A 43460-nucleotide genomic window follows, 5' to 3' on the forward strand; every position below is an offset into this window, starting at 1 on the left:
CGCTTAAATCGCGCCATTCTTTGTCCATTGCTTCTTCCATCTCATCCTCCACTCTTTACTGCTTCCAGTGTATCATCTTTCTTTTCTCCTGCCAAGCCTCCCGCAAAAAAATGACGCGCACCCCACACATGACCATGGCTTGACGCTGCCAGTGCTGAATGTTATGCTGCATGGAGGGTGCCCTGAAGCACCAGGCTCATGAACTCAATCCTGTTCTATCACCGTTGTTGAGAGGATAAAGAGACGATGGCTAAGATTGAAACGCATATAGATCGTCACAGCCCGGCGTTTGTGGAGAATATCCGAACATTTGAAGGATTACTTGAACAATTGCAGCAGTGTATCCAGCAGGTTCAAGAGGGAGGTGGTGTCGAGGCGAGTGCAAAACATCGCAAACGCAATAAGTTACTGGTACGCGAACGTATCCAACTGCTCTGCGATCCCCATACTCCTTTCTTAGAATTTAGCCCTCTGGCCGCATGGGATATGTATGAGAATGATGCGCCTGCAGGGGGTATTGTGACTGGCATTGGGCTGGTCGAGGGCCAGGAGTGCGTGATTGTCGCTAATGATGCCACTGTTAAGGGAGGCACCTATTATCCAATCACAGTCAAAAAACATCTGCGTGCACAGGAGATCGCTGAACAAAATCACCTCCCCTGTATTTATCTTGTGGATTCCGGCGGTGCATTTCTGCCGCTCCAGGCCGAGGTCTTTCCTGACCGGGATCACTTTGGACGGATCTTCTATAATCAAGCCCGTATGTCCAGCCTGCGTATTCCTCAGATTGCGGCGGTGATGGGTTCCTGTACCGCTGGCGGAGCTTATGTGCCAGCGATGAGTGATGAAACGGTGATTGTACGTGGCAATGGCACGATCTTTTTAGGCGGGCCTCCGCTGGTCAAAGCGGCAACCGGTGAAGAGGTAAGTGCTGAAGATCTGGGCGGCGCGGATGTCCATAGCCGTACCTCTGGAGTTACCGATCACTATGCCCTCAATGATGAACATGCTCTGGCTATCTGCCGTAGTATCGTCACTCATCTCAATCGACGCAAATACATTCCCTGGGATATCCACGATCCCATCCCTCCACTCTATCCCGCTCAGGATCTGCTGGGGATTGTGCCAAAGGATAATCGGCGTAGTTATGATGTACGTGAGGTGATTGCTCGCCTGATCGATGATAGTGACTTCCACGAGTTCAAAGCGCTCTACGGCACCACACTGGTCTGCGGCTTCGCTCGTCTAATGGGCTATCCAGTTGGTATTATCGCCAATAATGGCATCCTCTTTTCCGAGAGCGCGCTTAAAGCGACACACTTCATTGAGCTTTGTGAGCAACGCCAAACCCCCTTGATCTTCTTGCAGAATATAACCGGCTTTATGGTTGGTCGACAATATGAAAATGGGGGCATTGCCAAAGATGGTGCCAAGATGGTGATGGCGGTAGCCAATGCCTCGGTGCCCAAGTTTACCGTGATTATCGGTGGTTCTTTTGGTGCGGGCAACTATGGCATGTGTGGACGCGCTTATTCGCCCCGTCAACTCTGGATGTGGCCGAACGCACGCATCTCAGTTATGGGTGGACAGCAGGCGGCAACGGTCCTGGCAACTGTGCGTAAAGAAGGTCTGGCCGCGCGTGGCAAGTCTATGGATTCAGAGGAGGAAGCGGCCTTTATGCAACCTATCCAGGATAAATATGAGGAAGAAGGCAATCCCTATTATAGTACGGCGCGGCTGTGGGATGACGGCATCATCGATCCACGTGATACACGTACAGTGCTGGGATTGGGTATTGCTGCCTCACTCAATGCCCCTATCGCTCCCTCCCAGTTTGGAGTGTTTCGCATGTAAAGGGAAGGCCCACATGGAAACCCAAAAAGAGGAGTATCAAAAACAGGATACAGCGCGTACAATATATAGTTGAGATCCTTAGAATCGAGGACTCATCTAATGGCGCATCTCACCCAAAGGATATATCTGTCTTTATGCAACAAATAATTATTAGTCAAAAGGGATTATTGCAGGTTGATGCAACAAATCAACAATTGCATGATGCCCTCCAGGATACACAGTCAATCGTCTGGCTTGATATTCAGAGTGGCAAAAATCTGGCTAAATATATTGGTCTATTGAGCAATGAGTTCCAGCTCCTTCCCTTAACTATCGAAAGCATGCAGGAAGAAAAAGAGCGCGCGAAACTTGTTGGGTATCATCATTACTTTTATCTGGTTGTCCATAGCCTGAACTTCAACGGCGATGCGGTTGAAGCCGATACCCCTAAATTAGATATTATCTTTGGCAAAAACTTTTTGATTACATCACATCAACAAGAGCTGGATTGGCTCTCAGATTTCCACAAGACAGTTCGAGAGGATGAGAGTGAAGATAATATTGTGCATCTAGGAGTGCCACGCCTGTTGCATGCCATTCTGGATACCATGGTCGATGGCTATTTTCCGGTCCTCGACGATATCGACGATGTGGTTGATGACCTTGAGAATTCGACGGTTGAACAGGCAGATAATGAGGTGCAAACACGCATCTTTCGTATGAAGCGCATCCTGGTTCAGATGCGCCGTGTGATCAGTCCTCAAGTCGAGGTTTCCAGTTCATTGATTACACGCACCGGAGATTTCATACCCACCGAGGTTGAACCCTACTTCTCAGATGTACATGATCATCTGATCCGCACCTTTGAAGTGATCGATTCCTATCGTGATTTGATGAGTGGCCTGCTAGACGTCTATCTCACTACCGTTTCTAATCGCCAGAACGAAATCATGAAGCAATTAGCACTGATCTCAACCATCTTTTTGCCCATTACCTTTATCACTGGCGTCTTTGGACAAAACTTCGCTCATTCCCCGCAGGTTGAATTTGACAGTGGTTGGAACTTCTGGATCGTATTATTGGTAATGATTCTGCTCAGTCTGGGGCAAATCTGGTACTTTCGCCATCGTCAATGGATCTAAACTGAATAGAGAGCAATAACCTGTAATATACAATACATAAGGAGGTGTTATGGCTCAATCCTATTCCCAATTGACTGTGGAATACGCATCTCAGGATCGTATCGCAGTTGTGACATTAAATCGTCCACAGGTACGCAACGCGTTAAATGGAACATTAATTCAAGAGTTGACAGACGTCTTTGCTGAATTAAGCTTTAATGAGCAATTACATGCTGTGATTCTAACCGGGGCAGAAACAGTCTTCTGCGCTGGCGCAGATATCAATGCCATGCAGGAAGCCATTACATATACTGAGGAGCAGAATCTTAGCGAGGCACTACGACTGGCTGATATGCTTCATACCATTAATACCTTCCCCTGTCCTGTGATCGCCCGTGTCAATGGGGACGCCATAGGAGGGGGAGTAGGCCTGGTCTCTGTCTGCGATATTGTAATCGCGGTCGAACAGGCGCGCTTCGCCTTTAGCGAGGTAAAACTTGGTATCGTGCCTGCGGTCATCTCTCCTTTTGTCATCAAAAAGATTGGGGAGAATATGGCACGGATGCTTTTTGTCACCGGTGAACGCTTCAACGCTGAACGTGCCCGGTCCATTGGATTAGTACATACGGTAGTACAAACAGAACAACTCGATGCCACGATCCAAAAGACGATGCATGAGCTTTTGAGCGGAGGACCTCAGGCTATTCGCGCCGCTAAAACCCTGGCTCAACAGGTCGGGCAGATGGATGAGGCGCAGGCTCGTCATTATACTGCCCAGACTATTGCGCAAATCCGTGTGAGCCCGGAGGGACAGGAAGGACTCAAGGCATTTCTCGAAAAACGACGTCCACAGTGGTTCAAATAAAGAGGCACTATGTTCAGGAAAATACTTATCGCTAACCGAGGAGAAATCGCACTACGCATTATTGCCACCTGCCGTGAGATGAATATCGACAGTGTCGCGGTCTACTCGGAAGCGGATCAGCACAGTCGCCACGTCATCAACGCCGATGAAGCCTATCTACTTGGTCCTGCACCGGCACAACAGAGTTATCTCAACGGGGACGCAATCCTTGATATCGCCCGACGCAGTGGGGCCGAAGCCATCCATCCCGGCTATGGTTTTCTCTCGGAGAATGCTGATTTTGCCGAGGCATGTGAACAAGCTGGCATTGTCTTCATTGGACCCGGTTCGGCCTCAATACGCCTGATGGGCTCGAAGACGGCAGCTCGACGGGTGGCCCAGCAGGTCAATGCTCCGACCGTACCCGGCTATAATGGCGAGAGCCAGATGGATGGGATTTTGCAAGAAGAAGGAGAACGTATTGGCTTCCCATTACTCATCAAAGCCGTAGCCGGTGGTGGTGGCAAAGGCATGCGTATCGTACACCATGCAGCCACTTTTCTTGAACAACTCGCTGGAGCACGCCGCGAAGCCCAGGCTGCCTTTGGAGATGCTGCTGTCTTTCTGGAACGTTATCTGCAACAGGCGCGCCACATTGAGATCCAGATTCTTGCTGATCAACACGGAAACGTGGTCCATCTAGGCGAACGTGAATGCTCAATCCAGCGCCGCCATCAAAAAATTATCGAGGAAAGCCCCTCCAGTGTCCTGTCAGATGCCTTGCGTCAACAAATGGGAGACATTGCGATCCGCATCGCCCGGGCAGCCTGCTATGTCAATGCTGGCACCCTCGAGTTCATCCTTGATACCGATCAGAACTTCTATTTCCTCGAAATGAATACTCGTCTACAAGTAGAACATCCAGTGACTGAACTGGTTACCGGGCTGGATATGGTACGACAACAGCTCTATATTGCCGCCGGTGAACCGCTCAAGATCACTCAGGCAGAAATTTCTCCCCGTGGACATGCGATTGAGGCACGTTTCTATGCCGAAGATCCTCAACAACATTATCTACCGTCAACAGGTATAATTAACGCGTTCCACAAACCTGTAGGACCAGGAATCCGGCTGGATAGTGGCATTGAAGCAGGCGATGAGATCACTCAATATTATGATCCAATGCTAGCAAAGCTTATTGTCGTAGCCGAGAGTCGTCAGGCAGCCATTCAACGCCTCCAGCGAGCACTGGAGCAGAGCGCTATCTTCGGCGTCAAGACAAATCTTGAACTGCTTCATGCTATCAGCCAGCATCCAGCATTTGCCATGGGTGACACACCAACCGACTTTCTCGAACAACACGACCTGCTCGCTCCAACCTCTACAGCAGATATTTCTGAAGATATCTTCAAGGCTGCGGCGATCTATGATCTCCAACACCTTGCGACAGAGAAGAGCAGTGAATATACCATGTCAGCAACATCTAAACATCGACTGACCCCCTGGCAAACACAGGGACTGTGGCGTATCGCCGGAGGTAGACGCACGCTCAGTTATCGCTATGGAGAGCAGGATTACCTGGTGACCATTCAGCCAGTTGTGACACGACAGAACACATGGTCGATTAGCGTAGGAGAGCAAGCACCACAAGAAATCACTGCCTTCTTGACCAATGATCATTTCCTGATGCTGCGATGTGACGACCAGCAAACGCTCATCGCACTCCATGACCAGAAAGATGAACTGCATCTGATCTTGAAAGGGAAACTCTTTCGCCTGCGTCGGCCAGGGCTACTAGATGTAACCACTGCAAGTCATGGTGGAGATCAACAACGCCTGCAAAACAGTCTCACAGCCCCAATGTCGGGTACCATTGTGAAAATAGAAGCCCATGATGGTGATATAGTAGAAGCGCACCAGACCCTGGTTATCCTGAGTGCGATGAAAATGGAACATGCTATCACCGCTCCCTATGCCGGTAAGATCAAGCATATCTCCTGTGCGGAAGGTGATGTTGTCCAGGGAGGAACCAGTGTCGTAGAAATGGAAGCTGCAAACGCATAAAAGCAGCCAGGCCAGTGCTCAACAACACGACTGACACGCGCAAAGAGTATCGATGGCACGCGCATTAGAGCCATCAGCGAAAGGAAATATCACGTCATGCAGCTAGGTTTTATTGGTATCGGAGTTATGGGCCGCCCAATGGTCCTTAATCTGCTCAAAGCCGGTCATGATGTCACGATCTATGCCCGTCATCCAGAAAAGGCAGAAGTGCAGGAGGTTATTGAAGCTGGTGCAAAACTGGCACCCTCCGCACGTGCCGTCGCCATAGCTTCCGAGATCGTAATCACCATGGTTCCCAATTCGCCACAAGTACAAGAGGTCGTAGCCGGTCCTAATGGCATCTTTGCTGGTGCCCGCCAGGGATTGGTCATTATCGACATGAGCACCATCGCGCCAGCAGTTACCCGTAATCTGGCCAGGCAAGCCACAGAAAAAGGACTCTATTTCCTGGATGCTCCTGTAAGCGGTGGCTCGCAAGGCGCGATCAACGGCACATTGACAATCATGGTCGGTGGTGAAGCAAAAGCCTTTCAAAAGGTCCGCCCTGTCCTGGAAGCGATGGGCAAAAAAGAGAATATTGTCCATGTCGGCCCCAGTGGTTCCGGCGATGTGATTAAACTTATCAATAACATGCTGACCGGAACCATTGCCGCCGCTACAGCCGAAGCACTGGTACTGGGAGTCAAAACCGGAGCGGATGTAGAGACGATGGCACGTATCATAGGTACCAGTACGGGAGCGAGCTGGCAATTATCTAATCAATTCCCTTTACGCGCCTTCAACGGCAGTTTTCAGCCCGGCTTTATGACCGACCTGCTCTATAAGGATCTCGGTCTGGCTCTAGATCTAGCCGCTGAAAACGAGACCGCTATTACGATGGTTGCACTGGCACGACAACTCTATGAAAGATCACGCGCCGCAGGACATGGCAAAGATGATTACACCGCCCTGCTCAAAGTTCTTGAAGAAGATGCCGGAATAGAAGTAAGAACGAAACAATAAAAAAACTGATCATTCCAGCATTTGTATCTATACACTCTATAAGAATGCCTGATACCTGTATCTTCTTCAACGCAGAAAAATCAGGTATCAGAGGTAGAACCATAGTACATATAAAATTCATAACTATTCAGAAGGCTGGCGTAAAATACTTATTTCTCGCAGATGCTGGCGCGCACTTCACTATCTCGAGCTCAAGAGCGAAAGAGTATGCACGATTTGCATCCTCTACGCGGATCTTCTGAATAGTTACGAGTTTTACACGTATCCTGGGCCTACCTCTATCAGGCGCTCTGCTCACAAGCAAGCAAGCAGTAAAAATCTGCAGCGACCAGAAGCTAGTTAGCCACGGGAATCAATGTATGTGTGATGGTCATGCCCAGGAAAAGCACTGCAATCAACGCGAAGTAGAGAATGCTAATCAGCAGGCGTGAGGTCCAATGCACGTTGTAGTATTCATAAGATTGCGCATCCAATGTATTGCGCCCGCGTGACCAGAGTTGAAAGGCCGCCATAATGACGAACAATAACAACCAGGGGCTGTTATTCCCATGAAACCATTCCCAGACCTGATAGGCAAGCAAGGCGACAAAACCAATAATCCAGACACGTCGATCAATGGCCGCAACCACTCGTCCGCCGTCAAAAGGAATGACCGGAATCAGATTAAAGAGATTTAAGAAGAAGCCAAAGTAGGCCAATGGTGCCCAGATCGTCCCAGGATATATGTGTGCAAAGAAAAAGCATACACTGGCAGCCAACGCTCCCGCGATTGGTCCCGCGATCCCTACCTCTGCCTCATCCTTGGCTGACTTCGGCATCTGGCGCATCGTCACGGCAGCTCCAAACAGCGGAATAAAGATCATCCCACCCAGAGGAATGCCTTTTAACCTCATCACTACCGCGTGTCCCATCTCATGGATAAACAGCAGTAATACCAGGCCAATCGCGAACGGCCAGCCAAAAATGAATGAATACACAAAAACCGATACCAGTGCAGTGATGCCAAAGGTGCCAAATTTCAAGAGAAAAACCAGGCTTTTAAATTTTAGGAGAAAACCACCAATCGCTGCCAGCAAGCCACCAATTCCAGCAATCCCTTTGCGGGACTTCCCTGTCTGCTTGAATTCAGCGCCTGGAGTCGAAGATTGATCGGCACCTTCCGCATAGCTTACCTCCGAAGATTGCAGCATACTCTGGGGTCCGCGATACTCTTGATAGGGCGAAACCGTTGAAGCCGGTGCATACGGATCGGGTGTGGGTGGTATCGACTGATAGCCAGTATAGTTATCAGAATAAGGATCATAGCTATAAGGAGATATATCCATCTCAGCCTGAGTTGGCTGCTTTACGGATGCAAGATAGTAATCCGGATGAGCATAATCCGCTTCTGGAGCAGAGTCAGAATCGTTCTGTGAAGGAACCTTATTGTCAGAATTAGTGTTATTATACACCTGAAGCCTCATTTCTGAGCGTTAAACGAACATGGTGTCGCTCATAAGTGTACCATACAGAATCTAAACATCCAAAATATATCCACTATTCCCAACACTATATAGGAATAATTATTGGATCAGCACATTGATCCTGGAAAGCCTTTTTAAATCCCGATGATTACGTTCACGCATGATATCTATAAGCGAGTTTCAGGCTTTCCTATCTTCCAAAATTCTCATCTATAGTTTTCACATCCAAATCTCTCAAAACATTTTTAGTATGTGTTGCATGAGTCATCCCGGACTTTTGAAACAAACGTTCGCTACAATGGGAGTGCAGAGGGCGAAGCCTTCTGCCGGGGTGTGGGGTGTCCCCACATACTTCTTTTTCCCTTTTTGCACGCCGCCTGCGGCGGCGCGAGGAAAAAGAAAAAGGACAGGGGACACCCCTGTAACCCCGGCAAGGGGCTAGCCGCCCCTTGCAACCCCGCTTGTAGAGCGGATTGAAGTCGATCGAACATCTGTTCGAAAAATTCGGGATAACTCATGCTACAAGCGAGCCGAGAGATCCCAATGAGAATGGGAATCAGACCCCTCGATAAGAGGCACGCTTTTATTGAGGGGTGAGGATACCTTGTAAATAGCGCCGTAACAAATCTAGAGCCGTCAGAACAGCATAGCGTTTGTTGTCTGCACGGCCAGCGTGCCAACCGGGTCCCATACCCACAAGCGTGCCCTCAGGACCCTCTACAGCGATATATATCGTTCCAACTGGTTTCTCTTCTTGTTTATCAGGGCCTGCTACGCCAGTGACTCCGATACCGAAATCTGTACCCAGGCGTTCGCGCACAGCGTGAGCCATCGCCCGTGCCGTCTCTTCACTAATAACCCCATAGCGCTCAACCGTCTCCTTTGGCACCCCCATTTGGACTTTTAAATCAGTACTATACGTCACAATACCGCCGATAAAATGGTTTGAGCTGCCTTGAAAATCGGTAATCGTGCTGGCAAGCATCCCCCCGGTCAACGACTCCATCACACCTAAAGTTTGCTGACGTTCCTGTAACAATTTGCCAATCACACTGGCCAGGGTATCCCCTTCAATGCCAAAAATATAGTCACCAAGCAAAACACGCACCTGCTCCTCCATACTCGAGACCAGTTGAATGGCATCCTCAGTATGCTCTGCCTTTGCGGTGATACGTACATCCACCGCATCCGATTTGGCATAGGTAGCAATCGTAGGATTGAGTGAATGCAGGAGTGAATCAAGCCGCTCTTCCACCGCTGACTCACCCAGACCGTACACACGCAGTAGGTGCGTGAAGATTAATCCACCGGTATACTTTGCCAGGCGGGGCACAACCTCGTTCTCCCACATCTGATACATCTCATGCGGCACACCTGGCATTGCTACTAAAATATGATCATCCTTCTCCACCCACCAGCCCGGAGCTGAGCCGACAGGATTACGAATGCTTTGCGCTGATGGAATGAGCGTTGCCTGCTTGATGTTGCGTTGTGGCATAGATTGCGTCAAATGGGTATAGCGTGCTTGCAGCTGTGCCTCTAATTCTGGTACCACCACCATCTCTTCGCCCAATAATTCGCTGATAGCTTCACGTGTTAAATCATCTTCTGTCGGACCAAGACCGCCCGTCATAATGATCAATTCGGAACGCTGCCAGGCCTGCTGCAATAGCTTAACGACCCTTCCTTGATTATCGCCAACTTGCGACACATGATAGATATCGATGCCTTGAGCGGCTAAACTCTGCGCCAGATAGGTCGCATTTGTATCAGAAATATGGCCTAGTAGTAATTCTGTCCCACAAGATAAAATCTCAGCACGCATACATTCTCCATGATGAAGCCATTGTAGCCTCTTTAGATAGTACTCAGGCAGCAAGCTCTTGCTAACCGATCCTGGTAGTCATATAATATCATACTGTGTCTTACATCAACATGTTGTGCTAGGACTAAACAAAAAATCAATATGTTGTGTTCAGGGTCTTGTTTTTACACAAAATTACGAGTATACTGAGTGCGGTAGACAAACAAACACATAAATGAATGCCTGAGGGCAAACAAAAAAATTTCATGCCATTATTTATAATAAACAAAAAGAGGAGCAGTTCAGGATGCTAGAGCAAGAAGCCCGCTCAGTTGAGAGTAACGATACAACGGATACCCGGCACAGAACTCAATTAGAAGGTATTCGCCAAAAAGTTTTCATGGATCGATACTCCCTGAAAGATCCTGATGGAAACGCCTTAGAGTTCTATCCCGAGCAACTCTGGCAGCGTGTCGCACGTGGTATCGCGGCGGTTGAGACCACTGAGGAGAAGCGCACTGAATGGGAAAAGCAATTCTATGAAGCGCTTTCTGATTTTCAGTTTGTACCAGGCGGACGTATTCTCGCCGGTGCAGGCACAGGTCATCAAGTCACCTACTATAACTGTTTCGTCATCCCCAGCCCTGAGGACAGTCGTCAGGGTATCCTCGATAACCTTAAGATCATGACGGAGATCATGGCACGTGGTGGTGGTGTTGGTATCAACCTTTCAACCTTGCGTCCACGCGGCTCCTATATCAAAACCGTGAACGGTACCGCCTCTGGTCCTTGCTCATGGGCCCAGCTATACTCGGTCGCAACCGGTGATGTCATTATGCAGGGTGGATCGCGTCGCGGAGCTCTGATGCTCATGCTCGATGATACTCATCCCGATATCGAAGAGTTCATCACGGTCAAACGCACAGCGGGCAAGATTGAGCATGCAAATCTCTCGATTTGTATCTCTGATCCTTTTATGCAGGCCGTCAAGGACGATGCAGACTGGAATTTGATCTGGAAAGGCGAAGTAAAGAAGACCATTCGCGCTCGCGCCCTCTGGGATCTCATCTGCAAATCCGCATGGGAATCCGCTGAGCCGGGTCTGGTGTTCATGGATCGCTATAACAAAGAATCTAATACCTGGTACTATGAGGATATCCGTTGTGTTAATCCTTGTGGTGAGCAGGGCTTACCAGCGTTTGGCGTCTGTAACCTGGGCGCGATTAATCTCTCAGCCTTTGTTAAAGATGGCAAGATGGATTATGAGCGACTGGCAAAAATCAGTAAGACTGCTATGCGTTTCCTGGATAATGTTGTTGATGCCACTGAATATTTCATTCCTGAGAATGCTGAGGCACAATTGGGCACCCGCCGTACTGGACTGGGAACGATGGGTCTGGCCGACGCGTTAATCAAAATGCAGGTAGCATATGGCAGCGAAGAGTCACTTCCGATTATTGAGCGCATCTATAGCACGATCCGCAATGCTTCCTATGAGGCTTCCGCAGATAATGCTTCCGAAAAAGGTGCTTTTCCCAAATTTGATCGGGAAAAATATATGCAGGGTAAGTTCATCAAACGCCTGCCCAAGCATATTCAGGAAAAAATCCGTAAACAGGGAATTCGCAACGCCGTGGTCCTGACACAGGCACCCACTGGCACGACCAGCCTGCTATCCGGCGTCAGTTCCGGTATCGAGCCGGTCTATGACTTCGCTATGATTCGTCGCGACCGCACTGGTGAGCATATTATGTATCATCCACTCCTGCAAGAGTGGCGTGACCAGCATCCTAACGAAACCACACCCGGCTACTTCGTTTCGTCCAAGGATCTCTCGCCCGAGGAACATGTCCGTGTCCAGAGCATGATCCAGCGCTACACAGACTCCAGTATCAGTAAGACAGTGAATGCACCCAACGAACATACTGTCGAACAGGTCCAGACGCTCTATCGCCTGGCCTACGAGATGGGTTGTAAGGGTGTCACGTACTATCGCGATGGTTCCCGTGACGCGGTTCTAACACGTGTTGAGGATGAAAATAAAGCCAAGGCTGCTGCTGTCACTGAATCAGAGGCTGTCCAGGCATCCATGTTCGAACCCGTTACCTCGATCCACCAGGGTATCAAGCAACGCCCGGCGGTTGTACAGGGTTACACCCGTCAGGTCAATGCTCCTGAAGGCAAAATTAATATCACCATCAATAGCGACGATCAGGGACCCTTCGAGGTCTTCGTGAACGTCGGTAAAGCTGGTAGTGATATCGCCGCCCTCTCTGAGGCCCTGGGACGTTTGATCTCCCTGAACTTGCAGTTACTTAGCCCGCTCTCGCAGGCGGATCGTGCGCAAGAGATCACCAATCAGCTCCGGGGTATCGGTGGTAGCCGCTCGGTTGGTTTCGGTGCGCAGCAGGTACGCTCCCTGCCAGATGCCGTCGCCCGCGCCTTCGAACTTCACATCGATGCATTACAGGAAAGTGCGGTCGAGACTGTGGTCGCAGAAGCGCCTGAGCAGATCGAGAAGGTTGCCACTACTCCTGGAGGAAGCAACCAGGCAGCGTTCACCAACAACAGCCAGTTAAAGGTCACAGGCAACCTGTGCCCTGAGTGCGGCTGTAACACAATGGTCTATGAAGAAGGCTGCCGCAAATGCTACAGTTGCGGCCATAGCGAGTGCTAATAGCCAGTAACATCTGACACAAAGAGGAGAGGTCATTTCTGAAATGGCTTCTCCTCTTTATCGTATTCATCACGCAATTTCTTGACATGCTTCCGCATACAAACGTATGCTATGGATGTTTGCTTTGTGATTTAAAATACCAAAAAAGCATTGTAACTATCCAGTAAGAGAGGTTATTTTATGAGTGTACAGGAAACAAAAGAAACTCTCCATATCAACTTCCATACTGATCCACTTTGCCCGCTAGCATGGCGCACGGCATTATGGGCTCGGGAAGCACGCCAGTTGCGTCCCATTGAGATCACCTGGCGGCTCTTTAGCCTTGAAATCGTCAATCGTCCCGCAGGTGCACAGCCGGATTATGTCAATGGCCGTGGTTGGACCGCATTACGCACATTGTCTCTAGCACGCCGCTTGCATGGCAATGAGACCTTTGAAAAACTCTATATCGAACTGGGAAATGCTGCCCATGGTCGTAAAGAGGATATCAGTGATCGCAAAGTGGTTGAGGCGAGTGCAGAGGCGGCTGGGCTGGGCGCAGCATTTGTCGAACAGGCTCTGGCGGACGATGCTACAAGGCTGGATGTCATTAGTGATCATGAAGAGGCGGTAAAACGCTATCATGCCTTTGGGGTGCCAACGATTGCACTGGCGGATTCTCATGTAGGCTACTATGGACCGGTTATTCATAGTGTACCAAAGGGAGAAGAGGCTGCCGAAATGTGGGATCATTTTGTATGGGCCTTACACAACGCGAATCTCTTTGAACTCAAGCGTGATCGCGCTGCCGCTCCCCCCTTTGAACCGGTTTTTGCCTGATAGTATATAACCTGAGACGAAGGAAGAAGTTGAGACTGCTCTACGCAGCCTCGGCTTCACTTCCAGGTTGGCTGCGTCAGGTTCAGGCATATTTCTTAATGAAACGCTCGATACGTACCAGCGCAGCCTCTAATTTGTCGTACGCAGTACAATAGGCAGCTCGTACATAACCAGTACCCGCAGCACCAAATGAGCTACCAGGAACCACTGCTACCTCTTCCTCAAGCAGTAACTTTTCGGCGAACTCTTCATCGCTCAAACCAGTATTCCCGATATAGGGAAAGGCATAGAATGCTCCATGCGGCTCGCCACACGGTAAGCCAATCCGATTGAAGCCACTAACCAGCATCTTCCCACGGCGGGCATATTCATCATGCATACGCACGACATCTTCCTCTCCATGACGCAGAGCCTGGAGCGCCGCCTCTTGCGCAGCAGTTCCCGCACACATAATCGTGTACTGATGGATCTTCAACATTCCACTCAAAAGATAAGCTGGAGCAGCTACATAGCCAATGCGCCAACCAGTCATCGCATACGCCTTCGAGAAACCATCCAGGAGAATCGTACGCTCTTGCATGCCAGGGAGCGCGCTAATACTCACATGCTCGACGCCGTAGACCAGACGACTATAAACCTCATCACTGATCACGATTAAGTCATGGGCTATCGCCAACCTGGCAATGCCCTCAAGCTCCTCACGTGGAATGACTGCGCCGGTCGGATTGTTGGGTGAGCCAATGAGAATGACCCTGGTACGGGGTGTAATCGCTGTAGCAATTTCAGCGGCCCGTACAGCAAAACCATGTTGTGCATAAGTTGGAACTGGAACCGACACACCATCCGCCAAAATAATACCGGCCTCATAGGCGACATAGCCGGGGTCAGGACAGATTACTTCATCACCTGGATCAAGGATAGCGCGCAATGCAATATCGAGTCCCTCGCTCACACCGATTGTGACCAACAATTGCGAGACAGGGTCATAGCTCAATCCATAGCGGCGCTGCAGCATAAGCGCAATCTCTTCCCGCAATGCGAGAGTGCCTTGATTCGATGTATATTGTGTACGTCCCTCCTGAATCGACGCAATACCGGCCTGACGAATATGTTCTGGCGTTACAAAATCCGGTTCACCCACTCCCAATGAAATGACATCTGGCATGGTATTAATAATGTCAAAGAATTTGCGAATGCCAGAAGGTTTGATCTGACGCACGCGTTGCGACAAAATCTCGTGCTTGAGGGAATCCATACTTTATCTTACCTTTTCCTCTCTTTTGAACAAGAGTCGTGCATCAACATAGCAATGCATGGCACACAGTACCCTTGAATCCTGGAAGAGCCTCATTGATTGTACCCATGGTATGCATTTAGCACAGCCATTATTACGTCTGCTTCCATAGTAACATAAATCGGATACATGAAACAATAAGGTGATACGAGAGATAAATGTTTAGATTAGATACCCAGACCACGCAGTCGTTCAATAATACCGGGCAAGACAGAGATGATCGTATCCACCTCTTCTTCGGTATTGTTTTTACCCAGAGTCAAGCGCAGGCTCCCATGTGACCACTCAGGTGGCAAGCCAATGGCAATCAATACGTGCGAAGGATCAACTGAACCCGAGGTACAGGCCGAACCAGTCGAAGCCGCCACCCCTAACATATCGAGATTTAGCAATATCGATTCGCCCTCAACACCTTCAAAGGCAAAGCTAGCATTATTGGGTAATCGATCAGTAGGATGGCCTGTCAGACGGCTCCGAGGGATTTGTAAGATACCCTCAATCAAGCGATCACGTAACGCTTGAATGCGAGGTGTCTTTTGTGGCATTTCTTCGTAGGCTAGCTTCAGGGCTGTGGCAGTCCCAACAATACCCGCAATATTTTCAGTGCCTGCGCGACGGCCACGCTCCTGTGATCCTCCCTGCAACTGTGGCAAGATGCGCATTCCTTGCCTGACATAGAGAATACCCATGCCCTTTGGACCATGGAACTTATGGGCAGACAATGAGAGCAGATCAACCTTTAACTCGGTAACATCTAACGGCAAGGCCCCGCCTGCCTGCACAGCATCCACATGAAAAGGGACTTTACGCGCACGACAGATACGTCCAATCTCAGCAATCGGCTCAATGGTTCCAATTTCATTGTTGGCATACATCACCGATACCAGTACTGTCTGATCGGTAATTGAGCGTGCCACATCCTCGGGATCGACACGGCCAAACTCATCAACGGGAAGATATGTTGTGTTAAAACCAAAGCGCTCCAGATAGTTGCAGGTATGCGACACGGCATGATGCTCGATGGGTGTGGTGATGATATGGTTACCCTTTTTCTGGGAGGCAAATGCCATACCTTTAATCGCCAGATTGTCACTTTCGCTACCACAGCCGACAAAAGCAACTTCAGAGGGGCGACAATGGATCAGGCTCGCTACCTGTTCGCGGGCATGATCAATAGCCTGCATCGCATGGCGTCCCATAGTATAAATGCTGCTGGCATTGCCATATTCCGTTGTCAAATACGGCAACATTGCATCAAGTACACGCGGATCTAACGCGGTGGTAGCAGCATGGTCAAAGTAAATAACACGCTCTGGCATAATATCTTTATCCTGTTATCTGATGGTCAATGTGGTGTGCATCCCTGACCGGGAAGAAGTAATCATTGTACAATCGTTATGCGTAAATTATACCACTACGACGTTTTCTTTTTCTTTATAAACGTCTCATTGAGACTGCCAGTCCGATACCCCAACAAATCAACTGTGACATAGGTATAGCCGATCTTGCGCAAACCATCAGTAACGGTACGGCTCATCTCTTCTTCCACCAGACGCGGAATCTCAGAACGCTCAACTTCGATGCGGGCAATTTTATCGTGATGACGCACGCGCAACTGGCGAAAACCAAGTTCATGCAAGAGTTTCTCAGCCTTGTACACCATTTGCAGCGAAGCTACATCTACCCTGCTGCCATAAGGGATACGGGAGGAAAAACAGGCCATGGCAGGCTTATCCCAGACGGGCATACCAAGCATACGAGCAATAGCGCGTATTTCGCGTTTGCCCATACCTGCTTCTTTGAGCGGGCCACGAACTTCAAACTCGCGTGCAGCACGTTGTCCCGGACGATAATCGCCATCATCATCTTTATTGACGCCATAGGCAATGTAGCGCATATTACGCTGCTTTGCCAGCGGCACCAGATGCGAAAAGAGTTCTGTCTTACAAAAGTAACAACGATTTACGTCATTTTTAACATAGCGCTCATCTTCCATCTCGTGCGTTTCCAACGTAATCAAAGGAAGATGCAGCTGATGCGCCACTGTAACAGCCTCATCAGTCTCTTCAGCAGCATAGGCAGGTGAAGAAGCGATGGCTCCCAGTGCGCGCTCACCAAGTACATCATAGGCGACTTTGAGCAAGAGCGCGCTATCCACGCCGCCCGAATAGGCAATCAAGACAGACTCCATATCACGCAAAATTGCCTGAAGATGTTCATATTTTGCTTGTGTCTCAGCGTCCAGCGCCACAGCGCCATCTTCGTGTATGTGTGGGGTATCTAACATTCTCAACTCCTGAACGTGTGCCAACAACGACCGGGAAGGAATACGACACAGCCGTAACCCGGAGGAGGCCAATTCCAAGCATTCTACCAGATACGTCAGGCATGCCGCAAACCCGCAGCATTGCCAGCCCTTTTTATCATTATGAGAATACCTGGCTGTTATTATAACATCAGCGACAAACTGCATATTTCCTTTTGCAGGGAAATACTATAGTATTTCAAAAGAGATGCCATCGGGATGTCTAATCGCTCCAGTTATCAGGAGAGAGGAAACGCAATGCCAGAAGTACAGACAACTGCCGCTATCATCCTTGCGGCTGGTAAATCCAGCCGCATGAATCATGAACAGCATAAGTTACTCTTGCCATTAGGGGGTCGTCCCATCCTGGCCCATACACTTGATGCCGTACAATGCTCACAGGCGACACCTATCCTGCTCGTGCTGGGACATCAAGCAGAACAGATAGAGAACGCCATACGTGACAGTTTACAGAAAGAAACGATGCTCCTGCACAATCCCACTTACCAGCAAGGAATGAGCACTTCTTTATGTCTGGCACTGCAGATCCTCATTCCACGACCAACCATCGATAGCGCGATTATTTTACTTGGCGATCAGCCTTTCATGAGTCCCGCATTGATCGATGAGCTGATCAAGACCAGACACAAGACAGGCCAATCGATTATCGCCGCCAGTTACCACGGCAAACGTGGCAATCCGGTGCTGTTTGGGAGAGAACTCTGGGAAGAATTGGGAATGATCAGTGGTGACGAAGGTGGTAAAAGTGTCATCGCCCGCCATAAACAGGAGTTGGTCACCATTGAAACTGATGAGATAATGATTAATCATGATGTAGATACCTGGGATGCCTATCAACAGGCACTCACATACTGGCAAAGCCAGCAGCAGATATCATAGAAGGAAAGACTGATGACAACTGAGGATACCAACAAGAAACAGGCCAGTTTCTGGCTTGATTATAGCCAACAACTTTCTAATTCCATCCGTTATGTCGAGGCGCTAAAAGCAGCCCAGCGTGCCGTCAAGCTCGATGATAGCAATGCGGAGGCCTGGTATGCACAGGGCACCTGCCAGGCTATGCTCGCGAACTATACGGATGCACTGTCTGATTTCGAACAGGCCCTCCAACACAATCCATCGTATGTACAGGCCTGGGATGGCAAAGCCTGGGTTGAAGGTATTCTTGGTCATAAAGAGGCCGCATTGCAAGCCGTTGAAAAGGCTCTGCAGATCGAGCCTGACTACCGCGAAGCTCGCCATCGAAAGAAATGGCTTGAAACCCTGTAAATCTTATGTACAAGTGGCCCCAATCAAAGAAAGATAATGTAGCTACCGTCGCTGACCTGAAAAACTATGCTCACTCGCTACATCTATAGCGGGATTGCCATCTTGTACAGGAATAACCGGGCGAACAGGTTGCGTTTTGGTATCATTCATGATCAGGATGCCGATAGCACAACAACCCAACGCCACACCGATCAAGTAGCCAGCAATTGTATCGGTGATAAAATGCACGCCGATATACATTTGCATAAAACCGCCCAGAAAAGCTCCCAGCCCACAGATGACCATTAAGATTCTGCCTGACCAGCGTGGACGTAGATAGCGTGCGCAGATCCAGGCCAGCACCAGACCAGTCAGGCACCAGCGCATCGCATGACCACCCGGAAAGCTATTCTCACTATCCCCTGTCGAAGGGAGCAATGGCAGTTGAGAAACGGTATGAGCCCAATTCACCTGCTGACCTGGTGGATTGGGCACCTGCCCCAATAAACCCAGGCCCGCAGCCAGATGTACCGAGAAAGGTTGGCCTTGCATCTGCGGACAGGTCAAAACAGTCATACCTGAACGCAAATTGGGTGGTAAAGGCAACGTAAATAGCATCTTCCCTACTACTTCTATCACAACCGCCAGAAAAAGTAATCCCAACAAATAAACCAACACACGCTTGCGATGACCTGCCAAAACGCAGACCACACCCAAAAGCAATAACACAACCGCCGTCATCGGTGCTTCACCCAATTGGCGCCACATCAAGAAAGAGCAATCCAAACGAGTAATTGGACGTCCGACCAACCAGCGCTCAATTTCTACTGTAGATTGATTCAATATACCGGTCGCATACATAGCTGTATAGATAAAAAACAGCAGGCTCACCACGGCCGACGCGATAAACCAGCGCCGGGCTGCAGGATATTTTTGTAATAAGAAGGCAGATGACCTTATCATTTTCGGTAATTTCTACCTTTTCCCCTTTTTGTCAAACAGAGCGTTTAGTTTTTCTCATCCGCAGAATAGTTGTGCTCAGTGGTGGGTTGAGGATGGGCGATGGCAGGATCTTGCTCCTCTTCAGACACAGGTTCAGTAGAGGAATCACGTCCCGATCGCTGAGGAGCATTCACAGAAATATATTTACTTCTCGCTCCTACACGTGGCAGTGTGATTCTTCGGCGTACGCGCTCACTGGTACTTGCAGTAGTAGTCGGAGAGGCGCGTAACGGCCGCTTCAAAGCCCAGGGAGCGCGCTTCCGAGACAACATTTGATCCGCAGTCTCGCCACGTGCCGAACGATAAAGACTGGCGACCACAACCCAGGCCGCTGCCACCAGCGGTGTTGCCACCAGCGCACCAATCGCACCCCCAAAGGCTCCAAACGAATCGCCAAACAACTTGGCAAATACCACCAGAGACATAATTGACACAACAGGATGCAACCCAACTGCATGACCCACAATACGCGGTCCCAGAATATTGCTCTCCAGAATCTGGATCAGCACAAAACAGACGACCAGAATCAGCGTGCGTGGAAAAGGATCGGGCAACAGCAACGAAGCAATCAGCGGCGAGATAGAGGCCAGGAATGGTCCAACCATAGGAATTGTCTCGAAGAGGAAACCCAGCACTCCGAAAATCAAGGCAAACTGTCCCAGACCAGTAAAGGAGCACACAAGTCCCACCGCCACGCCAATAATCACCGCCAGCGTCAATTGCCCACGGATGTAGTTGCCGACAACGCGTGTCAATGCATCCTCAAACAATAATGCGTTGGATAACGAGCGCTTGGGTAGAATCTCTATAATGCTATCGCGAATTCGTTTACCATCCAGAGTAAGATAAAAACTGACCATCAAAACAATCAAAAAGTTCAAGAAGGTGTTGGTCAAAACCAGCACAAAACTGATAGTATTATTCACGGCAGCATTTGTGAAACTCGACACCTGTGAGCTAAACTGTCCTATCGTTTGATCAATACGAGCTTGTGGAATATGTGCCTGCACACGTAAAAAATCCAGAAGTGCACTATACCTTTCTGGAATATTATTTGTAAAATCTACTATGGTACTTGAGAAAACCGTTACCTGACCAACAAAAGAAGATACTAGTAAATAAGACAAAGCACCAATCACCACCAATACTAAGATATAGGATATGATAGTGGCGAATAAACGTGGCAATCCATGTTTTGTAAAAAAATTAGCCAATGGTGTAATTAAGAAGGCTACCGTCATAGAGAGCAACAGTAACAGGATTGCTATGATAAATTGGTTTACCAGTATCCATAGCGTCCATATAATAATACCCATGCAGATGACGCAGATTAAAACATCGCGTCTTCGCTGCCAGTCAATTTGGCCCATACTATTTATCCTTCTCGCGCTATTATAATCACAGAGAAAAGTCGTGAACCCTTGCGCACACAAATATATCTCTTAATAAATTCTTTCGCTAAGGGTAATACGATCCAACTCAGAAGAATGCTGCAAGTATTCAGAGAAAAAGGGGAGCATAACACAAACTCATCCGATAATAAGTACAAAATACAACATTTTTGAGTTTATAGCAATGCAAGTCAATTTTTTTGAAAAGTGTTCAAATACTATGCTCCCTACAAATGACAGCACAAAACCAGAATCTTAAGCCACAGACGTTTGAAAGAGGTGTTGAGTGAGCAGAATAATATCTTGATGAACCTGCTCGGGTGGCTGAGAAGCATCAATAATTTTCATTCGCTGCGGATAAGCTTGAGCCAGGGTTAGAAAGGCCTGCCGCAGGCGCGTATGAAAGGCAACTGACGCCAGATCGAAACGACTTTGTTCTTCCCGTTGTCCACGAGCGTCGTGAGCTTTGCTGGTGCGCAGATGCACCAGTTCAGGATCAAGGTCGAGGAAAAAGGTGAGATCAGGAGCGTGCCCCTGTGTGGCGAGGCGTGAAAGATACTCTATCAATTCGGTACCTACGCCTTGCGCGGCCCCTTGATAAGCGATACTGGAGTCAAAACAGCGGTCGGAGACAACCACTTTATGGGCAGCCAGTGCAGGCAGGATCAGCGTCTCAAAATGTTGCGCTCGATCCGCCTGGAACAAAAAAGCCTCGGCAAGGGGAGTAATAGTCAATTCGGGATGCTGAAAAAGCAGTCGGCGAATCTCAACACCCAGTGAGGTACCACCTGGCTCACGAGTACGTACAAATGGATATCCCTCGCGCTCCAGCCAGCCTTCAAATAAATCCAACTGAGTCGTCTTGCCTGCGCCATCCAGACCCTCAAACGAGATAAAATATCCGCGCTCCATCACTGCAAAACTCCCTTGCTTATATCTCTGGAAAAAGGATCAACAGTTACTTAGTGTACACGGTCTGTGCGATAAATATCATAGTCCCAATCGAAATATGGTTTGGGCAACATGTCCTCTGGAGTCCATTGCTGATCGTGGGTACCATACTTACCGTGATATTCTTTTAACGTCTCGCCCACATATTCAAAGGTCATCTGACAGATACGGAAGCCCACCGGGACCAGAATGGTGGTCTGGGTATGATTGCTGATCTCCATGGTCCAGCGGCTAATATAGCCAACATCCCCAACGCCCGCGCAACGACAAACCGACAAACCCGAGCGCGCCACCGTACTGCGCGAATACATTTTTGCCAGGTAGCCGTTATGGCCGCCGATGATCTCCTGGGTATGAGCCAGAATGGTTGTGCCAGGGCGAATCGCGATGACACCATCCTTCGCCTGCCGTGGCTCACCCCAATAGCCACGAATCTCATCCGGGATATCCAGATGCATGACTTCAATGTTGGCATCACCCTGGAAATACCAATCGCCCAGACGGCAATCATAGGAATTTGGCCCCAGATGACGCTCATTAAATGGCTCGATAATAAGATTGCCGTTTTTCAACTCTTCCACAATACGTTTATCTGACAACAACATAGCACAATAGCTCCTGAAATAAGATATCAAAAAACCCGCTCACATACGCTTCTCGATGCTCAGACATACCTCAGAATAGTTGAGCCGGGGCCTCATTTTTACGCAGGGCAGAACACTCTCCCCGCAATCGAGTCAGCGCTCATTATAACGCATCATCGCCCATTAGAGTAGTCCCAACTGTGAGCATTGTTGAGTCTACGCTTGCCTCCGTAATAGATGCAGACCGCACCAACGAAATCTCTTCCCAAATACGCTGGATCAAAGCAGTAACCTCATCCTCACACGAGAGGGCCTGCTGGAAAGGAAAAAAAGCCCGATCCTGACTGTGATAATGAATCCAACGACTGATAATATTAATTTGATCCACTTCCGCTTTGCCAACAACCGTAGGTGGCATCCCCGAGCGAGCGGCACGCTGCAACAAACTATTGATAGCTTCCTGCATCAACAGGGGATCATGATAGACGCTACGCTGTTCCACCAGGCGACCATGGCGGATTAAAAAGATCTCATTACAATCTTCCAGTGCCGAGGGATAGATGATAAAGAGGTTGTTAGCTTCTACTGCTCCGGTGATCAAACGCTGCCCGATTAATACCTCATCGGTACTGCGGATAGCATCCCGTAGCCAGGCGGCACGCTCAAAGTTAAGATTCTGAGCCGCTTCCTGCATCTGTCTGCGCAGGCGCTCTAACAAATCTTCACTTTCGCCACCCAGAAAGGCGCAAATCTGAGTAATAAGACGCTGATACTCCTCCATATCAGCTCCACCACGACAGGGCGCGCTACAGCGCCCCAGATGGAAGCGTAGGCAAGGATCGGAGGGTTTTGCGCTTGGCGGCAGGGAACGCGTGCATGTTCGTACGGGAAATATCTTCTGGATCAATTCGATGGTCAGATCAACCATACGCCGACTGCGGAAAGGACCAAAATAGCGTGCTCCGTCAGCCGCAACCTCGCGTGTCGCATACACGCGTGGAAAATCATGCTGCACATCAATTTTGATAAACGGATAAAGCTCATAATTTCGTAGCTGCACATTATAGACTGGTTGCAGTTCTTTAATCAACCGCGACTCCACTAATAATGCCTCAAGTTCGGAACTCAGTACCCGCGTCTCAATCTCTTTAACGCTTTGCAACAGGCCATCCATTTTACGTGTATAGCCGAGAGGCTGGCTATAGTAGGAGGAAAGACGGTCTTTCAAAGACTTGGCCTTACCGACATAAATCACCTGACCCCTCGCATCCTTCATGAGATAGACACCAGGGCGAGTGGGAAAATCGCGCTTCCAGGCTGGATTGAGGAAGAGGTTTCCATTGGGGCGTACGATAGCCTGTGTGTTCATACCAATATCAGAACGCGCCTGCTGTTGCTCTTTAAGCGTCGCTTGCTCAATATCGCCACTCCAGGCTACTGGTAATTGGATGCGGCGCTGCAAATGGCCGAGCGTTACAATCCCTTGTTGCTGGGCCAGGGCCAGGATACGATTAAACACTTCGGCTGTGACCTCAGCATCCCCAAAAGCTCGATGGCGATTGTGTGTCTGGATCTGTAGATATGCAGCCACCATATCCAGTTTAAAGCGCTTGAGACCGGGCAGAAAGCGTCGAGCCAGGGGAATAGTATCAAAACCCTTCACTTGAAATGAGAGGTCCAATAGATCGGCTTCAGCGGAAAGAAAATTCAAATCGAAGCCAACATTATGTCCTACCAACGGCGCACCATCAATAAAATCCAATAACACTGGCATGATCTGTGCCGCATCTGGAGCTTCGCTGACCATCGCCTGGGTGATCCCGGTAAAGCGTTCGATAAATGGTGGGAGATGGCGGTGCGGATTAAGCAGGCTTTGATAAGAGTCAATAATTTTACCACCGCGTACACGCACAGCCGCCACCTCAATCACGCGATCAATTCCTGGACGTAGTCCTGTGGTTTCTGTATCGATCACGACAAACTCAACCTGATCCAGAGTGCGCCGGGTATGCTGCCAGGCAGTTAATGACCACTGCTTCTCTTCACTTATCTCATTGTCGACATGCTCTACAAACAGGGTCGAGCTACGTAACGTCTGCCGCAGCAATACTCTCCAGAGGTGTTGATTGCCATCAGCCCCGAAGAGATGGCGAATTAACGCCTCTTCAGTAACCGGCTTCCCCATCGTTTCCAACAAATCATGCGCGCGACGGACCAACATTCGTCGCTGCGGTGTGACACTACTCTCCCCCTCCAACGCCATAACAACGCGCCTCCTCTGTACAATAAACAACACAGACTAGACCATATGTACGAGAATAGCACGCGCAAAACGGTTTTGGCAAGCAAACGCGCAAGATGGCTAATGATGCGGAACCATTCTGGAAAACCAGCCAGATAGAAGCGGCGCAAAGTAGTTATTACTATCCATGCCGTTTCCAGCAAGATCATTTAGAATAAAAAGGAGAGACCTCGGTTAAGGATCCTTAACCCCAGGTTCCAAACGATACTATTTTATGCTATACTACTGAAATGGTACAAATGTTCGATAAGGAAGGAAGATTTATGTCGCCAGAACAACAGCCAGATGAACAAGAAGCATTAGCTGGTTATGCGCAACCAGTTGTCTATAGCATTCCACAGATGGATCAGGTTCATGTCCATAAAAATATTGCCTATAAGAACGTCGATGGAGAAGATCTCTATTTTGACGTCTATTATCCCACGGATTATCGGCGACACAAACCGCTTCCGGCCGTGATCTTTATTCACGGAGATGCACCGGTCAGCATTCTTAAACATATCAAAGACCATCCACAGTACACCTCATGGGGCAAACTGATCGCTGCCTCTGGCATGATCGCCATCACAGCCAATCACCGCTCCACAGAAGGATTGAGCAACGTCGTTGGGAGAGCTAATGACATCGACGATTGTATTACCTATGTGCGCGATCAGAGCACACAACTACATATTGACGCCAACAAAATCGGTCTCTGGACCTGCTCTGCCGGTGCCTTTTTTGCGCTACGCATCGCCCTCTACGAAACGCCAGACTACATCCGCTGCCTGTCATCTTACTATGGTCTTACGGAACTTCAAGCCTATTATCAGGCTCTGTATGGCGGTGTGGCAGAGGAGAACGACTTTCTGCGTCCGGTCTTTACTGAAGACGACTTCGCCGAATTCTCCGCCAGTAATCTGCTCTCATTGCGTACCACAGATATTCCACCGCTCTTTATTGCTCGCGCCGGATCAGACTATCCCGTCCTGAATAGCGCCCTTGATCAATTCGTCGGTGAGGCGCTGGCACAAAATGTTGAACTCACTCTGATGAATCATCCTACCGGACAACATTCCTTTGACCTCCTTGATAAGGACGCACGTACTGAGGAGATCATAGAAGCCACACTAGAGTTTTTCCAAAAACATTTGCTATACTAATCCCTCAAACAAAAGCAAGTATCTGCGAAAGAGGGATCGTTGTGGCTGAGGAAAAACTAAGTAGAAGCGTACACCATCTGCGCCAATTTATTGCCGAACAGAACTGGTCAATCGTGGACGAGAAGGAGATCGCCCATGGTTACCAGTTTCTGGTTACTGATGGTCAATCAAAGGTGCCCATAGCACTCTATACAACCGGAAAGACGCTGGTACAGGGAAAAGCCAGCTCGCTCCAGGCAACATTGAAAGCCTGGAGTCCCACCCAGACGCTGGCAAACAAGCCTGCTACACAACAAACAGGGCAAACAGAAACCAGAACTGCATCCCCTATCAGTTCCAAAACCCAGGCAAGCAATGGAATAGCGCGTATTGGCTCAGATGAATCGGGCAAAGGGGACTTTTATGGGCCACTGGTGGTTGCCGCCGTCTATGTCGATCAAAAAACAGAACAACGGCTCTTGCAACTTGGCGTACGCGACAGCAAGAAACTCACCGACACACTGATGCTGAACATTGCCAATGAGATACGCACCCATTGTCCTTACGCAGTACGGGTCTACCTGCCCGCCGACTATAATGAGCTTTATCAGCGCATCGGCAATCTCAATCTCTTGCTGGCACAGGCGCATGCGGACGTGATAGCTCAAGTTGCCAGCGCGACCGGGAGCACCTATGCCATTGTGGATCAATTTGGCAATGAGGCACTGGTACGGCGGGCACTCGAAAAAACAGGAATAATCCAACGTCTGGAACAGCGCCATCGCGCGGAAGAAGATACCGCTGTTGCCGCCGCCTCAATTGTGGCTCGTGTAGAATTTATACGCCATCTGAGCTGTCTATCCGCCAGCATTGGTGTTGACCTGCCAAAGGGAGGCTCTCATCCGCAAATTGTTATCAAGGGACGTCAGATTGTCAGCCAGCATGGAGAGGAAGCGCTCAAACAGATAGCCAAACTCCATTTTAAAACTACAGATGCGATCCTACATCCGTAGATTCTACATCCGTTGAAGAAGAGGAAGAGTGCACAAATGTCGTGTTGCTTTGCTTCACCCTTCTTCTTACGCTATAATGAGGGGAACAAAGAACACATTTATGCATTTGTGTTGCAGCAGTGCACCACGAAATTCAATCTACTCACAGCTGATCCATGACCAGCGCACATTTCATAGCTGTATGGTGATGCAACAGCGGCATATGTAACACACGGTCTTATTTATTATTGTCAATCCAAAAACGTGTGCTCTGTAATGCAATCCAGGCAATGCGACAATCTAACTGATCGGCTGGTTGGTAATCCTGAACAACAAAACAGATTACCAGGCAACTTGAAAAGGAGCTCTATATGACTTTTTGCGGTCAGTGTGGTCTACAATTGGCCCCTGGAAGTACGCGCTGTCCCCGTTGTGGGGCAGTAATAGAAGAAACAAGTAAGGCGACAGCAGAAGAACTTCATCCAGATGATGCGACCATTGCAACGCCTTCGCTGTTTGACCCCAAACGCGCATCAACCCTATCTCAGTCAGCAACCCAATCACAACAAAACCAGCAACCGCTCATCTTGCGTCCTGGCATCAATAGTGGACAGGAATATGGCACACAGAATCCCGCAACCTATAATAACTATGACGCGACGAACATGATGGATCAAGTCGCCCCGCCGCAACAAAATTCTTATCCGGGCTATCCCGCGCAAACCAGCGGAGTGGGAGTGGGCTTTCCTCATCCACAGAGCGGTAGTAATTATCCACAACAAGGGATGTACCCTGACTTCACGACCAATGGAGGATACAACACAGGCATGTCCTATCCAAACATGCCCGCGCAACAAATGTCTCCGAACTATCCCAATGTCAGTGGTCACTATCCCCCACAAGTGGATGAGCATGCAGCGCGGGCCGCGCGAGGACGCACGACGGGACTGGTCCTTGTTCTATTTGGCCTGGTATTGATTCTAGGAGCAGTGGTGCTGTTTGCGATGCAGAATCATATCTTAGGCAATGCACAACTCCCCAACAGTCAGATCATCACAGCCATGAGTCAAACTGTGATAGCGTATTAAACACATACGCAAGATAGCCAAATCAACTCAAACTGAGAGAAAGAGCAACGAGTAATTATCGTTGCTCTTCTTTTATGTGTTACAACTCTTATGCGTCACAGCTCTCAATTCTATATTTTTAGAGCGCGCTAAACTAAAAAAGAAAGAAGAATACGAAAGAAGAGAAGGGAGTGAGCTATTCTATGAAGATGGGACAGCATGACTTATCGCAAGAAGCGCTAGAATTGCCTGAGCAACATAAACGACAGAAACCACAGAAGCCACGCCCTTTAACGATTATACTCACCATCCTGGCATTGCTCGCGCTAGCTCATTTCATCGCGGTCAATCATGTTGACTCACCTCCAACCCTCGACGACACTCGGAGCTGTACAACCCTGCTCCACAACACAGACTATACGAAAGTCATTCCTATTCAACCCCGCACTCAGGAGATGGAAGCTATCCAATTTATCAATGCCGAAATGGGTGGACAACCCGCGGTACTGATCCAGATCAACAACAAGGGGCCACAACAGAAACTCGATGTGTACATCTATGGCTGTAGCCTGCAGCATCAACAACCGGTGTTGAACCTCTTCTTCAAACAACAAGGAATCATTAACGGTTTGCTCGCTATTACGCAAGCCAATACGTTAAGCATTGGACAAACTGATACCACCCTGCCCTCAGATAGCAGTAGTATCTTGCTACTTCCTCTGCAACAGAATGTTTTTCAGGAATATGCCTGGAAAAATGGATCGCTCTATCAAACCGCCTTTCCTGGTCTCTATCCGGTTACCAGCCGCAGCGAAGCCGAGGCCCTTCAGGATGAACAGAATCATGGGCAGGCACTTCCCTGGACTGATCCACTCCAAACCGCCAGCCAGATGGCGGAGGATCTTTTTAAATGGCCGGCCAGACAAATCCATGCTATTCTGCGTAAGACTAATGCTCGTGAAGCACGTGTTATTCTGGAGAGGGAAGGGACGCGTATCGAAGTTGCCGTCTCGCTGACACGCCTGCTTCAGCAGAACAAAAACGGACTCTGGTGGGTTACCAATGCTCAAACACCGGGTATTTCGCTGGACCAGAGCCAATTTGGCACTCCTTTATCCTCGCCGATCAGTATCCAGGGCATGATCAATCCCACCAGAGCGAAGGTTACAGCCACACTCTTTAATCATACGCTTGCCCCGGTCCATCTTCAGAATGACGGCACCTTGCAGACGGATATGAATGGACAATTTACTGGCTCTCTCGCCTACACCAATGTCTTTCCAGATCAACCAGGACTCCTGCTTATCACAGCATATCCAGATAATCAGCAAGATCCTACAGCGCAGGGCTATCTCCTGCTTACCAATCTTATTCTCGGTTAAGCGATGCTGCCTATACCTTATTTGCGATCCATCAGGTCTCACAATCTCACACTACATGCCTGTTTATGACGCACTTCATTGTTGTACTGAGAGCGGTCGCAAAACGAATATACAATTGAAGGGCAGTCATGTTACAATATGAGTTATGAGTGAATTGACAAATAAAATCGGACGCCTCCTGGGGCGTGTCGAAAAAACTATGGTGCGTCTTTGACCTGGCCAGCAAAGGCGAACAAATTGAAAAATTAGAAACTGAAAGTATGGACCCCGACTTCTGGTCCGACAATCGTAAGGCTCAAGCTATCATGCAACAGCTTAACGCCTTACGTGAAGAGGTCACCACCTGGCAAGGGGTTGCGGCTCAACTCAATGACCTGCTCGGATTAGCACAACTGCTGGAAGAGGAGCCAGATGCAGAGATGCAGGCGGAAGTTGTCGCATCCCTTGTGCCTATAGAGGAGCAAATTGAAAAGCTTCAGTTTGATTTGATGCTCAGCGGCGAACATGATGAGCGTGATGTTATCTTAAGTATTCACGCGGGCAGTGGTGGCGTCGATGCTCAGGACTGGGCTGAAATTCTGTTGCGTATGTACCTGCGCTGGGCTGAACACCATCGTTTTAAAACGGAAGTTTACGATTATAGCGAGGGTGAAGAAGCAGGATTGAAGAGTACGACGGTAGGGATTACAGGACGTTTTGCCTATGGCTACTTGCGCTCAGAAGCTGGGACCCATCGACTGATCCGTCTCTCGCCGTTTGATGCCGCCCACCGCCGTCATACATCTTTTGCCAAGGTCGAAGTAATTCCTGATATTGAAAATGCCATCGAGATCAATATTCGGCCGGAAGATATTGAGGTGGATACGTATCGCGCCACTGGAGCCGGTGGACAACACGTGAATAAAACGGACTCAGCAGTCCGTATGCGCCATATGCCTACCGGCATCGTCGTCACCTGTCAAAACGAGCGCTCACAGCTTCAGAACCGTGAAGTGGCATTGAAATTGCTTAAAGCCAAACTTTATGAGCTGGAACAAAAGAAGCACGAAGAAGAGACAGCACGCCTCAAAGGTGAACACGTACAGGCTGATTTTGGAACCCAGATCCGCTCAGTGACAGTTCACCCTTACAGTATTGTGAAAGACCATCGCACTAACTATGAGACAGGCAATACTGAAGGCTACCTCTCAGGGGACATTGATCCCTTTATTCATGCCTATCTCCAGGATCAAGCAGGCGGAGTCGCCGCTCTCGATTGAGAAAAAGATAACTTCATACTTCAGGCCATTGGCAAAGACAAGAACAGAGAAGATTCGCCTGTCATCGGTCGGACTTCTCTGTTCTTGTTTCGCTGCCCTGTTTTACTCGTGAGAGTAGAGAACACAATCTGTTCTCAGTCGAAAAAATGAAGATATTACTAGAAATATGAAAATTTTCTCATAATACAGAAGAGTGCCGATTTCATGCATCTGAATGCTTGACTAGAGTTGTATCACCTGTTATGCTGAAGGTAAGAAGCAAAGGATAGTGTTTTTTTAGTGCTTCCTACCACTTCTCTTACTGGAAGAAAGACAAAGAACAGCTTCCTTTTTCCGAGAAAAATGAAGTTTTCTTCACGTAACTACTGACAGTGGAGAGGAGTTATGGTATGATAGGTAGGGCATGGGTAACACCTGCTGTGGGGATGCGGATGCAGCGGCGGAGGCTCCCCCTCGGCTTACTATCTCGCTAAGCCACGCTTGTTCAGCAAAAACAGGCGCATATTACCTCCAGAGAGAAGGAAGGAGGCGATTTCGTGGAAAACGCATTTCCTCGGTGTCGCAAGTGTAGTGAAGGTGATCTGGTTCCGCTTTCGGATTTCGGTAGCCAGGGAGCTTCCATCGAGTACAAAGCATGGGTTTGCACCAACCCCTCCTGCTTGTACAACATCAAGATTCGTAACGGTGATATTATCATTAATGAACCCATTAGTGATGGCTCGCTCCATACATATCGCAGCGGTCGACAGTAGGGGAGTGGAGACAAAAACACCATATACGACACCTATAAGCGGTTTTTATCGTTTGCAGGTGTAACAAGGAGGCAAAAGGCAGGCAGAAGTATACTTCCTTTTGCCTCTCTGTACATAGAGGGGTAATCACAATCTTGGGTCGCTCATGGTGACCAGAAAGGGTGATTATAGGCCCTCTATTTGGCTTTTTAAGAATTATGCGGTATAAAGTCATAGAGTCTATACTTATTATTCAGTGATTTCAATTTTTATTAAAGGAGTCAATGCTGACGTGCTCAATCGATTCTTTGGGCAGAAACCTCAGGAAGACCCAAAAAAACAAAAGCCAGAGCCCGCTTCCGAACAACAGGCGGAACAACCGGTGCCAGAGCAACGTTTTTCCTTTCTGAATCGCACCCGTCAAATTTTTGGCCGGCTGGGCAACGCTGTTCAGGAAACCGACACCATTACTGATAGCCTGTGGGATGAGTTGGAAGAGTCGTTGTTGGGGGCTGACGTAGGACCAAGCACGACACTATGGCTTATTGAGCGCCTGCGCCAACGCGTAAGCGACGAAAATCTGCAAACAGGCAGTCAGGTTCAATATGCTCTGCGAGAAGAGCTATCAACCCTCCTTGGGAAGTCATCATCTCTTCGTTTTTCTAAACAATCTCCACTCACCGTTATCCTTGTCATTGGAGTTAACGGCTCAGGTAAAACCACAACCATTGCAAAAATGGCCTATCGCCTTTCACAGGAAGGGCATCAGGTGATGCTGGCCGCTGGTGATACCTTCCGGGCCGCCGCCATTGATCAGTTACAGGAATGGGGAAATCGCATTCAGGTCCCGGTCATCAGTCAAAAGCCGAACTCAGATCCTGGTGCGGTTGTCTTTGATGCGCTTCAGGCAGCTCAAAGCCGCGGCAGCGACGTTCTGATTGTCGATACAGCTGGTCGCTTGCATACAAAGTTTAACCTGATGGAAGAATTAAAGAAAATTAATAAAATTATTCAGAAATTCGTTCCAGATGGTCCACATGAACTTTTGATGGTGATTGACGCCACAACAGGCCAAAATGCCCTGTTGCAAGCACGGAAGTTCGCCGAGGATATTGGCCTGACAGGCGTTGTCATTACCAAACTGGATAGTACAGCCAAAGGCGGCTTTGCCTTTGCTGTCGCTGATGACTTAGGAGTGCCAATTAAATTTATTGGTACTGGAGAAAAAGTAGAGAATTTGATGCCATTCGAACCACAAAATTTCGTGGCAGCGCTCTTCGCATAATAGCAACCGGAGGTTCCTTATGGCAAAAGAAGCGGCTGTCCCACTTACCAGGCAGGTGGCTTCCCACGGCGAGGAAAAACCTGCACGGCCCTCAGTGGGCAATATAGCTGTTAAATGTCCAAAATGCAAAGAAATCTTATATAATCGCGATGTGGAAAAAAATCTGAAGGTCTGCTCACGCTGTAATTATCATTTTCGCCTGACAGCCTATGAGCGTATCGACCTGTTAGCTGATCCCGGTAGCTTTACTGAAATGGATACAGATATCATTTCGATAGATCCACTTCAGTTTACGGCTTTTCCACCATCGTATTCAGATCAGCGCACGTATACCGATAAGTTGACGGCTGAACGAGAAAAAACGGGACTCAAGGAGGGTGTGATCACTGGTCATGCCACGATTGAAACCAAACCATTGACACTGGCGATCATGGATTTCCACTTTATGGGTGGAAGCATGGGCTCAGCTGTTGGTGAAAAGATTACCCGCGCTATTGAGAGCGCGATTACCCACCAGACCCCGATGTTTATCACGACGACCTCAGGCGGTGCTCGTATGCAAGAGGGTTTGTTTTCCTTGATGCAGCTGGCAAAAATATCTGCCGCTCTGGCAAAACTAGGCGAGGCCCATCTTCCCTATATCGTTTTGCTGACCGACCCAACCACTGGTGGCGTTTCCGCGAGTTTCGCAATGCAAGGCGATATTACCATTGCTGAACCAGGGGCACTTATCTGCTTCACGGGTCCCCGGGTGATCGAACAGTTTATGCATATCAAACTACCTGAGGGCACGGTTAATTCCGAATTTGCTTTGCAACACGGAATGATCGATGCGATCACTCATCGCCGGGATTTACGACAGACCCTGGGACGTATTTTGCGTCTGTATGCGTAAAGCACCTTTACGTGTAGCACTTTTTGTTACCAGAAGGCACAGCGAGACAGCAAAGCAACATAGAAGGGAAAGCGATGGCTTACGATCTGGAATTTGAAAAACCGCTGGCTGAGTTAGAAAAAAAGATATCAGCGCTGCAACGCAAGGGTGATCGCCTCAAACCAGATGAATTAGTCCAGTTACAGGAGCATGAGCGCGAACTCCGCCAGAAAACAGAAGATATCTATAAGCATCTCACAACATGGCAAACAGTATCAGTGGCCCGCCATAAGGACCGCCCCTATTCAGCGGATTATATTCGTCTGATGTGTGATGATTTCTTTGAGTTGCGTGGCGACCGTTCCTTTGGCGATGATCACGCCATTATGGCGGGTCCAGCAAAAATCGATCAGCAAACCGTGATGCTGGTGTGTCATCAGAAGGGCCGCGATATGAAGGAGAGGCAGTTCCGCAATCTCGGCATGCCCCATCCTGAAGGCTACCGCAAGGCTCAGCGGCTGATGAAACAGGCAGAAAAGTTTAAGATGCCAATTGTGACCTTGATGGACGCATCTGGCGCGTCTCCCGGTCTGGTCGATGAGGAGCGTGGACAGGCGGAAGCAATTGCTTCCTCACTTTATTTGATGCCTCGTCTACGCGTGCCGATTATTTCAACAATCATTGGTGAAGGCGGTAGTGGTGGTGCCTTAGCTATTGGTGTCGCTGATCGCGTGTTAATGCTTGAAAATAGTATTTACATGGTTGCCGCTCCAGAGGCAGCGGCCACGATTATGTGGCGCGATAGCGCCCATGCTTCATATGCAGCCGAGAATATGCGTATCAGTGCTCGCGAACTCCTCCCACTGGGTTTGATCGACGAAATCTTGCCGGAACCACTGGGCGGCGCACATCGCAATTATAAACAGATGACTGCAACGTTGAAAGAAGCGATCCTACGCAATCTTGCCGAGGTCAGTGCATTGTCAACTGATGAGATGTTGGAACGACGCTATCAGAAATTCAGAAAAATGGGTGCCTTTGGCAATCTGGAAGCCCAGACTCTGGCTGGCAGCATCTAAAACCGCATTGCAATTCTTACCAATTGACCAGCAAAAAAAGATCCATCTCTCCAGGAGAGATGGATCTTTTTTTGCTGGGTAACTATTCAGGTACCCAGTACCTCTCAAGCCGCCTTGCGGCGGCGAAGGAGGGTTTTGGCGGGGACACCCCGCACCCCGCGAAGGGGCCTTGCAGGCCCCCTCGACCCCCTTGCTGAATAGTTACTTTTGCTGGTACATTCACAACAGGCGTTCAATAGCAGGCATGCTGATACTTATAGAGACATATAGGCAACCAGGGCTTTGATCAGATATCCCATTTTGGGATGCTCAGGAATAACTTGCGGGACAACACCGTATTCAAGCAATACACCGGTACAGGTCGGGCCAATCGAGGCAACGATAGTGCGTTGATTCAGTGCTTCTTGCAGCTCTGTTAGCAGTTGTAATTCAGTTGCGATCAGGAAAAGATGGCGAATCTGGATCTGGCTGGTGAACATTACTACATCCACCTTACCAGCAATCAACTCGCGAACCAGCGCCTGTAATGTATCTGTCTGCTCTGGCAGTAACCATTCATACAAGCATAGTTCCTCTACCTGCGCATCACGACTACGGAGCATCTCCATAATTTCGGTATTGCGCTCCCCATAGTGTACGACCGCGACAGTTTTACCTGCCAGTTCAAAAGGCGTCAGGACGTCAATAAGCTCATGCGTGGTATAGGGCTCAGGCGAACTGGCGGCTATCGGAATGCCTTCTTGTCGTAAGGCTCCTCCTGGCTTAGGACCACGGCAAACAACGGTGCTCTTACGCAATGCCGCCACTAACTCCTCACGACGTCCCAATTGATCGGCTTCTTGTAAGAGTGTTTTCACCCCCACCCCCGTAAAAAACACTACCAGATCAATGGAGCCGGCACATATCTGCTCGATAAAGGCGTTCACGGGTTGCGCTGCCATCAGGGATGTTTCGCGTACTGCTGGCACGCTCCAGATATTACTACCACCATTGCGGCGAATGAGATCGGCTATCTCATTGCTCATGCGCGCTTCCAGTACGGCGATACGAGCGGATTGAAAATTCACCATGCGTCTCCTCCCAAATACAAAAAGATTCACAAACACAGAAACAGAAAGGCCCTTGCGCCTACACGCCTGGTTTTCTCCGCTCTGAGAATAAAAACTCGTCTATGCTAACTCTACACAGGGCTAGCTCATTGACCTGGTAGTATTATAATGCATAGCTGGCAACCTTATCTTAGGCTGAAGGATCATGTAGCCTCTACCGTAGCTACATGATCCTTCAAATCTACTACTCTTTGTTGCTGACGCCCGCTTCCCCAAAAGTGGCCATTTCATTATGGGTATGTAAGGCTCCCTCGATAATGTGCATCGTCAAAACTGCACCTGTGCCTTCACCCAGACGCAAGTGTAAGTCGAGTAAAGGCTCCAGGCCAATTTTTTCAAGAATAAAGCGATGCCCGCTCTCTACAGAGACGTGTCCGGCAAATAGATACTCACGTACAGTCGGACACAACGTGTAAGCAACCAACGCCGCAGCCCCGGAAATAAAACCATCAATAACCACAGGGATTCTGCGGGCTGCCGCACCCAGAATGATGCCAACCAGTCCTGCAATCTCTAATCCACCGACTTTCGCCAGCACATCGAGAGGATCAGATGCGTCAGGCTGATTATGCGCAATCGCACGCTCAATAATCTGTACCTTATTAGTCAGTTGCTGATCGTTGAGACCAGTACCACGGCCAGTCACGCGCGCCACGGGAATGTTCAATAGGACAGATGTGATGGCACTGGCCGGTGTGGTATTACCGATTCCCATCTCCCCTGTTGCCACCAGATCAAGTCCTTTTGCGGCCAATGTATCAAGCACATCGATGCCAATTGTGATCGCCTGGAGAGCTTCTTCACGACTCATTGCAGGTCCATGAGCCATATTGGCAGTTCCACGCCGCACCTTACGCGAGATAAGATCAGGATGTTCGATATCTGTAGCAACTCCGATATCAACAATCGCCACCTCTGCATTGGCCTGACGGGCCAACGCATTAATGGCAGCGCCGCCAACCAGAAAATTCTGTACCATCTGCGCCGTCACGTCAGAAGGATAGGCGCTCACGCCTTCGGCTGTGATACCATGATCAGCGGCCATGACGACAACAGCTTTATGCTTGATTACCGGACACACGTTCCTGGTAATACCTGCCATCTGAATAGCGATATCTTCCAGGCGACCCAGGCTACCGGTAGGCTTGGTTAATTGAAGCTGTCGCTCCTGGGCCAGTTTTTCATATGCTGTATCTAATGGAGTAATTCTGGCAAAAATATCAGCAACGTTCGTCATAAAATGTACCTTCGCATTTCTTTCTAGTAATTTCTATCTGCAACAATGTAATTCATTAAAGAGGCAAAAAACATACATGTGATTTAAAAATCAATGCCTTTTTGCGCCAGGATACCTTGATTGTATGGATGCTTGACCTCACTCATTTCAGTCACCAGGTCGGCATAATCAGTCAGGATGGTGGGTGCGTTACGTCCTGTCAAAATGACATGCGTTTTGGGATCACGTGCCTTTAAGGTGGCTAAAACTTCTGCCGCATCGAGCCAACCATAGTTCATCGCATACGTAATCTCATCCATAATGACGACATCGTACTGATGGCTCTCAATTTTCTCCCGGCATAATTGCCAGCATTGTTGAGCCAGAGTCTTATCATGTTCAAGATCATCGCTATTCCAGGTAAAGCCATCGCCCAGAGGGATTATTTCGATACCAAGCTTCTGGGCAGCACGGATTTCACCCCATTTGCCAGTCTGTGATTTCAAGAATTGTAGCATCACCACGCGCATCCCCTGTCCCCAGGCGCGGAATAATACTCCCAGCGCGGCAGTCGTCTTGCCTTTTCCATTCCCAGTATTGACAATCACCAGACCACGGCTGGGCACGCGCTGCGCCCGCTTCTCCGCCTGCTCCTTACGAATCTGCGCCCGACCCTCTTCAGTCAATTCATCAAGAGGGGTATGCTCAGGCTGTGTTGTTTGAGAATTCTGCTCTTCCATATCTCACCTCATCCTTCTAGAATTTGTTTTCACGACGCTCAAGTGGAAAGATTCCGCACGGCTCCAACGCTTGCAGCAAGCACATTTGCACGCTGCGAGCAATCATACAACTGGCGAGTATAAAACTGATATCAGTACAATCAAATATTACACGCTTGCTGAACAATAGTCAGGTAGTGCCCCAATAAATTTATCAGGATGAATCACCTGTGCCAGACAGCGGATACCCTCAACAATACGTGGCCCAGGGCGCTGCGTGATATCAGAATTGATATGATAAACCTGATGCGACTTCACGGCAGCGATACCACCCCAGTTAGCACGCTTGTACACAACTGATGGTTGTCCACCATAGAGAGGATCTTCAGTCAGAACAACATATTGTGGATTAGCCGCGATAATCGCTTCATCCGACACCTGTGGATAGCCACCATTGGTGGAATTGGCATGAAAGATATTGGTGCCATTGGCATATTGCAGCATCTCATCGCCAAAGGAACCACCACCAAAAACATAGGGTTTACCAGGCGTGCTGTCATCAATTTCTAGCAATACTTTCGAGGGAGCTGTGCCCTTGACTGATTGCTCGATCTGCGTGAGTTGTTGTTGCATCTGCTTGACCAGAGCTTGAGCGGTATCTTCTGTATATGTCAAACGGCCCACCAGCAGGATTTGATCCAGGGTCTGGGAAACATTTGGAGACGGGAGATCAATGACGTTTAAACCAAGCTGCATCAACTGTGTGTTATATTTTTTGCTCAATCCACCAGTTGTCAAGACCAAATCCGGCTTTAATGCCACGATACTCTCGATACTAATATTGCCCGATTTGTCGGAAATTTTCTTTAATGATGCCATAGACGCGGGATAGTTTGTTAAAGCATCAACACCAACCACGCGCTTTTGGAGCTGTAAAGCTCCCAGAATTTCACTCACACTGGGAGCCAATGAAATAATACGTTGTGGAGCCGTTTTGGGAAAAGAAATCGGCGTGCCATACATATCTACAGCCACAGTAGGAGTAGGGGTAACGCCAGGGGTTGCCGTACTTGCGGAAGAGCTATTCGCCTGTCCACAAGCGGAAAGGGATAAAACCATTCCCAGAAACAAAACACACCAGAGACGAGGTGAGATGACATGGGTGCGCATAAACATAGTATCCTTCTAAGTAACGCCAGATAATGCCCACAGTCACCTTGCATGAGGAAGAGATCAAACCGAAACACATTCCAGAAGAGTTACAGCATGTTCCGATAGCTCGCTCCTTTTACGCGAAGGATCAAGAGCATGACTCACCAGGCAGGTCTCCTGACTTCTGGCACTATTCTTACTAAAGCGCATCAACCCATTCAACATAGATATGAAGTGGAATCAGGATGAGGCAATGATAAGGACAATACCAGTTACAGTAGCGCGACTGCGTCGGAGTTACACCGACTTCCCTATTCTGTTGAGATGACCTATCTCAACCACCTGATGAATAAATGAAATAATATATCCACGACTAGTATACTGACGAGTATCTGTTTCTGTCAATGCACAGCAAAACTTTAAAGGGTAGCGGTTTCGTGCAATCGCTTAATATCAACACCCAGACCAGCCACCATTAAATAAACACGTGCAGCGGCAGTAGCGACGCGCTGGTTAACTAAACCCAGCACATCCCGATACACACGTCCGAGGGCATAAGCAGGGACAATACCAAGTCCGACCTCATTGCTCACACAAAGGAGCGTTTTGCCAGGAGCGAAGGTAGATGCCACCTGCAAGAGCTCAGCGATTTCTTGTAAAGCGGCATCATAATAGCCAGCGCTGATCATCTGTTCATCAAACGGCGCATCACTATCGTGCTGCGCAAAGAGCCAATTCGAAAGCCAGACCGTCAGACAATCCAGCAGGATGACATCGGCATGTTCAGCAGCCTGTCGTACAGCCGTAGCCAGATGCAAGGGCTCCTCGATTGTCTGCCAATGCGCTGGACGGGCAGCCTGATGGCGCGCGATGCGATCACGCATATCGTCATCACTCGCCGTCGCCGTCGCAATAAAGGCCACACGACGTTCACTCTCCAGGGCCAGTCGTTCAGCAAACGTACTTTTTCCACTGCGCGCACCACCCAGTATCAGCACTAATCGCGGCGGCACATCATCATTCTGCACCTCTACAAGCTTCTTCATTTATTCATTCTCCAGCAAAAATAATTATAACCACACATGGAGCAGCGTAAACAGCAACAACAGCACAACCTCAGAGAATTCCGCCAGCGCACCATAGACATCACCCGTCAATCCTCCCAGCACATGTGTGATCCATTCTCCGGTAATCCAGGCCACCAGCGTACCACAGATCCACAGGAGCAGACCAACAAGAATAGGTCCGCTCAGCAAGGCAATCAGCAAAGATAGCACGGCAGCGCAAATAAGACGCTTGCGCGTTACCGTACGACGATAGGCTTCACCCAAACCACTCGGACGTGCCCCAGGAAAGGCATACATCGCCAACACCATATTCCAGCGTGAAATTGGCAAGATAGCCAGCAAGGCAAACGGCAAATGATAGCGATCCAGGCTTGCGAGCAGCGCAAACTTCAAGAACAAGAGGCACACACCACCCAGGACACCAAAGCTACCCACGCGACTATCGCGCATAATCTCCAGCTTGCGCTCACGACTGGTACCACCAAACAGCCCATCACAACAATCCATCAAACCATCTAAATGCAAGCCACCAGTCAGAATGACAAGCGCTACAACCAGCAAGGCAGCCAGTACCAGCGACGAAACCTGTGCACCAAAGATCAGGACAACCAACCATAAAATAAGTGCCAGTAACAAACCAACCAGAGGAAAATACGCACTCCCAACAAAAAGTGTCGCATCAGCGGTACCGGTCGTAAATAATTGCGTCGCGCCAGGCACAGGCAAGGTTGTAAGGAACTTCAAAGCCGCAACAAACTCTTTCCATTGCGCCATCAACCAGGCATCAGGCGTTGGACCTACCGGAGAAGGCGAGGGATGCTCAGGATTGGAATGAAGAGGGGTTGTTTCAGACATACACTAAAATATCCTTCCCAAATAATAACAGAAAGTTGAAGACCACTCCTTCAAGCATGATAATTCAATAGCGTGAGCGTCGTTGTAGCGAGGACATCCTCACTTCCATTTACAAAATCAAGCGCGCTCAAAGAGCCAGGCTCGATATGTAATTGCCACTGATACTCCAGAGGCATATGCAAAACGATGCATAACAGTGCTCGTAACGCCCCACCATGGCTGACTAATACAATATCACCTGCAGCTAACGAAGATACATCATGTGTCAACTGCACAAATGCCATCAGTACGCGTTGAGCAAACGCAGCCGGTGATTCTCCATCCGGCGGGGCAGCATCGACGCCGCCAGTAAAAAAAGCCAGTTGATCAGGAAACCGGGCTGCAATTTGCGCGTATGTCAGTCCTTCCCATGCGCCAAAGGAGATCTCACGCCATGCAGATGAAGACTTGATGCTTAAAGACTGAGGACTTTGTTGTGTAATCATGGCGGCCGTTTGTTGAGCACGCAATAAATCGCTGGCATACAAAGCTGCGATGGATCTGGTATGTAATTGTTCCCCTAACCATTGCGCCTGAGCTTCACCTTGAGATGACAACCCGATATCCGTCTGTCCACAAAAACGCTGTTCTTGATTCCAGACCGTCGCGCCGTGGCGTACCAACCAGAGACGACGCACCATTAATTCGCTCATCATCGATCCACATGTAATTCTATATTCACAGATCAGTATTCTAGCTCACATTCTATATCACAGAACGCGAGTGGAATAGAAACAAAAGTGCATCAGACTGGCTATTTCAAAAGTACAGCCAATCTGATGCAAAAATACGCAGCAGAGAGAATTAGCCCTCCATGCTTGTACGCTCAGGGCGGAAAGCAGGCAAACAGAACGACCAATATTCACATTGCTGATCGGATGAGGCATTACTATAAATCACACGTGTATTCTTTCCAATCAAACACGTCTCGCCCGCACCTACCTCAATACGCTGTCCCTCGGCCTCAACCAGCAATGTTCCCTTTACACCAATGACAACTTCATCGAACTGTGCGATCTGTGCCGGCTCACGCCAGGCAGGAGGGGCAAACATATGCGCCAGACTAAAGGCATCGCTTTGCGTATTCAGGACACCGAAATGCTCATCAATGATTTTGCCATCTTCGCGTGGAAAAATACTGCCATGTTCGACTTTTTGCAACATTTATCTCTTTACCTTTACACTTTTTATTGATCAGGATCGCACATTCGCCCGTGTACTATCGATCATGTTGATACAAACGCAACAGCGTAGGAGCAGGCCACGGTTGTGCCACGGGTCGATCATTATTAATCGGACCATGCTCCCATCGTAACACATATTCCTGTTCGGAGCGACCTGTATCAGCAATCCAATCCACGGTCATTGGCCGGGCGGTAAAAGGAGACAGTGGCTGGCTATAGGATTCTAGCCATGCCCGAGGCATTAGCACAGGCGCGGAAGGATGAAGAGGTTGCAAAGTCTGCGCATCCAGATTGATCATCCCTTCTCCATACAGATTATGGTTATAGTGAAGCCATAATGTGCCATCCAGGCCAACCGTCACCGGATCAATATGCACGTCCTCAGGAATAGCCCCTGTGCCGCCGAATTGCCAGCGATACGACCAGCGCGTCGCGGGTTCAATCTGCCACTGCTCAGACGTATATCTGGCAAGATAAATCTGGCTATTCCCATCTTGATCATATTTATGGTAGCTGATCAAGGGGCGCTGCTGCGCATCAAAGCTCAAGGTATAGGTGGTATTTACCAGACCGCTTTGTACAGGTACTGGATCAACAATCACGCCGTCTGTATGGAGCGTAATGGGCAGCGTCAGCGCTGTACCGGTAATAGTTTCCCAATGCATCAGATCGCGACTGCGCGCGTAGCATAAATCATGATTCGTCAATACATCAGGCGTATTGCGCCACATCCAGAGCAAATGAAAAAAGCCATCGGGACCCACATGAGGACCATTAATATACGCGCTCATATCCAGCGCGGTCCCGTCCAGTAAAGGCTCGCTCATCACGCGTATCCAGCGGCCAGCCTCCTCATCATAACGATTAATAAACTGGTTTCCATTTCCGCTTCTCCCATCGCGATACGTCACATATAATGCGTCAACTCCATCTCGAAAAAAGCGCGGATAAGAGACACTGGTCTCATCATGATCAAGCATTTGTGGATAACGTTGAAAGCTTGCCATATCATGTGCACGTGTCATCCGATAATACTTTAATGGCTCAGCATGCATAGCCCCCATCACATGGATCATCTGTTGTCGATCAATTTGCAATGCGATGGCATGATGAACTCCAGTCTCCCAATTCGATTGAATATCCGCCAAACGACAAATCTTCCAGATCGATGTATCCAGCGAGCGCTGTGCTACCGTCAAATACTCATCTTGATCAAAATAAGCCACATACTGATACTGATCAGCCGTCAATAGCACCGGAGCTCCGGTCATATGGACAGACCACACCGGAGCAATTACAAGTCCTTTATCCTGATCCAAATTTTCCTCCACTGTATGAAAACGAGCGCGTGTATAGGTACTATGTTCCCTGAGCAACGTCACCTTGCTTTTTAACAACATCTCTCACGTCCTTTTCGTTCGATGACGCTTCTCCTTTATATATGTAACACGAAAAGGCATTACATGTAATAGAGAGAAGTATTCTCAGATAGTGTTTGATTCCCATGCTCTCCACGATCTCTGTGCATGAATTTTCGCACCGATGGTGCTCAAACAGATTTTTAGTATGTGGTGCAGAATGTGTGCGAAGCACACATTCTGCAC

Annotated in this window: 36 protein-coding genes and 1 riboswitch; of the genes, 17 read left to right on the forward strand and 19 right to left on the reverse strand. The window is 48.9% G+C overall.

Going from position 1 to position 43460, the window contains the following annotated elements:
- The first annotated feature begins 246 nt into the window (after positions 1 to 246).
- The 5 genes from F1593_RS18205 to F1593_RS18225 all read left to right on the forward strand — a co-directional run bounded on the left by F1593_RS18205 (position 247) and on the right by F1593_RS18225 (position 6864).
- Positions 247 to 1854 carry a carboxyl transferase domain-containing protein gene (locus F1593_RS18205; protein ID WP_149402994.1) on the forward strand — a complete coding sequence of 536 codons (1608 nt, stop codon included), beginning with the start codon at positions 247 to 249 and terminating at the stop codon, positions 1852 to 1854.
- Positions 1855 to 1988: 134 nt separating this feature from the next.
- Positions 1989 to 2975: a magnesium/cobalt transporter CorA gene (corA, locus tag F1593_RS18210; protein WP_149402995.1), complete on the forward strand. Its 987-nt coding sequence runs from the start codon at positions 1989 to 1991 to the stop codon at positions 2973 to 2975.
- A 49-nt stretch (positions 2976 to 3024) separates the two neighbouring features.
- Entirely contained in the window at positions 3025 to 3819 is a 795-nt protein-coding gene (locus tag F1593_RS18215; protein ID WP_149402996.1) for an enoyl-CoA hydratase-related protein, read from the forward strand.
- Positions 3820 to 3828: 9 nt separating this feature from the next.
- On the forward strand, positions 3829 to 5862 hold the full coding sequence (locus F1593_RS18220) for an acetyl/propionyl/methylcrotonyl-CoA carboxylase subunit alpha (protein WP_149402997.1): 2034 nt from the start codon (positions 3829 to 3831) through the stop codon (positions 5860 to 5862).
- A 96-nt stretch (positions 5863 to 5958) separates the two neighbouring features.
- On the forward strand, positions 5959 to 6864 hold the full coding sequence (locus tag F1593_RS18225; protein WP_149402998.1) for an NAD(P)-dependent oxidoreductase: 906 nt from the start codon (positions 5959 to 5961) through the stop codon (positions 6862 to 6864).
- 335 nt (positions 6865 to 7199) lie between these two features.
- Here F1593_RS18225 and F1593_RS18230 read toward each other — a convergent pair whose 3' ends face one another.
- Positions 7200 to 8315 (reverse strand): site-2 protease family protein, encoded by a 1116-nt coding sequence (locus F1593_RS18230; protein WP_149402999.1) that lies wholly within the window; start codon positions 8313 to 8315, stop codon positions 7200 to 7202.
- 595 nt (positions 8316 to 8910) lie between these two features.
- Positions 8911 to 10152: a competence/damage-inducible protein A gene (locus F1593_RS18235; RefSeq protein ID WP_149403000.1), complete on the reverse strand. Its 1242-nt coding sequence runs from the start codon at positions 10150 to 10152 to the stop codon at positions 8911 to 8913.
- 286 nt (positions 10153 to 10438) lie between these two features.
- Between F1593_RS18235 and F1593_RS18240 the strand changes: the two genes are divergently transcribed.
- Positions 10439 to 12808, forward strand: coding sequence for an adenosylcobalamin-dependent ribonucleoside-diphosphate reductase (locus F1593_RS18240; protein ID WP_149403001.1), 2370 nt, complete (start codon positions 10439 to 10441; stop codon positions 12806 to 12808).
- Between the two features lie 180 nt (positions 12809 to 12988).
- Positions 12989 to 13627 carry a DsbA family oxidoreductase gene (locus F1593_RS18245; protein WP_149403002.1) on the forward strand — a complete coding sequence of 213 codons (639 nt, stop codon included), beginning with the start codon at positions 12989 to 12991 and terminating at the stop codon, positions 13625 to 13627.
- A gap of 82 nt (positions 13628 to 13709) precedes the next feature.
- Here the strand turns inward: F1593_RS18245 and F1593_RS18250 are convergent, their stop codons facing one another.
- The 3 genes from F1593_RS18250 to larE all read right to left on the reverse strand — a co-directional run bounded on the left by F1593_RS18250 (position 13710) and on the right by larE (position 17208).
- Complete coding sequence (locus tag F1593_RS18250) at positions 13710 to 14882, reverse strand: aminotransferase class I/II-fold pyridoxal phosphate-dependent enzyme (RefSeq protein WP_149403003.1); 1173 nt, start codon at positions 14880 to 14882, stop codon at positions 13710 to 13712.
- Positions 14883 to 15088: 206 nt separating this feature from the next.
- Positions 15089 to 16240 carry a cysteine desulfurase NifS gene (gene nifS, locus F1593_RS18255; RefSeq protein WP_149403004.1) on the reverse strand — a complete coding sequence of 384 codons (1152 nt, stop codon included), beginning with the start codon at positions 16238 to 16240 and terminating at the stop codon, positions 15089 to 15091.
- Between the two features lie 95 nt (positions 16241 to 16335).
- Positions 16336 to 17208 (reverse strand): ATP-dependent sacrificial sulfur transferase LarE, encoded by an 873-nt coding sequence (gene larE, locus F1593_RS18260; protein ID WP_149403005.1) that lies wholly within the window; start codon positions 17206 to 17208, stop codon positions 16336 to 16338.
- Positions 17209 to 17484: 276 nt separating this feature from the next.
- Between larE and F1593_RS18265 the strand changes: the two genes are divergently transcribed.
- Entirely contained in the window at positions 17485 to 18126 is a 642-nt protein-coding gene (locus F1593_RS18265) for a nucleotidyltransferase family protein (protein WP_172632232.1), read from the forward strand.
- A 12-nt stretch (positions 18127 to 18138) separates the two neighbouring features.
- Entirely contained in the window at positions 18139 to 18516 is a 378-nt protein-coding gene (locus F1593_RS18270) for a tetratricopeptide repeat protein (protein WP_149403007.1), read from the forward strand.
- Between the two features lie 42 nt (positions 18517 to 18558).
- On the opposite strand, the gene F1593_RS18275 is transcribed toward F1593_RS18270, so the two are convergent.
- The 5 genes from F1593_RS18275 to F1593_RS18295 form a co-directional block, all read right to left on the reverse strand.
- The gene (locus F1593_RS18275) at positions 18559 to 19458 is read right to left on the reverse strand and encodes a phosphatase PAP2 family protein (RefSeq protein WP_149403008.1); all 900 of its coding nucleotides are present in this window, start codon (positions 19456 to 19458) and stop codon (positions 18559 to 18561) included.
- Between the two features lie 44 nt (positions 19459 to 19502).
- Entirely contained in the window at positions 19503 to 20867 is a 1365-nt protein-coding gene (locus tag F1593_RS18280) for an AI-2E family transporter (RefSeq protein ID WP_149403009.1), read from the reverse strand.
- A 276-nt stretch (positions 20868 to 21143) separates the two neighbouring features.
- A complete protein-coding gene (gene tmk / locus F1593_RS18285) occupies positions 21144 to 21800 on the reverse strand; it encodes a dTMP kinase (protein ID WP_149403010.1) in 657 nt (218 codons plus the stop codon).
- A gap of 50 nt (positions 21801 to 21850) precedes the next feature.
- On the reverse strand, positions 21851 to 22444 hold the full coding sequence (gene dcd / locus F1593_RS18290) for a dCTP deaminase (RefSeq protein ID WP_149403011.1): 594 nt from the start codon (positions 22442 to 22444) through the stop codon (positions 21851 to 21853).
- Positions 22445 to 22586: 142 nt separating this feature from the next.
- A complete protein-coding gene (locus F1593_RS18295) occupies positions 22587 to 24686 on the reverse strand; it encodes an exonuclease domain-containing protein (protein WP_149403012.1) in 2100 nt (699 codons plus the stop codon).
- Between the two features lie 302 nt (positions 24687 to 24988).
- Between F1593_RS18295 and F1593_RS18300 the strand changes: the two genes are divergently transcribed.
- The 8 genes from F1593_RS18300 to F1593_RS18340 all read left to right on the forward strand — a co-directional run bounded on the left by F1593_RS18300 (position 24989) and on the right by F1593_RS18340 (position 34515).
- Positions 24989 to 25867, forward strand: a complete 879-nt coding sequence (locus F1593_RS18300) for an alpha/beta hydrolase family protein (protein WP_172632233.1) — start codon at positions 24989 to 24991, stop codon at positions 25865 to 25867.
- Between the two features lie 41 nt (positions 25868 to 25908).
- The gene (gene rnhC / locus F1593_RS18305) at positions 25909 to 26859 is read left to right on the forward strand and encodes a ribonuclease HIII (RefSeq protein ID WP_172632234.1); all 951 of its coding nucleotides are present in this window, start codon (positions 25909 to 25911) and stop codon (positions 26857 to 26859) included.
- Between the two features lie 350 nt (positions 26860 to 27209).
- Positions 27210 to 27926 (forward strand): zinc ribbon domain-containing protein, encoded by a 717-nt coding sequence (locus F1593_RS18310; protein ID WP_149403015.1) that lies wholly within the window; start codon positions 27210 to 27212, stop codon positions 27924 to 27926.
- A 182-nt stretch (positions 27927 to 28108) separates the two neighbouring features.
- Positions 28109 to 29287: a hypothetical protein gene (locus F1593_RS18315; RefSeq protein ID WP_149403016.1), complete on the forward strand. Its 1179-nt coding sequence runs from the start codon at positions 28109 to 28111 to the stop codon at positions 29285 to 29287.
- Between the two features lie 145 nt (positions 29288 to 29432).
- Positions 29433 to 30546, forward strand: a protein-coding gene (gene prfB, locus F1593_RS18320; protein WP_216368908.1) for a peptide chain release factor 2 whose coding sequence is annotated in 2 segments (ribosomal slippage) — positions 29433 to 29498 and positions 29500 to 30546 — 1113 coding nt in all. Because the reading frame shifts where the segments join, the coding sequence is not laid out codon by codon here.
- Between the two features lie 1023 nt (positions 30547 to 31569).
- Positions 31570 to 32562 (forward strand): signal recognition particle-docking protein FtsY, encoded by a 993-nt coding sequence (ftsY, locus tag F1593_RS18330; RefSeq protein ID WP_149403017.1) that lies wholly within the window; start codon positions 31570 to 31572, stop codon positions 32560 to 32562.
- A gap of 19 nt (positions 32563 to 32581) precedes the next feature.
- Complete coding sequence (gene accD / locus F1593_RS18335; protein ID WP_149403018.1) at positions 32582 to 33457, forward strand: acetyl-CoA carboxylase, carboxyltransferase subunit beta; 876 nt, start codon at positions 32582 to 32584, stop codon at positions 33455 to 33457.
- Between the two features lie 74 nt (positions 33458 to 33531).
- The gene (locus tag F1593_RS18340) at positions 33532 to 34515 is read left to right on the forward strand and encodes an acetyl-CoA carboxylase carboxyltransferase subunit alpha (protein WP_149403019.1); all 984 of its coding nucleotides are present in this window, start codon (positions 33532 to 33534) and stop codon (positions 34513 to 34515) included.
- A gap of 254 nt (positions 34516 to 34769) precedes the next feature.
- On the opposite strand, the gene F1593_RS18345 is transcribed toward F1593_RS18340, so the two are convergent.
- The 9 genes from F1593_RS18345 to F1593_RS18385 form a co-directional block, all read right to left on the reverse strand.
- On the reverse strand, positions 34770 to 35585 hold the full coding sequence (locus F1593_RS18345; RefSeq protein ID WP_149403020.1) for a uroporphyrinogen-III synthase: 816 nt from the start codon (positions 35583 to 35585) through the stop codon (positions 34770 to 34772).
- 223 nt (positions 35586 to 35808) lie between these two features.
- Positions 35809 to 36861 carry a nicotinate-nucleotide--dimethylbenzimidazole phosphoribosyltransferase gene (gene cobT, locus F1593_RS18350; RefSeq protein ID WP_149403021.1) on the reverse strand — a complete coding sequence of 351 codons (1053 nt, stop codon included), beginning with the start codon at positions 36859 to 36861 and terminating at the stop codon, positions 35809 to 35811.
- An 83-nt stretch (positions 36862 to 36944) separates the two neighbouring features.
- On the reverse strand, positions 36945 to 37580 hold the full coding sequence (cobO, locus tag F1593_RS18355; RefSeq protein ID WP_149403022.1) for a cob(I)yrinic acid a,c-diamide adenosyltransferase: 636 nt from the start codon (positions 37578 to 37580) through the stop codon (positions 36945 to 36947).
- A 147-nt stretch (positions 37581 to 37727) separates the two neighbouring features.
- Complete coding sequence (locus F1593_RS18360; protein WP_172632235.1) at positions 37728 to 38729, reverse strand: ABC transporter substrate-binding protein; 1002 nt, start codon at positions 38727 to 38729, stop codon at positions 37728 to 37730.
- A gap of 132 nt (positions 38730 to 38861) precedes the next feature.
- A riboswitch (cobalamin riboswitch) is annotated at positions 38862 to 39072 on the reverse strand.
- 58 nt (positions 39073 to 39130) lie between these two features.
- On the reverse strand, positions 39131 to 39757 hold the full coding sequence (gene cobU / locus F1593_RS18365; protein WP_149403024.1) for a bifunctional adenosylcobinamide kinase/adenosylcobinamide-phosphate guanylyltransferase: 627 nt from the start codon (positions 39755 to 39757) through the stop codon (positions 39131 to 39133).
- Positions 39758 to 39781: 24 nt separating this feature from the next.
- Positions 39782 to 40633 carry an adenosylcobinamide-GDP ribazoletransferase gene (gene cobS, locus F1593_RS18370; RefSeq protein WP_149403025.1) on the reverse strand — a complete coding sequence of 284 codons (852 nt, stop codon included), beginning with the start codon at positions 40631 to 40633 and terminating at the stop codon, positions 39782 to 39784.
- Positions 40634 to 40683: 50 nt separating this feature from the next.
- Positions 40684 to 41325: a histidine phosphatase family protein gene (locus F1593_RS18375; protein WP_172632236.1), complete on the reverse strand. Its 642-nt coding sequence runs from the start codon at positions 41323 to 41325 to the stop codon at positions 40684 to 40686.
- A 151-nt stretch (positions 41326 to 41476) separates the two neighbouring features.
- A complete protein-coding gene (locus F1593_RS18380; RefSeq protein ID WP_149403027.1) occupies positions 41477 to 41836 on the reverse strand; it encodes a cupin domain-containing protein in 360 nt (119 codons plus the stop codon).
- Between the two features lie 55 nt (positions 41837 to 41891).
- Positions 41892 to 43256: a BNR repeat-containing protein gene (locus tag F1593_RS18385; protein WP_149403028.1), complete on the reverse strand. Its 1365-nt coding sequence runs from the start codon at positions 43254 to 43256 to the stop codon at positions 41892 to 41894.
- Between the last annotated feature and the right edge of the window lie 204 nt (positions 43257 to 43460).

The sequence above is a fragment of the Dictyobacter arantiisoli genome (genome assembly GCF_008326305.1).
Classification (GTDB): Bacteria; Chloroflexota; Ktedonobacteria; order Ktedonobacterales; family Ktedonobacteraceae; genus Dictyobacter; species Dictyobacter arantiisoli.

Excerpts from the sequence above, each read along its gene's own strand:
- F1593_RS18205 (WP_149402994.1), top strand. The coding sequence starts at position 247 with ATGGCTAAGATTGAAACGCATATAGATCGTCACAGCCCGGCGTTTGTG.
- corA (WP_149402995.1), top strand. The coding sequence starts at position 1,989 with ATGCAACAAATAATTATTAGTCAAAAGGGATTATTGCAGGTTGATGCA.
- F1593_RS18215 (WP_149402996.1), top strand. The coding sequence starts at position 3,025 with ATGGCTCAATCCTATTCCCAATTGACTGTGGAATACGCATCTCAGGAT.
- F1593_RS18220 (WP_149402997.1), top strand. The coding sequence starts at position 3,829 with ATGTTCAGGAAAATACTTATCGCTAACCGAGGAGAAATCGCACTACGC.
- F1593_RS18225 (WP_149402998.1), top strand. The coding sequence starts at position 5,959 with ATGCAGCTAGGTTTTATTGGTATCGGAGTTATGGGCCGCCCAATGGTC.
- F1593_RS18235 (WP_149403000.1), bottom strand. The coding sequence starts at position 10,152 with ATGCGTGCTGAGATTTTATCTTGTGGGACAGAATTACTACTAGGCCAT.
- F1593_RS18240 (WP_149403001.1), top strand. The coding sequence starts at position 10,439 with ATGCTAGAGCAAGAAGCCCGCTCAGTTGAGAGTAACGATACAACGGAT.
- F1593_RS18245 (WP_149403002.1), top strand. The coding sequence starts at position 12,989 with ATGAGTGTACAGGAAACAAAAGAAACTCTCCATATCAACTTCCATACT.
- F1593_RS18250 (WP_149403003.1), bottom strand. The coding sequence starts at position 14,882 with ATGGATTCCCTCAAGCACGAGATTTTGTCGCAACGCGTGCGTCAGATC.
- nifS (WP_149403004.1), bottom strand. The coding sequence starts at position 16,240 with ATGCCAGAGCGTGTTATTTACTTTGACCATGCTGCTACCACCGCGTTA.
- larE (WP_149403005.1), bottom strand. The coding sequence starts at position 17,208 with ATGTTAGATACCCCACACATACACGAAGATGGCGCTGTGGCGCTGGAC.
- F1593_RS18265 (WP_172632232.1), top strand. The coding sequence starts at position 17,485 with ATGCCAGAAGTACAGACAACTGCCGCTATCATCCTTGCGGCTGGTAAA.
- F1593_RS18270 (WP_149403007.1), top strand. The coding sequence starts at position 18,139 with ATGACAACTGAGGATACCAACAAGAAACAGGCCAGTTTCTGGCTTGAT.
- F1593_RS18275 (WP_149403008.1), bottom strand. The coding sequence starts at position 19,458 with ATGATAAGGTCATCTGCCTTCTTATTACAAAAATATCCTGCAGCCCGG.
- F1593_RS18280 (WP_149403009.1), bottom strand. The coding sequence starts at position 20,867 with ATGGGCCAAATTGACTGGCAGCGAAGACGCGATGTTTTAATCTGCGTC.
- tmk (WP_149403010.1), bottom strand. The coding sequence starts at position 21,800 with ATGGAGCGCGGATATTTTATCTCGTTTGAGGGTCTGGATGGCGCAGGC.
- dcd (WP_149403011.1), bottom strand. The coding sequence starts at position 22,444 with ATGTTGTTGTCAGATAAACGTATTGTGGAAGAGTTGAAAAACGGCAAT.
- F1593_RS18295 (WP_149403012.1), bottom strand. The coding sequence starts at position 24,686 with ATGGCGTTGGAGGGGGAGAGTAGTGTCACACCGCAGCGACGAATGTTG.
- F1593_RS18300 (WP_172632233.1), top strand. The coding sequence starts at position 24,989 with ATGTCGCCAGAACAACAGCCAGATGAACAAGAAGCATTAGCTGGTTAT.
- F1593_RS18310 (WP_149403015.1), top strand. The coding sequence starts at position 27,210 with ATGACTTTTTGCGGTCAGTGTGGTCTACAATTGGCCCCTGGAAGTACG.
- F1593_RS18315 (WP_149403016.1), top strand. The coding sequence starts at position 28,109 with ATGAAGATGGGACAGCATGACTTATCGCAAGAAGCGCTAGAATTGCCT.
- accD (WP_149403018.1), top strand. The coding sequence starts at position 32,582 with ATGGCAAAAGAAGCGGCTGTCCCACTTACCAGGCAGGTGGCTTCCCAC.
- F1593_RS18340 (WP_149403019.1), top strand. The coding sequence starts at position 33,532 with ATGGCTTACGATCTGGAATTTGAAAAACCGCTGGCTGAGTTAGAAAAA.
- F1593_RS18345 (WP_149403020.1), bottom strand. The coding sequence starts at position 35,585 with ATGGTGAATTTTCAATCCGCTCGTATCGCCGTACTGGAAGCGCGCATG.
- cobT (WP_149403021.1), bottom strand. The coding sequence starts at position 36,861 with ATGACGAACGTTGCTGATATTTTTGCCAGAATTACTCCATTAGATACA.
- cobO (WP_149403022.1), bottom strand. The coding sequence starts at position 37,580 with ATGGAAGAGCAGAATTCTCAAACAACACAGCCTGAGCATACCCCTCTT.
- F1593_RS18360 (WP_172632235.1), bottom strand. The coding sequence starts at position 38,729 with ATGCGCACCCATGTCATCTCACCTCGTCTCTGGTGTGTTTTGTTTCTG.
- cobU (WP_149403024.1), bottom strand. The coding sequence starts at position 39,757 with ATGAAGAAGCTTGTAGAGGTGCAGAATGATGATGTGCCGCCGCGATTA.
- cobS (WP_149403025.1), bottom strand. The coding sequence starts at position 40,633 with ATGTCTGAAACAACCCCTCTTCATTCCAATCCTGAGCATCCCTCGCCT.
- F1593_RS18375 (WP_172632236.1), bottom strand. The coding sequence starts at position 41,325 with ATGAGCGAATTAATGGTGCGTCGTCTCTGGTTGGTACGCCACGGCGCG.
- F1593_RS18380 (WP_149403027.1), bottom strand. The coding sequence starts at position 41,836 with ATGTTGCAAAAAGTCGAACATGGCAGTATTTTTCCACGCGAAGATGGC.
- F1593_RS18385 (WP_149403028.1), bottom strand. The coding sequence starts at position 43,256 with ATGTTGTTAAAAAGCAAGGTGACGTTGCTCAGGGAACATAGTACCTAT.